The following is a 57,671-nucleotide window of genomic DNA, read 5'->3' as shown; positions in this document are numbered from 1 at the left end:
GCCGCCCCCGGCGCGCACGGTCGCCTCCCGCCTCGCGCGGCTCTACGACACCGCGACCCGCGACTGGGAAACGCTGGCCGTCCACCACACTCCGGAGGCCGTTCCCGCCATGCCCCCGCCCTACGACGTACGGCGCCCGGTGCGCGTCCTGGCCGGCCTGTACGTGTGCGGGGACCACCGCGACACCAACACCGTCCAGGGCGCCCTGCACTCGGCCCGCCGCGCCACCCACGCCGTCCTGCGCGACTTCGGCATCCCGCTCCCGACCGCCGCGGAGCGCGCCATTCCGGTGGCCGCCTGACTGCTCGACGTACGCCGGCGGGGCGTCTGCGGCCCCGCCGGCGTCCGAGGCGCGCCGTGCGGTGTCGAGCCCCCGGCAGCCGACCCGCAGGTCACGACAACGCCGCCACCCTGTCCCGGTACGTCCGCACCGCAGACGCGTCCCGGTACGGCTCCAGCCGCCGCTCGAAGTCCCGTACGTACTCCACCGCCCGCACCGACCGCATCTCCATCGCCTGCTGCGCCGCCTCCGCCCCCAGCGCGCACGCCTGGTCCAGCTCGCCCAGCCCCAGCCGGGCCGTGGCCAGCACCACCCGGCAGAACAGCCGGGACCGCGCGTACGCCGGCGCCCGCAATTGGAGCGACCGCTCCGCGTGCTGCGCCGAGGCCCGGTACTGCTGGAGGTCCCGGTGGCAGTGCCCGAACTCGTCCGCCAGCTGCGCCTCGTCGAAGTACCGCGCCCAGTGCGGCACGTCGTCCCCCGGCCGGGCCGCGCCCAGCGCCCGCTCGGCCCGCACCAGCGAGGCCGTCGACGCCCGCACCTCGCCCAGGACCGCGTGCCCGCGCGCCTCCGCCGAGTGCAGCAGCGCCTGCACCACCGGCGGCGGACCCGAGCCGACACCCTGCTGGGCCACCCGGGCCAGCTGCACCGCCTCCCGGCCGTGGCCCAGGTAGACCGCCTGGCGGCTCATGGTGACCAGCACGTACGAGCCGTACGGCCGGTCCCCGGCGGCCTGGGCGAGCCGCAGCGCCTGTACGAAGTACCGCTGGGCCAGGCCGTGCGCGGCGATGTCGTACGAGGTCCAGCCCGCGAGCCGGGTCAGGTCGGCCGCGGCGGAGAACAGCCGCCGCCCGGTGGTCTCCCCGTAGGTCCCCCGGAGCATCGGCTCGGCCTCGTGCTCCAGGTACCGCACCAGGGCCTGCCGGGCGTGCCCGCCGCCGTAGGCGTGGTCCAGGGCCCGGAACAGCTCGCTCACCGAGCGCAGGGCCGCGATGTCCCCGCCCGTGACCCGCTGCCCGGGCCCCCGGTCGATCTGCCGCTGCCGGGGCACCGAGGTCCGGCCCTGCACCGGGACCCGGGCCGCCACCGGGTCCGCGCCGCGCCCCACCCGCTCGTCGGCCCGCCCGATCAGCCAGTCCCGGCTGGGCACGACCAGGCCGGCCGGGGTGAAGGCGATCTTCCGCAGCTCGGCGTGGGATCCGGAGTCCTTGCGCCACAGGCCGCTGGCGATGTCCACGGCCTCCTCGGGGGTGGCCGCGAACTCCAGGCCCGCGTAGACGGGCGCGCAGGCGTCCAGTCCCAGATCCTGTGCGGAGAGCCGCCGCCCGAGGCGCCGGGTGAAGACCTCGGCGATCAGCGCGGGGGTGGTCCCGCGCGGCTGCTGCCCGCGCAGCCAGCGGGTCACGGAGGTTTTGTCGTACCGCAGATCGAGACCGTGTTCCAGGCCCAGCTGATCGACGCGGCGGGCGAGCCCGGCGTTGGAGAACCCGGCTTCCGCGATCAGCGCCGCAAGCTGCCGGTTGGGGACGCGCTGGGCAGGTCGTTCCGTCATCGGCTCCACGGTCTCCTGACGTGACGGACCGGAGTCCCGGCCCTGTGAACGGCGTGAATGTAGCGGCGAACCTCGTCCGCACCGCCCTCTCTGCCCCACATTCATCCGATCGTGTGCAGAATCGGTAGGGCGCTTTACGGACCGACCCCCTCCGCCCGCGTACGCTGCGGCCATGAACCGCCGGCCCCATCGGGCGCACCTTCCCGAGGAGCGTCCCGAATCCACCGCTCCGCTGCCCCCGCCCGAGCTGACCGAGGCGGAGTGCCGGCGGTGCGGCACCTACATCGCGGGGCTCGACGGCCGGTACGCGTGCGGGGTCTGCGGCTGGGTCAACGACCACTCGGAGGGCCACCGGCGGCTGCCGCGGGCGGACGAGGACCCGGACCGGCCGCCGAAGGGCCGGCGCCGGCCCAGGCAGCTGCCGTGGCCCCCGCCCGAGCCTGCGGAGGGCCCGCCGTACCCTTGCTGAGTGCGATACGTGCACACAGCAGGTTCAACGAGGAGGCGCTGCGGTGGCTGAGCTTGGGTTTGTCCATCTGGGCTTCGGACCGGAATCCGTCGAGTACACCCGGGCCTGGGAAGAGCAGCGCCGGGTGCACGCCGCCCGCTTCGCGGACGAGGTCGAGGACACCTGCCTGCTGCTGGAGCACCTGCCGGTGTACACCGCCGGCCGGCGCACCGACCCCAGCGAGCGCCCGCTCGACGGCACGCCCGTCGTCGACGTGGACCGGGGCGGCAAGATCACCTGGCACGGCCCGGGCCAGCTGGTCGGATACCCGATCATGAAGCTCCCCCGCCCGGTGGACGTGGTCGCCCACGTGCGCCGCCTGGAGGAGGCCCTGATCCGCACCGCCGCCGAGTTCGGACTGGAGACCACCCGGGTCGAGGGCCGCAGCGGGGTCTGGGTGCTCGGCGACCCGGTGGAGGAGCGCCCCATGATCGGCGGGCTCTCCCTCGACCTGGACCCGCGGCTGCACGACGAGGAGTTCGACGCCCGCCTGAACGGCCCCGAGTACGCCCCGTCCAACGCCGGCCAGCGCCGCGAGGACCGCAAGCTCGCCGCCATCGGCATCCGCGTCGCCAAGGGCGTCACGATGCACGGCTTCGCGATCAACGTGAACCCGGACAACACCTGGTTCGACCGGATCGTGCCCTGCGGCATCCGCGACGCCGGTGTGACCTCGCTCTCGTACGAACTGGGCCGCGAGATCACCATCGCCGAGGTGCTGCCGGTCGTCGAGCGGCACCTGAAGGACGTACTGGAGCACGCGGAGCTGAAGCCGCGCGAGATAGAGCCGGCCGCGAGCTAGCCCGGGCCGGCCTCGAGCCGGCCGCCGGGGAATGGGTCCGGCCCCTCGCAGGTTGGCCGACGTAAGAGCGTATGAAATTACGGGCGTACCCTGGTGGGCGCCCGAACAATCGAAGTCACAGGGAGCCGGTCGTGTCCGCAGTCGCACCCGACGGACGCAAGATGCTGCGCCTGGAGGTCCGGAACAGCCAGACCCCCATCGAGCGCAAGCCCGAGTGGATCAAGACCCGGGCGAAGATGGGCCCCGAGTACACCAAGATGCAGGCCCTGGTGAAGGGCGAAGGACTGCACACGGTGTGCCAGGAAGCCGGTTGTCCGAACATTTACGAATGCTGGGAGGACCGCGAGGCCACCTTCCTCATCGGCGGCGACCAGTGCACCCGGCGCTGTGACTTCTGCCAGATCGACACGGGCAAGCCCGAGGCCCTGGACCGGGACGAGCCGCGACGTGTCGGCGAGTCCGTGGTCACCATGGACCTGAACTACGCCACCATCACCGGCGTCGCGCGCGACGACCTGGCGGACGGCGGCGCCTGGCTGTACGCGGAGACCGTGCGCCAGATCCACCAGCAGACGGCCGGCCGCGAGGCCGGGCACACCAAGGTCGAGCTGCTGGCCCCCGACTTCAACGCGGTCCCGGAGCTGCTGGAGGAGGTCTTCGCCTCCCGCCCCGAGGTCTTCGCGCACAACGTCGAGACGGTGCCGCGGATCTTCAAGCGGATCCGCCCGGGCTTCCGCTACGAGCGCTCGCTCGAGGTGATCACCAAGGCGCGCGCCTACGGCCTGGTCACCAAGTCGAACCTGATCCTCGGCATGGGCGAGGAGCGCGAGGAGGTCTCGCAGGCCCTGAAGGACCTGCACGAGGCCGGCTGCGAGCTCATCACCATCACCCAGTACCTGCGGCCCTCGCCGCGGCACCACCCCGTGGAGCGCTGGGTGAAGCCGGCCGAGTTCGTGGAGCTGGCGAAGGAGGCCGAGGAGATCGGCTTCTCCGGTGTGATGTCCGGTCCGCTGGTCCGGTCCTCGTACCGTGCGGGACGCCTGTACACCCAGGCGATGGAGAAGCGCAGCCGAGCCGGAGCGTAGGCGGAGCTCGACCATCCGAGCGAGCGGCGCATGGCGACCGTGTGAACTCGCGCACAGAACGCTACTAAGCAGTAACACCGTAACGGCGCGGCCCCTAGGCTCTTTCGCGGGAAAGAGTTCTGGTGGGCCGCGTCAATGTTTCGAAAACGTTTGACCAGCTGGTCATGCGCTGGTAACACCAATCAGTGACGATGGGTCCACGCACCGCACACACCGACTGCACCGAAGGCACCGCACACCCCCGCAGGTAGACGTGAGCACCGTGAAAGGGATCGACATCATGCAGGCCGCGCCCGTACGCGCCATCGCCATCCCGACCTTCTCCGACGCCTTCCGGGGCTTCGAGTCGCTGCTCATGAGCGGCGCCCGGCGCAACGCCTGGACGGCGGTGCTGGAAGACCGCCGCAGGGCCAAGGACCGGGTCGAAACCGAACACGTACTTGAGGCCGCGGCGACCCGGACTCCGCAGGCCACGTAAACTTCGCTCTATGGCGAGGAAGTCAAACGCAGAGACTGCTGCGAACCCCGGGCGACTGAAGCAGATCGCCCTGACGTACAAGATGACGCGCAAGGCCGACCCGAAGGTCGGTCTGATCGTCGCGGGCGTGGGAATCGTCACCTTCGGTGTCTTTCTTGCGATCGGCTTCCTGATCGACCACCCGGTCTACCTGGGCATCCTGGGCTTCCTGGTGGCGTTCCTCGCGATGGCGATCGTCTTCGGACGACGGGCCGAGCGGGCTGCCTTCGGGCAGATGGAGGGACAGCCGGGAGCGGCCGCGGCCGTACTGGACAACGTGGGCAGGGGCTGGACGACCACCCCCGCCGTCGCGATGACCCGGCAGCAGGACATCGTCCACCGGGCGGTCGGCAAGGCCGGCGTCGTGCTGATCGCGGAGGGCAACCCGAACCGGGTGAAGCCGCTGCTGGCGAACGAGAAGAAGAAGCTGGCCCGGATCATGCCGGACGTGCCGGTGCACGACTTCATCGTGGGTACGGGCGAGGGCGAGGTGCCGCTCAAGAAGGTGCGCACCACCCTGCTCAAGCTGCCGCGCGTACTGGCCGGCCCCCAGATCACCCAGGTCAACGACAAGCTCCGGGCGATGGGCGACCTGATGTCGAACATGCCCCTGCCAAAGGGCCCGATGCCTAAGGGCATGCGCATGCCGCGCGGCGGGAAGATGCGCTGACCTGCTGAGCTGATTTTCGTATACGAAACGAGGGTGCCCCCGAGCCGTCCGGCTCGGGGGCACCCTCGTTCTCGCAACCGTTCTAGATGCGGACCTGGACGGCGCGCGACAGGCGGTCGTGCAGGCCGCGGCCGTCGCGGTCCCAGATCAGCGCCGGGATGACCAGGACCAGCAGCACCGTGCGCAGCAGCACACGGGCGATGCCGAGGCGGCCGCCGTCCTCCGCGATCACCCGGAGTCCGACGATCCGCTTACCGGGCGTGAAGCCCACGGTGCCGACCGTCAGGATGCTCAGGGCCGCGAAGAGCCCGAGGGTCCAGTTGCCCGCCGCGCCCAGGTCGCCGCCCGTGATCAGCCCGTACGCAATCACCTGGCAGCCGACCCAGTCCAGGAGGACGGCCCCGAGGCGGCGGCCGAACCGGGCCACCGAGCCGGGCCCCTGCTGCGGCAGGCCGAGGCGCTGGCCGGGATAGCCGAAGTCGACGCCCATCTCCTCCGCGGCCGCGCGAGGGCCGGAGAGCCACGATCCGATTGCTTGCCTGTTGTCCACCCGACCACGGTACCGGTGCGGCCTCGCGACCCTCGGGCGGGACCCTGGTTAACTTGTGCGAAACAAATGGGTCATGCTTGAGAAATCCCGTCTGCTTATGGTCGGGTCAGCGTGCGGCACCGCACTGACGCACCACGAGCTATAAAGCCCGTCCCTCCCCCGGGGACCGGGAGTAGGAGGAGTTGGATGTTCCAGAACGCCGACGAAGTGAAGCAGTACATCGAGGAGAACGACGTCAAGTTCGTCGACGTCCGCTTCTGCGACCTGCCTGGTGTGATGCAGCACTTCACCATCCCGGCGCGGGCGTTCGACCCGGCGGAGGAGCTCGCCTTCGACGGCTCCTCGATCCGCGGCTTCCAGGCGATCCACGAGTCCGACATGGCGCTGCGTGCCGACATCACCACCGCGCGCCTGGACCCGTTCCGCAAGGACAAGACGCTCAACATCAACTTCTTCATCCACGACCCGATCACGGGTGAGGCCTACAGCCGCGACCCGCGCAACATCGCGAAGAAGGCCGAGGCGTACCTCGCCTCCACCGGCATCGCCGACACCGCGTTCTTCGGCCCCGAGGCCGAGTTCTACGTGTTCGACAGCGTGCGCTTCGCGACCTCCGCGAACGAGGGCTTCTACCACATCGACTCCGAGGCCGGCGCCTGGAACACCGGCTCCGAGGAGAACAACCGCGGCTACAAGGTCCGCTACAAGGGCGGCTACTTCCCGGTCGCCCCGGTCGACCACTTCGCCGACCTGCGCGCCGAGATCTCCCTCGAGCTGGACGCCCAGGGCCTCCAGGTCGAGCGCCAGCACCACGAGGTCGGCACCGGCGGCCAGGCCGAGATCAACTACAAGTTCAACACGCTGCTGGCCGCGGCCGACGACCTGATGCTCTTCAAGTACGTCGTGAAGAACGTCGCCTGGCGCAACGGCAAGACCGCGACCTTCATGCCGAAGCCGATCTTCGGTGACAACGGCTCGGGCATGCACGTGCACCAGTCGCTGTGGGCGAACGGCGACCCGCTGTTCTACGACGAGGCCGGCTACGCGGGCCTGTCGGACACCGCCCGCTACTACATCGGCGGCATCCTCAAGCACGCCCCGTCGCTGCTGGCCTTCACCAACCCGACGGTGAACTCCTACCACCGCCTGGTGCCGGGCTTCGAGGCGCCGGTCAACATGGTGTACTCGCAGCGCAACCGCTCCGCCGCCATGCGCATCCCGATCACGGGCTCGAACCCGAAGGCCAAGCGCGTCGAGTTCCGCGCGCCGGACCCGTCCTCGAACCCGTACCTCGCCTTCTCGGCGCTGCTCCTCGCGGGCCTCGACGGCATCAAGAACAAGATCGAGCCGATGGAGCCGATCGACAAGGACCTCTACGAGCTCTCGCCCGACGAGCACGCGAGCGTCCCGCAGGTCCCGACCAGCCTCGAGGACGTCCTCAAGGCCCTCGAGGCCGACCACGAGTACCTCCTGGCCGGCGGTGTCTTCACCCCCGACCTGATCGAGACGTGGATCGACTACAAGCGCACGCACGAGATCGCCCCGATCGCGCAGCGTCCGCACCCGCACGAGTTCGAGCTCTACTTCGACATCTAGGAAACGGGGCTCGATGCCCTGATCCGCGCTGAGGGCCGCCACCCATGAGGGGGGCGGCCCTCAGCCGTGCGACCGGGCCCCTGCTGCCGGGCGCGCCGGCTGAAGATCGGTATCTGAGGGAAATGCCTGATGGGAGGCCCTCGCCGCGCTCTACGGAGTGCGGTGGGGGCCTTTCCGCTTTGACAGGGACGCGGGGGCGGGTAAGGGTGGAAATGACCTAAGAGCCGGATAAGCGAGACATGTTCGGAGGTGCATGAGAATGCGCCGTAGGATCGTTGCGGCAGCCATGGCGGGCGCCGCTGGAATCGCGATAGGCCTGATGCCCGTCGCCAGCGCCTCGGCCTCGGCCGTCACCAGTGGTGGCGGGGGTGACGGGGGCTGGGACTGCTATCGGTACCCCTCCAACCGCTCGGACGCCCGCTGGGACTTCTGTTGCGACCGCGACTGGCGCGACCGGCCCTCCTGGTGCTGGAACGACGGCGGGGTCGGCGGCAACGGCGGCAACGGGCGCCACGACTGGGGCCACTGGAACTGGAACGACTCGAACTGGCGTGACGCCGACTGGAACGACTCCGGCCGCGGTGGCAACGGCGACTGGGGTGACTGGGGCGACGGCGGTCGCGGCGGCAACGGCGACTGGAACTGGAACGACGGCGGTCGCGGCGGCGACGGCGGGAACGGTGACTGGGGCGGCGGCGGTCGCGGCGGCGACGGCGGCAATGGTGACTGGGGCGGCGGCGACGGCGGGAACGGTGACTGGGGCGGCGGCGGTCGCGGCGGCGACGGCGGCAACGGTGACTGGGGCGGCGGCGGCGATGGTCGCGGGGGCGGCGACTGGGGCGGCTGAGGCCGGTCATGAGACCGAGGGCCACGGGCCCGACCCGATGCCCTTGTCCCGCTGACATCAGCGGAACAAGGGCATCGCGCCTGTGAGGTGGCGCAGGGAGCGGACCGCGAGTTCTATCGGGGAGCCGGGGCCCGAGAGCGCGGCGTCCGTGGTCGACCAGAGTTCCAGGGAGATCCGGATCGCGTCCGTCGCCGCCGCGGCCAGCAGGCGCACGTCCAGGGGGTCGGCGTCCGGACCGGCCAGGCGGGCGATCACCGGGACCAGGCGCTCCTCGGAGTCCTGGTTCACGCGGTACCAGACCGCCCGCAGGGCCTCGTCGGTCGCCGCCGCCCGCAGCAGGCCGCGGGTCACCTCCAGGCCCTCCTCGACCGCCTGGGGTTCGCTCAGCGTCCGCGTGACGGCGCGTTCCAGGGCTTCGGCGAGCGGAGTGCCGGGGTCCTCCTCGGCGAGCAGGGCGCGCCAGGCGTCGCCGCCGATCGCGAGCAGCGGGGCCACGGCCTCCTGCTTGTTGCGGAAGTAGCGGTAGAACGTACGCAGTGCCACGCCCGCGCGGTGGGCGATGTCCTCGGCGGTGGTGCCGTCGGGGCCGTGCTCGGCGAAGAGTGCGCAGGCCGCGCGGGCGATGTCGAGCTGGGTGGCGGCCTTGCGGCGCTCGGTCAGCGACTGGGCTCCGGGGCCGGCCTGGGGAGAGTACGGACGAGGGGATCTCACGCAGTGAAGCGTACCTCTCGCATACGCGGCTGATTGCATGCTTTGCCGCTATGGCAAAGCGTGTCAGCGCTTGGGTACGCTCACCCCATGAACCGTTACGAAGGACGTCGCGTCCTCATCACCGGCGGCGGCTCCGGCATCGGCCAGGCCACCGTCCACCGGATCCTCGCCGAAGGCGGCCGGGTCCACACGGTCGACGTCAGCGAGGCCGGTCTCAAGGTCACGGCCGACCGGGCCGCGGCCGAGGGCCACCAGGACCGCCTCACCACCGCCCTGCTGGACATATCCGACGAGCACGCGGTCAAGGAGGGCGTGGCCGCCGCGGTCGAGACCCTCGGCGGGGTCGACGTACTCGTCAACGCCGCCGGCATCCTGCGCTCCGCGCACACCCACCAGACCACGCTCGACCTGTGGAACCAGGTCATCGGGGTCAACCTGACCGGCACCTTCCTGATGATCCGCGAGTCGTTGCCGGCGCTGCTGGCGGGCGACCGGCCGGTGGTGGTGAACTTCAGCTCCACCTCGGCGTCCTTCGCCCACCCCTACATGTCCGCCTACGCGGCCAGCAAGGGCGGCATCCAGTCGATGACCCACGCACTGGCGGCCGAGTACAGCAAGCAGGGCCTGCGCTGCGTGGCCGTCGCGCCCGGCTCCATCGAGAGCGGCATGACCACGGGCAACGGCCCCGGCCTGCCCGAGGACACCGACTGGTCCCTCTTCGCCAAGCTCGCCCCTGCCATCGGCCAGGGCTTCGCCGGCCCGCAGACCGTGGCCGGCGTCGTCGCGATGCTGGGCTCCGAGGACGGTGCGTTCATCACCGGCACGGAGATCCGTATCGACGGCGGTACGCACAGCTAGCCGTCAGCCTCTGAAGCGGGCCCAGAGCCGGGGGAAGCGCTCCGCGAGCACGGCTTCGTTCTCGAAGTCCAGCGGGGTGCCCTCCGGCTCTGCCGGTTGCAGCGGGATGCCCAGGTCCGGGGCCACCGCCCCGGTCAGCTGCTCGTACGCCTCGTCGGCCGCGTACCCCAGCTCCTCGCCGTCGCCGTCGATCTCCTCGTCGAAGTCGCCCAGGAGCTCCGCGAGGTGGTCGGGGTCGTGGACCCCGCCCTCGAAGACCTCCCGGCCCTGGCCGATCAGCCAGCAGCGGAAGTAGTCGAAGGCGTCGTCGCTCGCCCCGTCGAGCAGCACCCAGGCCGCGCCCCACAGGTCCCAGGTGTACGCCCGGTTGTACCGCGACTCGAAGTGCCGGGCGAAGTCCAGGACGGAGTCCGGGTCGAGCTGGGCCAGCCGCTCCACGAGCAGCTCGGCGTGTTCCTCGGGGTCGCCGTCGGCGGCCTCGCGGGTACGGTCGACGATCTCCCAGAACTCCGTCTCGTCCATCACCGCTCCAGCATCACGGGTCCGCCCCCGCGCCGCCACCGCGCGTACGGCGAAAGGCCGGTGTCCTACCCCTGAGGGGCGGACACCGGCCTTCACGGTCGGTCGGTCACTCGGCTCAGAGGCCGTAGCGCTCCCGGGCCTCCTTGACGGAGGACGCCGGTACCTCGCCGCGGCGGGCGAGCTGGGCCAGCGCGGCCACGACGATCGACTGGGCGTCGACACCGAAGTGGCGGCGGGCGCCCTCACGGGTGTCGGACAGGCCGAAGCCGTCCGTGCCCAGCGAGGTGTAGTCCTGCTCCACCCACTGGCTGATCTGGTCCGGGACCTGGCGCATCCAGTCGGAGACCGCGAGGACCGGGCTGGTGACGCCCTCCAGCGCGCGGGTGACGTACGGGGTGCGCAGCTCGCCGCGCAGCAGCGCCTCGTCGCACTCCAGCGCGTCGCGCCGCAGCTCGCCCCAGGAGGTGGCGGACCAGACGTCGGCGGCCACGTTCCAGTCGGCGGCGAGGAGCTTCTGCGCCTCCAGGACCCAGTGGATCGCCGTACCCGAGGCCATCAGCTGGACCTTGGGGGCGTCGGCGGCCGGGGCCGCCTCGGCCAGGTCGGCCGCCGTGTTGAAGCGGTACAGGCCCTTGAGGATGCCCTCTTCCACGCCCTCGGGCATGGCCGGCTGCACCTTCGGCTCGTTGTAGACCGTCAGGTAGTAGAAGACGTCTTCCGGCTTCTCGCCGTACATCCGGCGCAGACCGTCCTTGACGATCACCGCGATCTCGTACGCGAAGGCCGGGTCGTAGTTCAGCGACGCCGGGTTCGTGGACGCGATCAGGTGCGAGTGGCCGTCCGCGTGCTGCAGGCCCTCACCGGTCAGCGTGGTGCGGCCGGCGGTGGCGCCGACGATGAAGCCCTTGCCGAGCTGGTCGGCGAGCTGCCACATCTGGTCGGCGGTGCGCTGCCAGCCGAACATCGAGTAGAAGATGTAGAAGGGGATCATCGGCTCGCCGTGCGTCGCGTACGACGTGCAGGCGGCGATGAAGTCGGCCATGGCGCCGGCCTCGGTGATCCCCTCGTTGAGGATCTGGCCGTCCTTGGCTTCCTTGTAGTACATGAGCTGGTCGCGGTCGACCGGCTCGTACGTCTGGCCCAGCGGCGAGTAGATGCCGGCCGACGGGAAGAGGGACTCCATACCGAAGGTGCGGGCCTCGTCGGGGACGATCGGCACCCAGCGCTTGCCGGTCTCCTTGTCCCGCATGAGGTCCTTGACGAGCCGGACGAAGGCCATCGTCGTGGCCATCTCCTGCTTGCCGGAGCCCTTGAGCAGCGCGGCGAAGGAACGGTCGGCCGGGGCGGGCAGGGCCACGTGCTTGACCTTGCGGGCCGGGGCCGGGCCGCCGAGGGCCGCGCGGCGCTCGTTCAGGTACTGGACCTCGGGGCTGTTCGCCCCCGGGTGGCCGTACGGGACCTGGCCGTCGGCGAAGGCGCTGTCCGGGATCGGGAGGCCGAGGAGGTCGCGCATGTCCTTGAACTCGTCGATCGTCAGCTTCTTCATCTGGTGGTTCGCGTTCTTCGACTCGAACCCGGCGCCCAGCGTGTAGCCCTTGACGGTCTGCGCGAGGATGACCGTCGGAGCGCCCTTGTGCTCCAGGGCGGCCTTGTACGCGGCGTAGACCTTGCGGGGCTCGTGGCCGCCGCGGGAGCTGTGGAAGCACTCGGCGATCTTCGCGTCGGAGAGCACGCCGGCCAGCTGCACGAGCTCGGCGTTGGCGCCGAAGAAGTGCTGGCGGATGTAGGCCACGTCGCGGGTCGCGTACGTCTGGAACTGCGCGTCGGGTACCTCGCGCAGGCGGCGTACCAGGGCGCCCGTGGTGTCGAGCTGGAACAGCTCGTCCCAGGCGGAGCCCCACAGCGACTTGATGACGTTCCAGCCGGCGCCGCGGAACTGGGCCTCCAGCTCCTGGACCACGCGGAAGTTGGCGCGGACCGGACCGTCGAGGCGCTGCAGGTTGCAGTTGATGACGAAGGTCAGGTTGTCGAGCTGCTCGCGGGAGGCGAGGGCCAGGGCGGCGGTCGACTCGGGCTCGTCCATCTCGCCGTCGCCCAGGAAGGCCCAGACGTGCGAGTTGGCGGTGTCCTTGATGCTCCGGTTCTGCAGGTAGCGGTTGAAGCGCGCCTGGTAGATCGCGGAGAGCGGGCCGAGGCCCATGGACACCGTCGGGAACTCCCACAGCCACGGCAGGCGCCGCGGGTGCGGGTAGGACGGCAGGCCGTTGCCGCCGGACTCCTGGCGGAAGTTGTCGAGCTGCTGCTCGGAGATCCGCCCGTCGAGGAAGGCGCGGGCGTAGATGCCGGGGGAGGCGTGGCCCTGGATGTAGAGCTGGTCGCCCGATCCGTCGGCCTCCTTCCCGCGGAAGAAGTGCTGGAAGCCGGTCTCGTACAGCCACGCGGCGGAGGCGAAGGTGGCGATGTGGCCGCCGACGCCGTACTTGGAGCCGCGGGTCACCATGGCGGCCGCGTTCCAGCGGTTCCAGGCGGTGATCTTGGCTTCCATCGCCTCGTCACCCGGGAACTCGGGCTCCGCGGCGGTGGGGATGGTGTTGACGTAGTCCGTCTCCAGCAGCTTCGGCAGGGCGAGGCCGGCGGCTTCGGCGTGCTGGAGGGTGCGGCGGAGCAGGTATTCGGCGCGGCGCGTACCGGCGGCCTGGGCGACGGCGTCGAGGGAGGCCGCCCATTCGGCGGTCTCCTCGGTGTCGCGGTCCGGGAGCTGGTCGAGCTCGCTCGGAAGCTTTCCTACGGGGTCGGACATCGGTGTGCGCCGCCTTCCGGACAAAGGAGAGGTGGTGAAAAAATCCCTGACGGGCAGGACAGGGTCGTTGGACCTGGTTGAGGCCCGCGACGACTGTAAATCGCTGATCGATGATCGATCAAATAAAAGTGACGAAGAAATGTCCATACGACGAAAGTCGGCACCCGGTGCCAGCGAACAAGGCACCCGGTGCCGGGCAAATCGGGGCAATAAGGCGGGTCAGGCCCTCGGAGCGCACCCGAGAACGTGCCGCTTCACGAGCAGACCGATCTCCGGGTCCTGGCTGCGGAACGCCTCGACGAGGGCTTCGTGCTCCTCCGCGTAGGACTTCTGGACCGTTCCCAGCCAGCGGATGGACAGGGCCGTGAACACCTCGATGCCCAGGCTCTCCCAGGTGTGCAGCAGCACGCTGTTCCCGGCCGCCCGGACCATCTCCCGGTGGAAGCCCACCGTGTGCCGCACCTGGGCCGTGCCGTCCTCGCTGCGGTCGGCCTCCCACAGGGCGGCCACGTGCGGCTCCAGCGCCGAGCAGTCCGCCGCCAGCCGCGGCGCCGCGAGCTCGGCCGCGATCTGCTCCAGACCGGCCCGGACCGGGTAGATCTCCTCCAGGTCCGCCGCGGACAGGTTCCGTACGCGCACGCCCTTGTTCGGCGCCGACTCGATCAGCCGCAGCGTCTCCAGCTCGCGCAGCGCCTCGCGCACCGGAGTCTGGCTGACCTCCAGCTCCACGGCGATCCGGCGCTCGACGATCCGCTCGCCGGGCTTCCAGCGCCCGCTGACGATCCCCTCCACGATGTGCTCGCGGATCTGCTCGCGCAGCGAGTGCACGACGGGTGGGGTGATCATCCGGGCTTCATCTCCTGTGGGGCATGCAGAGCTCTGATGCCTAGACAATACGGCGCAGTGGCCCGGCGCGAAGGGTTCGCGCTCAGGGACGCAGAGTGAGGCTGGTTACAAGGGCCGGTCACGCCGCCAGGAGGCTCTGGATGAGGGCGCTCAGGGCCGCGGCGTGCGCGGGGTGCCGCCCGATGAGGGCGGCGATCTCGGAGATGACCCGGTCCCGCTCGGCGGGCTCGGCGGGGGGCCAGCCGGTGGGGGGAGCGGGCGGGACGTCGCCGGACAGGGCGTCGGCGATGGCGAGGTGGGCCGCGCCGGTGAACTGCTCTTGGTGGACGAAGAACTCCAGGAGGGCGACGGCCCGCAGGAGGTCCGGCTGCGTCTCGGGTGCGGCCAGGAGCTGCTGGAGCCGGTCGTTCAGGAGGGGGCGGTCCTCGACGTTCTGGTAGGCGGCGGGGATGCCGTCCGCGCGGGCAAGGACGATCAGCGCGTGGCGCAGGGCCGTATCGGCTGTACCGAGGTCGGTGCCGAGCACATCGAGGGCCTGGTCGTGCAGGAGCTCCGCCGCGTGGTCGGTGAGATAGGCCTGCGATTCCTCCCAGGTCGAGAGGCCGGTCCAAGCGTGGAGGAGTTCACCAGTGAGGTAGGGGCGGAAGGCGTGGTCCGGGTCGGTTGCCGCTGCCTGGCCCGCGATCCGCAGATGCTCTTCTGCGGTCTGGGTGAACAGGGCGAGCTCCTCCAGCGCTGCCGCGGTCTCGGCTGAGCCGAGGTCTTCGGCGTGCTCGTCCCAGTAGGCGCGGGAGTCGGCCCAGGTCGGGCAGTTGATCCAGTTGACGGCAAGATCGATCGAGGCTTCCGGTATCGCCAGCCAGAGCGGTGGTTCGGCTCCGGTCGCGTCGCGCCATAGGGCGCTGACCTGGGCGGCGCTCTCGGCGTTGCCCTGGCTGTGGGTGCGCAGGAGATGCCGCGCGTGAAAAGCCGTCGGGTCCGAATCGTCCGCGAGGAGGATGAGGGTGCGCAAGCCGGCGCCGTCGTCCGCATGGGTGATCTCGAATGCCGCGCGCCGTAGGGCCAGGTAGCGTGCCGCCTCCGCATGCGCGTCCAGGGCACGCTCGGCGTCGGCGTAGGCCGCGAGGGAGTCCTGGGCCGTGGCCATGTGCGCGAGGTTGCTGAGGGTGCTGGCGAGGTTGGGGAGGTAGATGGCCGGGTTGGTGCCGGCGAGGTCTGTGTAGAGGGTGGTGGCTTCGGTGATGGTGGCCAGTGCGCCCTGTCGGTCTCCGGTACTGCCTTGGCAGTTGGCGAGGTTGTTGAGGGCCATGGCGAGGTCGGGGAGGTGGGCGGCCGGGTTGCTGTCGGCGAGGTCGCGGTACAGGTCGGTGGCTTCGGTGATGGTGGCCAGTGCGGCCTGGAGGTCTCCGGTCGCGCCTTGGGCGGTGGCGAGGTTGTTGAGGGCGCCGGCGAGTTCGGGGAGGTGGGCGGCCGGGTTGCTGTCGGCGAGATCCCGGTAGAAGTCAGTGGCTTCGGTGACGGCGGCCAGTGCGCCTTGTCGGTCTCCGGTACTGCCTTGGAAGTTGGAGAGGTTGTTGAGGGCCATGGCGAGGCTGGGCAGGTAAACGACCCGGTTGGTGTGGGCGAGGTCTCTGTAGAGGGTGGTGGCTTCGGTGATGGTGGCCAGCGCGCCCTGCCGGTCTCCGACATGGCCCAGGGTGGTGGCGAGGTTGTTGAGGGACATGGCGAGGTCGGGGAGGTGGGCGGCCGGGTTGCTGTCGGCGAGGCCCCGGTACAGGCCAGTGGCCTCGGTCATGGTGGCCAGTGCGCCCTGGCTGTCTCCGGTCGCGCTCTGAAACTTGGCGAGGTTGTTGAGGGCCATGGCGAGTTTGGGGTGGTAGGCGGCCGGGATGGTGTGGGCGAGGTCCCGGCGGAGGGCGGTGGCTTCGGTGATGGTGGCCAGTGCGCCCTGTAGGTCTCCGGTCGCGCCTTGGGCGGTGGCGAGGTTGTTGAGGGCCATGGCGAGGTCGGGGAGGTAGGCGGCCGGATTGCTGTCGGCGAGGTCCCGGTACAGGTCGGCGGCCTTGGTGATGGTGGCCAGTGCGCCCTGGCTGTCTCCGCTGTCGCCTTGGAAGTTGGCGAGGTTGTTGAGGGCCATGGCGAGGTCGGGGAGGTAGGCGGCCGGATTGCTGTCGGCGAGGTCCCGGTACAGGTCGGTGGCTTCGGTGATGGTCGGCAGCGCGCCTTGTCGGTCTCCGGTACTGCCTTGGAAGTTGGCGAGGTTGTTGAGGGCGCCGGCGAGGTTGGGGAGGTGGGCGGCCGGGTTGCTGTCGGCGAGGTCCCGGTACAGCTCGACGGCTTCGGTGATGATCGGCAGTGCGCCTTGTCGGTCTCCGCTGTCGCCCCGGGTGGTGGCGAGGTTGTTGAGGGCGCTGGCGAGGTTGGGGAGGTAGGCGGCCGGGTTGCTGTCGGCGAGGCCGCGGTACAGGTCGGCGGCCTTGGTGATGGTGGCCAGTGCGCCCTGGCTGTCTCCGGTGTCGCCTTGGAAGTTGGCGAGGTTGTTGAGGGCCATGGCGAGGTCGGGGAGGTAGGCGGCAGGATTGCTGTCGGCGAGGTCCCGGTACAGGTCGGCGGCTTCGGTGATGGTGGCCAGTGCGCCCCGCAGGTTCCCGGTCGCGCCTTGGGCGGTGGCGAGGTTGTTGAGGGCGCCGGCGAGTTCCGGGAGGTAGGCGGCCGGGTTGCTCTCGGCAAGGTCCCTGCGGAGGGACGTGGCTTCGGTGATGGTGGCCAGTGCGCCCTGTCGGTCTCCGGCCTCGACTTGGAAGTTGGAGAGGTTGTTGAGGGACCTGGCGAGTTCGGGGCGGTAGGCGGCCGGGTCGCTGTCGGCGAGGTCCCGGTACAGGTCGGCGGCTTCCTGGGCCGGTGCGACGGCATCGAGGCGCCGCCCGGCCTGCGACAGTGAAATCGACACGTTGCCCAGCGCGCTTGCGAGATCAGGGCGGAACTCGTCCTCCCGGACGCCGACGAGCTCACGGACCATGGCGATGCCGCGGCCCTCCGCCGCGGCCGCATGGGCCGCCAGCGACCGGCGCAGGTAGGGGTTCGCGGCCTCCATCGCCGTGGCGTCGGCGCTCTGCTCCAGCAGGAGGTCCACCAGCGCCCGCGCCACGCGGTACGCCGGGTCGGCCCCCTCCGGGGTGTACCGCAGGTGGCCGATGAACTCGCGGTGGTAGAGGCGGTACACCGCCTGCACGCCGTCGCTGTCCTCCACGACGTAGCGGCCGTACGTGTTCAGCAGCCAGTCCACGTCCTCGGGGCCGTACGCGGTCCCGCCGGAGGCGAGGGCCGAGGCCGCCGCCTCCCAGACGCCCCGCGCGGGCATGCCGTTCCCGGCGCTCCAGGCCAGCGCGGCCAGCAGGTCCTGGGCGGCATGCGGAAGGGTCTCACCGTCCCGCTCCCGCTTCGGGCCCTCCGCAAGGTCCTCGGTGAACGCGGCGCTGATGGAGGACGGAATGGCCTCCACCCAGTCCTCCGCATCCGACGCGGCGGCGAACCGCCTCAGCACCGAGTCCGTCGCCATCCTCGCGAAGAGGAAGCCGCCGGTATGGGCGGACGCGCGGTCCGCGATGAGACCGGCCGCGGTCGCCGCGTCCCCGGGCGGCAGCTTGCGGGCCTCCAGCCGGCGCAGGCAGTACGTCCGGATGTCGTTCTCGGTGTCGGTCTCGTCGTCCAGGTCGAAGGCGCGGGCCCGGACGTCCAGCAGGCGGCTCACTGCCTCGTCCAGCGGCTCCTGGAGTTCGTTCTGCGGGCGGAACGGGCGGTCCCGGGAGCCCAGCAGGACGCAGACCAGGCGGCTCAGCGGGGCCAGGAGCTGTTCGACGATCGGGTGGGCCTGTTCGGGGGCCGCCTCGTCCAAGCCGTCCAGGACCAGGGCCGGGAGGCGGTCCGGGCACGCCGCGGGCCACTTCTTCTCCACCTCGGCGATCAGGGCCGCGGGGGTCTGCGGAACGGGAAGGGCCAGTTCGCGGGCGACGGCCTCGGCGAGCTCCTGCACCGTGTAGCCCCGCAGGTGCAGGGAGGCGTCCACCGACCGCTCGCCCGGGTCCGGATCCTCGGGGGCGAGGGCCCGGTGCTCCAGGATGTCCTTCCGGTGGGCGGGGTCGGACAGGGTCGCCACGCGGCCGAGGACGGCCGACTTGCCGCATCCGGCGCTGCCCGTCACCAGGAACAGGCCCGGCTGCCGCGCGTCCAGCCACTCGGTGATCTGCCCCAGCACGTTGCGCCGGCCGCTGAAGAACCAGCCCCCGTCGTCCACGGGCGCCCCCCGGCTCGCCTGCACCAGGTGCTCGACCAGCTCCGGCTCCGAGCCGGTCTTCCGCAGCGGGTTGTCGAACATCAGCCGGGGCTCGCCGAACATGGCCGGGACCGGCTTGTGGCCGACCTCCTCGGGCCACTGCGCGAGCACGGTGTTGATGACCGTGGCCCCGCTGACCTGCCCGTTCCGGCTGCTCCACTCGTGGCGGTACTCCTCGCTCGCCGGTCCCTCGCGCAGCACCCGGGTGAGGGTCTCCAGCAGGATGCCGGCGGCCTCGGCCTTCTCCTGAGGGCGGCTGCTCGCGAGCACCCCGAGCCACGTGGACCGGCCCGGGGGCAGGTTCTTCGCGGTCAGCACGCCGAACGCCGTGTCCAGGGACTCCATGACCCCCGCGCCCGCATGGCAGGTGTCGATGAGCAGCAGCATCTGGTCCGCCCCGCTGCGCATGGCCGCCTCCGTCAGGAGGATGGCCGAATATGTCTCATCTCCGTACTGGGCGTCCTCGGTGTCGTGCAGCACCAGGCGCAGCCCCCGGGGATCGAGCACACCGTGGCCGGACCAGAGGACGACGGCGGGGCCGCGGACCTGCGCCGCGCTCCGGCCCGTCGCCCAGTCCTTCACCGCCGCCTTGATCTCCGGCTGCCCGGGGTCCGGAAGCACGGTCGGCGCGTAGCCCCGGGCCTCCAGGAGTGCGCACAGCTCCCGCATCTGGGAGATCGCGCCGGTCAGGGTGCGGAACTTCGCCGGGTGCAGGTGGTTCTCGACCACGATCCCGAGGGCCGTTCCCCGGATCTCGCCGGAGCGCTCACTCACCGGCTCCTCCCACCAGGGTCAGCGCCGTCACGGTCGTCTCCGCGTGCGCGGTGACCCGTACCGCCAGCCGGTACGCCCCGGGGCCCGGCGCCGGGAAGGCCGCGGTGTACCGGCCCCCGCCCAGGGGGCGCAGCGTCCGCGAGAGCGCCTGCGCGCCGTCGGCCGGGCGGAGCTCCGCCGTGAGGTGCAGGGCGTCGTGGTCCGGGATCTCCGGCGGGACCGTCACGGCCACCCCGTACGGTTCCCCCGCCTCCAGCAGCGGGGGAGCGAGCACGCTCAGCGGGACGTCGCCGTCCTCCCCGTCCCGGTGGAACGGGCGCTCCTGCCCCAGGAGGCCGGCCAGCGCGTCCCGTACGCCCCGGTTGTTCTGGAGGGAGCCGTGCTGCTCGCAGGGGGTGTGGGCCTCGTCGACGGCGTAGCCGGAGTTGTCGGCGTTCGCGGGGCGCGCGGCGAGGCGGGGGACCGTGCCGTCGCCGCGCTCGTCCGTGCCGTTGATGAGCCACAGCGGGGTCAGTCCGCCGTCGGCGATCTCCGCCGTCGTCAGGGTCGGCTGGCGGATGCCGGTGATGGCGTGCAGGGGGGTGGGGCCGGGGCGGTCGGCGGACCGGCGCAGGTCGGCGTGGAAGCGGGCCGCGTCCGCCAGCAGCTCGGGGTCGACGCCGGGCAGGCCCGGCAGGTCACGGGCGTACGCGAGGCCTCCCGGGCCCGCCACGCACGCGTAGTCGGGAGCCAGCTGGTGCAGTGACGGCAGGCTGCGGGCGAACGCGCTGAGGTCGACGCCCAGGGGTCCCCACCCCTTGTGCAGGCCGTTGACCAGATGGCCGAGGGCGTCCAGGGAGCCGCGGTGCGGGGTGCCCAGGGTGATCACGCGGCGGGTGACCTCGTGGCCCCCGAGGAGTTCCACGTAGTGGCGGGCCACCAGCCCGCCCATGGAGTGGCAGATGAAGACCACCCGGGCGTCGCGGCGCTCGGGGGCGGAGGCCTGCCAGCGTTCCAGCTCGCGGGCGACGACCTTCCTCAGCCGTTCCGCGTTCCAGCGGCACGACAGGCGCCAGTCGTACGGGAAGGCGACGAGGTTGCCGCCGGGGGACAGGCTGAAGGACCGCTCCAGCCAGCCCAGCAGGTCGGTGTAGCCGTCGACCGGCTGCCAGATCCCGGGGATGGCGTGCACGTCGGGCATGACCCCGACGGGGACCACGCCGTCGCCGGGATGGTCGTCGCCGATGTCCTTCGGGAGGCGGAGGCGGTTCACCGAGCCGCCGAAGGTGCGCAGGCCCCGCCACAGGGCGCCGCCCGACAGGTCCCAGACCGGCTTGCCGTCGGCGTCCGCCAGCCGGCTCCCCATGATGCCCGGCAGTACCACTACGAGATCGTTCACCCGTGCACGTGACATGCGATGCCCCCGCTGGTCGTCCCTGGACCGGCAGGGTAAGACGACGGCGCCCCCGCCCGGAGTGGTTTCCGGACAAGGGCGCCGTACGTGTGACTGCCGTCCTGCGGCGGGAGCCTTACAGGCCGAGCTCGACCTCGAACTCGCCGGCCTCCAGGATGGCCTTGACGGCCGAGAGGTACCGGGCCGCGTCCGCGCCGTCCACCAGGCGGTGGTCGTAGGACAGGGTCAGGTACGTCATGTCCCGGATGCCGATGTTGGTGCCCTCGGCGGTCTCGATGACCACCGGGCGCTTCACCGTGGCACCGATGCCCAGGATGGCGACCTGGTTCGGCGGCACGATGACCGTGTCGAACAGGGCACCGCGCGAGCCGGTGTTGCTGATGGTGAAGGTCGCGCCCGACAGCTCGTCCGGCGTGATCTTGTTGCCGCGGACCTTGGCGGCCAGGTCGGCGGTCGCCTTGGAGATGCCCGCCAGGTTGAGGTCACCGGCACCCTTGATGACCGGGGTCATCAGGCCCTTCTCGGAGTCCACGGCGATGCCGATGTTCTCCGAGTCGAAGTAGGTGATGGTGCCCTCGTCGTCGTTGATCCGGGCGTTGACGACCGCGTGGGCCTTCAGCGCCTGGGCAGCGGCCTTGACGAAGAACGGCATCGGGGACAGCTTGACGCCCTCGCGGGCGAGGAAGCCGGCCTTGGCCTTCTCGCGCAGCTTCATGATCTTGGTGATGTCCACCTCGACCACGGAGCTGAGCTGCGCCTGCGAGTGCAGGGCCTTCATCATGTTGTCGCCGATGACCTTGCGCATGCGGGTCATCTTGACGGTCTGGCCGCGCAGCTCGGACACCGCGGCGGCCGGGGCCTTCGCGGCCGGAGCGGCGGCGGCCGGGGCGGCGGCCGCGGCCTTGGCGGCCTCGGCGGCGGCCAGGACGTCCTGCTTGCGGATACGGCCACCGACGCCGGTGCCCGTGACCGTGTTCAGGTTGACGCCGGACTCCGTGGCGAGCTTGCGCACCAGCGGGGTCACGTACGCGCCCTCGTCACCGGCGGAAACCGGGGCGGCGGGAGCGGCGGGCGCGACCGGAGCCGGAGCGGCAACCGGAGCCGGAGCGGCGACCGGGGCCGGGGCGGCGACCGGGGCCGGGGCGGCGACCGGGGCCGGGGCGGCCACGGGGGCCGGAGCGGCGACCGGGGCCGGAGCCGGGGCGGCGGCCGGAGCCGGAGCGGCGGCGGCCGGGGCGGCGGCGGGGGCCGCACCGGCGACACCGATGACGGCCAGACGGGCGCCGACCTCGGCGGTCTCGTCCTCGCCGACCAGGATCTCCAGCAGCGTGCCGGCGACCGGCGCGGGGATCTCGGTGTCGACCTTGTCCGTGGAGACCTCGAGCAGCGGCTCGTCGGCCTCGACGGACTCGCCGACCTGCTTCAGCCAGCGGGTGACGGTGCCCTCGGTGACGGACTCGCCCAGGGCGGGGAGCACGACATCGGTGCCGGACGCGGCCGGGGCAGCGGCGGCGGGGGCCTCGGCGGCCGGAGCCGCGGGGGCCTCGGCGACGGGAGCCGGAGCGGCCGGAGCCTCGGCGACGGGAGCCGCAGCGGCAGGGGCCTCGGCGGCCGGAGCCGCGGCGGCGGCCGGAGCGCCGGAACCGTCGTCGATGACGGCCAGCTCGGCGCCGACCTCGACGGTCTCGTCCTCGGCGACCTTGATGGAGGCCAGGATGCCGGCGACGGGCGAGGGGATCTCGGTGTCGACCTTGTCGGTCGAGACCTCGAGCAGCGGCTCGTCGGCCTCGACGCGCTCGCCCTCGGCCTTCAGCCAGCGGGTGACAGTGCCCTCGGACACGCTCTCTCCGAGCGCCGGAAGGGTTACGGAAACCGACATGGTTTCAGTTGCTCCTAACGAATGTGCGGAAGTGGTCGTCGCGCCCGTGACGATTAGTCGTGGGAGTGAAGCGGCTTGCCGGCGAGGGCCAGGTGGGCCTCGCCCATCGCTTCGTTCTGGGTCGGGTGCGCGTGGATGAGCTGCGCGACCTCGGCCGGCAGAGCCTCCCAGTTGTAGATCAGCTGGGCCTCGCCGACCTGCTCGCCCATCCGGTCACCGACCATGTGGACGCCGACCACGGCACCGTCCTTGACCTGGACGAGCTTGATCTCGCCCGCGGTCTTGAGGATCTTGCTCTTGCCGTTGCCCGCGAGGTTGTACTTCAGGGCCACGACCTTGTCCGCGCCGTAGATCTCCTTGGCCTTGGCCTCGGTGATGCCGACGGACGCGACCTCGGGGTGGCAGTAGGTGACGCGCGGGACACCGTCGTAGTCGATCGGGACGGTCTTGAGACCGGCCAGACGCTCCGCGACCAGGATGCCCTCGGCGAAGCCGACGTGCGCGAGCTGGAGGGTCGGGACGAGGTCGCCGACGGCCGAGATGGTCGGCACGTTGGTCTGCATGTACTCGTCGACCAGGACGTAGCCGCGGTCCATCGCGACGCCCTGCTCCTCGTAGCCCAGGCCCTGCGAGACCGGACCGCGGCCGACCGCGACCAGGAGCACCTCGGCCTCGAAGGTCTTGCCGTCGGCCAGCGTCACGCGGACGCCGTTCTCCGTGTACTCGGCCTTGTCGAAGAAGGTGCCGAGGTTGAACTTGATGCCCCGCTTGCGGAACGCGCGCTCCAGCAGCTTCGAGCTGTTCTCGTCCTCGACCGGGACGAGGTGCTTGAGGCCCTCGATCACGGTGACGTCGGAGCCGAAGGACTTCCACGCCGAGGCGAACTCGACGCCGATGACGCCGCCGCCCAGGACGATCGCGGACTCGGGCACGCGGTCCAGGACCAGCGCGTGGTCCGAGGAGATGATGCGGTTGCCGTCGATGTTCAGGCCCGGCAGCGACTTCGGCACGGAGCCGGTCGCCAGCAGGATGTGGCGGCCCTGGATGCGCTGGCCGTTCACGTCGACGGAAGTCGGCGAGGAGAGGCGGCCCTCACCCTCGATGTAGGTCACCTTGCGGGAGGCGACCAGGCCCTGCAGGCCCTTGTACAGGCCCGAGATGACCTCGTCCTTGTACTTGTGGACACCCGCGATGTCGATGCCCTCGAAAGAGGTCTTGACACCGAACTGGGCGGCTTCACGAGCCTGGTCCGCGATCTCGCCCGCGTGCAGCAGAGCCTTCGTGGGGATGCAGCCGTTGTGCAGGCAGGTGCCGCCGAGCTTGTTCTTCTCGATCAGGGCAACGTCCAGACCCAGCTGGGATGCGCGCAGAGCCGCGGCGTAACCGCCACTGCCACCGCCGAGGATCACTAGGTCGAAAACGGTGCTGGCGTCGTTCGCCACGTCACGTCCTCCATGCATGTGCGCCGGGCACCGGTCCTCTGTGACCGGGCGGCGGCTGGTAATCGGCCGCTAGTTCTTCGGCCCTGTGGTGGGGGCCCTGTCCTGCCGAGAACCCATCTTCGCATTTGTCGGCGGAACGCGGGACGCCGGGCCCACGATGTGGCAGGTCGTTCTGCCCCGAGCGAGGGTTACCAGTGCGTAGAAACCTACGGATTTCGTTGTCGGTGAACATGCCTCAAGCCTTGATCAAGTGAATGACCAAGGCTTGAGGCATGTCACATCCGGTGCTACGGGGCTACATCAGCCCAGGTCGCCGGTGGCGGTGCGCTCGGCCAGCCGCACCAGGGTGCGCACGGCGGAGCCGGTGCCGCCCTTGGGCGTGTAGCCGAACGGCGCGCCCTCGTGGAAGGCCGGGCCGGCGATGTCGAGGTGGGCCCAGGTGATGCCCTCGCCGACGAACTCCTTGAGGAAGAGGCCGGCCACCAGGCCGCCGCCCATGCGCTCGCCCATGTTCGCGATGTCTGCGGTGGGGGAGTCGATGGACTTGCGCAGCTCGGCGGGGAGCGGCATCGGCCACGAGGACTCGCCGACCTCCTCGGCGATCTCGTGGACCGAGGTACGGAAGGCGTCGTCGTTCGACATGATGGCGAAGGTGCGGTTGCCCAGGGCCACCATCATCGCGCCGGTCAGGGTGGCGACGTCGACGATCGCGTCCGGGTTCTCCTCGGAGGCCCGGGTCAGCGCGTCACCGAGGACCAGGCGGCCCTCGGCGTCCGTGTTGAGGACCTCGACGGTCTTGCCGCTGTACATGCGCAGCACGTCGCCGGGCTTGGTGGCGGAGCCGGAGGGCATGTTCTCGGCGAGCGCGAGCCAGCCGGTGACGTTGACCTGCAGGCCCAGCTTCGCGGCCGCGACCACGGAGGCGAAGACGGCGGCGGCGCCGGCCATGTCGCACTTCATCGTCTCGTTGTGGCCGGCCGGCTTCAGGGAGATGCCGCCCGAGTCGTAGGTGATGCCCTTGCCGACGAAGGCCAGGGTCTTCTCCGCCTTGGGGTGGGTGTAGGAGAGCTTCACCAGGCGGGGCGGGTTCTGCGAGCCCTTGCCGACGCCCATGATGCCGCCGAAGCCGCCCTTGACGAGCGCCTTCTCGTCCAGGACCTGGACCTTGACGCCGTGCTCCTTCGCGGTCGCGGAGGCGACGGCGGCGAAGGCCTCGGGGGTGAGGTCGTTCGGCGGGGTGTTGACCAGGTCGCGAGCGATGTTGACCTCGGTCGCGACGACCGTGGCGCGCTCGGCCGCGGCCTTGTGCTCCTTGTCGCGCGGCTTGGCGCCGAGCAGGGCGATCTCGGCGAGCGGCAGCTTGGGGCCGCCGTTCTTGTCGGTGTTCTTGGAGGTCTTGGTCTCGCCGCCCTGGTAGGCGGTGAAGGTGTACGCGCCCAGCAGCGCGCCCTCGGCGACGGCGGTGACGGCGGAGGCGTCGTCCAGGGGGAGGGCGAAGGCGGCCTTCTTGGAGCCGTGCAGGGCACGGGCGGCGGCGCCGGCGGCGCGGCGCAGCACCTCCTCGTCGAACGACTCGTCCTTCTCGGGGACCGAGCCGAGCCCGACCGCCAGCACGACCGGGACCTTCAGGCCCGCCGGGGCCGGCAGCTTGGTGATCTCGCCTTCGGCGCCCGAGGCGCCGACCGCGTCGAGCACGGCGGCGAGCTTTCCGTCGTACGCCTTGTCCACGGCCTCGGCGCCCGCGGCGACAACCGGGCCCTTGGGGCCCTTGGCGACACCGACGACGAGGGCGTCGGCGCGCAGCGTCGCCGCGCCGGCAGTGCTGAGAGTCAGAGCAGTCACGGTGGTGAAGTCTCGCTTCCGTTTGTGTGTGTGGGCCGAGTGGGTGGACGGCCATCCGTGGCGATCGTATTCCGGCCCGACGGCTGCCGGAAAAGAGCCTACGCGTACGCACTCTGCCGTACGTCACTCGAAGGTTTGTCAAGTTGTTCGATCAAGATGCCGGGAGATTCACCCATCTGTGGACTCTGCTCCAGGTTTGCCTTGTAGACCTGACGAGGTCCGAAAGACTCGGTCCACTCTCGCAAGGGGACGCGGGGTTCCTTTGCATCATTTCCACAGAGCCTCCCCGGTCCGGCCGACCGCCATGGGCCGAGCCGAGGGATGCCTGCGGGGGGAAAGGCCGAAATGGTCAACAAGAACCGGATGAACAGGCTCGCCGCCGCCATGGCCGCGGCAGCCCTGGTATCCGTGGCAGCACCCGCCGCGACCGCCCAGGCGGCCACGGCGCCGCGCATCGACCTGAAGGTGCTGGTCGTCGACGACGGCGGCAGCTCGGTCGAGGCGATCACCGCGGAACTCCGCGACACCGGAGTTCCGTACACCCGTGTCCAACTGGGCAGCAGCGGCCGCCCGGTCATCAACGCGGGCTTCCTCAGCGACACGGTGGACGGCCGTCCCCGCGCCAAGTACCAGGGCGTGGTCCTGCCGAACGAGAACCCCTTCGGCGAGGGCTCGGCCGAGATGGCCGCGCTCACCGCGTACGAGACGGCGTACGGGGTCCGCCAGGTCGACGCCTACACCTGGGCCCACCCGGGCGTCGGCCTCGAGTACACCGACAACGGCGGCTACAGCGGCCAGCTCGACGGCACCCGGGCCGCGGTCACCGCGGCCGGCAAGACGGGGCCGTTCGGCTACCTCGGCGGACAAGTCGCCTTCGAGGACAACTCCGCGCTCGTTCCAGAGAGTTTCGGGTTCATGGGCAAGCCGCGGGCCGGCTACACCAGCTACCTCGACGCCCCGGTCGGCTCCGGACGGGCCTCGCTCGTCGGCGAGTACACCCACGACGGGCGCAGCGAGCTCGTCGTCACCTTCGGCTACAACCAGTACCAGCAGCAGTTCCGGCTGCTGGCGCGCGGCATCGTCGACTGGCTCACCCAGGGGGTCCACCTCGGCCAGAGCCGCAGCTACTTCGCGGTCCACGTCGACGACGTCTTCGCGCCGGACGCCCGCTGGAACAAGGAGCTCAACTGCACGCCCGGCGACTACGCCTGCCCCGGCGGCGAGGGCAAGGAGAGCACCATCCGGATGACCGCCGCCGACGCCGTCTACGCGGCGCAGTGGCAGACGTCCAAGGACTTCAAGCTCGACATGCTCTTCAACGCGGGCGCCGGCGAGGAGTGGAAGGCGGAGAACGGCGGCACCGACGCCCTCACCGCCCAGCTCGTCGCCGACCGGGCCAAGTACCGCTGGATGAACCACACCTACACGCACCCCTTCCTCGGCTGCGTCCAGGACACCACCACCATCCCCTGGTCCTGCGTCAAGAACGCCCAGGGCGCCGTCCAGTACATGAGCCGTGCGGAGATCTCCGCGCAGATCCGCGACAACAACAACTGGGCCGCCCTCAAGGGCATCACCACCGACCGGACCGAGCTCGTCACCGGCGAGCACTCGGGCCTCAAGACCAACCCGCAGCAGCCCCAGGACAACCCCAACCTGGCGGGCGCGCTCGCCGACAACGGCGTGAAGTGGGCGGGCAGCGACAACTCCCGCGAACCCGCGCAGCGGGCGGTCGGCGCCGCCCTGACCGTGCCCCGCCACCCGATGAACGTGTACTACAACACGGGCACCAACGCGGAGATGGCCGACGAGTACAACTGGATCTACACCAGCCGCGCACACGGCGGCAGCGGCATCTGCGAGGACAACCCGGCGACCTCCACCTGCCTGCCGGCCCCGGTGGACGCCGCCACCGGCTACCTGGACACCATCGTCCCCCAGGAGGCGCGGACCGCACTGCGCCACGTCCTGGCCAACGACCCGCGCCCGCACTACGTGCACCAGTCCAACCTCGCCGAGGACCGCACCCTCTACCCGGTGCTCAACCAGGTCCTCGACACCTACCGGTCCCTCTACGCGCCCAGCGCCCCGATCGTCAACCAGACGATGAGGGAAGCCGGCGTCGAGCTCGGCCGCCGCGCCGCCTGGGACAAGGCCCTCGCCGAGGGCAGGGTCACGGCCTACCGGATCGGCACCACCGTCACCGTCAAGGCGCCCTCCGGAGTCGTCGCTCCGGTCACCGCCCCCAACGGCACCAAGAAGCAACTCCTGCTCGGCACCGCCGACTTCGGCACCGCCTACGCCGGCACCCGCTCCACCTGGGCCGGACCCGAACTGCTCCAGAGCGCCGTCACGCTCAAGCTGCCCGCCTGACCGTACGGGCCTTCCGCAAGCCGAGTAACGAGCAACACGAGCGCCGGCGCTCCGCGAACCACGGGCGCCGGCCCCTTTCACGTCCTGGGGGGACACACCGCATGAGCCATGGGCGCCATGTCACCATGCTCACCGAAGGCACCTACCCGCACGTCCACGGGGGCGTCAGCACCTGGTGCGACCAGCTGGTCCGCGGTATGCCGGAGGTCGACTTCAACGTCATAGCCCTGACCGGCTCCGGACGCGAGCCGGTCACCTGGGAACTGCCGCGCAACGTGTACCGGCACACCTCCGTACCGCTCTGGGGGGCTGCCCCCGCACGAGGCCGCCGGACCGCCCTGCGGGGCAAGGACCGCCGCCGCTTCACCGAGGTCTACGAAACCTTTCTGCTCTCCCTGCTCGAACCTCCCCCGGCCACCGCCGCCGGCACCCCCGGACAGGGGCCGGCCGGTGACGCGTTCTCCACGGCCCTGCGCGAACTGGCCCTCCTCGCCCGCGCCGGCCGCCTCGCCCCGGCCCTGCGCTCCGAGTCCGTGCTCCGCCTGCTGATGACGGTGTGGACCCGCCCCGGCCTGAGCACCGCCGCCGCCGCACCCACCATCCACGACGCGCTCACCGCCACCGACCTGCTGGAACACGCGCTGCGCCCGCTCTCCGTGCGGATCCCGCCCGACAGCGTCGCGCACGCCGTCAGCAGCGGCCTCGCCACCCTCCCGGCCCTCGCCGCCAAGTACCTCGACGAGGTGCCCTTCCTCCTCACCGAGCACGGCATCTACCTGCGCGAGCGCTACCTCGGCTACCGCTCGGCCGCCCAGCGCTGGCCCGTCAAGGCCCTCATGCTCGGCTTCTACCGCGAGCTCAACACCGAGGGGTACCGGCAGGCGGACCTGATCACCCCCTGCAACCAGTACAACCGCCGCTGGGAGGAGCGCGGAGGCGCCGCCTCCGATCGGATCCGCACCGTGTACAACGGCGTCGACCCGCACGCCTTCCCCGAAGCCGGCCCCGAACCCGAGGTGCCCACCCTCAGCTGGTGCGGCCGCATCGACCCCATCAAAGACCTCGAAACCCTCGTCCGGGCCTACGCCTTCATGCGCGAGGAGCTGCCCGCGCTGCGGCTGCGCCTGTTCGGACCGGTCCCGGCCGGCTGCGAGGAGTACAAGCTCCGGCTGGAGAAGCTCGCCGCCGACCTGGGCGTCACCGACGGCATCTCGTACGAGGGCCGCATCGAGCAGGTCGCCCGGGCCTACGCGGCCGGCAGCATCGTGATGCTCTCCTCCATCAGCGAGGGCTTCCCCTTCAGCATCATCGAGGCCATGTCCTGCGGCCGCACCACCGTCTCCACCGACGTGGGCGGGGTCCGCGAGGCCGTCGGGGACACCGGCCTGGTCGTCCCGCCGCGCGAGCCCGAGACCATGGCCCGCGCCGCCCTCGCCCTGCTCCGCGACGACGAACGGCGCGCCGAGCTCGGCCGGGCGGCCCGCAAACGGGTGGTGGAGAAGTTCACCCTGCACCAGTCCGTGGACGGCTTCCGGCACATCTACCGGGGCCTCGCCCATGAGAAGCGTGCAGGCCGGCCCATCCTGCCCGTCCGCGCCGGCGACGAGTGGGGCCGGCGGATCGCCGACCCCTGGTACCGCGAACTCGCGGCCGACGGGAGCATGTGGTGAGCGGATCCCTCTGGCTGAAGGCCCCGGGCGGGGACACCCTGCCCGCGATCCCCCGGCCGCGCCGCGGCAGCCCCGCCGCCGACCCCATGGACGAACTCGCCGAGCGCCTGGACCCGTTCATCGCCGCAGCCGTCCACCCCGACGAGATCGCCGCCGTCCTCGAATCCGACGGCATGACCGACGAGTACATCCGGCTCACCTACGGCCGCCACGACTCCTTCGCACTCGCCGAGGAGCTCTACGCCCGGGTGCCCCGCTCCTTCCCGGAGCCCGAGGACACCCCCGACCCCTGGAAGGTGCCCCTCACCGCCTGCCTCCTGCGCGGGGTGATCTTCGCCCTGCCCGGACTCGCGTACCTGCTCGGCGCGCCCCTGCTCGACGGCCCGCCCGACCGCCTCGGCCTGCCCGCCGGCACCCTGACCCTGCTCGCCGGAGCGCTGATCGGCTGGGTCTGGGACCAGACCCTCTCCCACCGGGCCTACTCCTGGCTCGGGCTCGGCGACCGGGCCGCCGCCGGGCGGACCCTGCTCGCCGGGGCCCCCGCCGGATCCCTGCTGGGCACCGCCGCCGCGCTGGCCGTGCCCGGCGGACCGCCCTTCTCGTACGCCTTCGCCGCCGGCCAGGCCGTCTACGTCGGAGCCGCCACCGTCCTGCTCGTCCTCGGCCGCGAGCGGGTGCTGCTCGCCGCCCTCGGCCCGATGGCCGCCGGGGCCCTGCTCGTGCTCTTCGTGGACCTTCCCGTACCGGTACGGATGACCCTGCTCGGCGTGTCCCTGCTGACCGCATGCACCCTGGCCGTACGGGAGCTCCCGCTGGCCGAGGGGACCCGGGCGGCCGCCGCCCGGGTCCGGGGCTGGTGGATCCGCAGGCCCGGAACCGGCCCGGTGCGCTGGCGGATGCTGCGCGGCGCCGAGGAGGAGCACGTGGTGCGCGGCCCCCGGCTCGGGGACTCCGTCCCGTACGGGGTCTTCGGCCTCGGCACCGGCCTGCTCGTGCTGTACGCCGCCCTCGGCGAGGTGCTCGCCGGGGGGCCGGCCGAGGCCGTCGCCGCCCCGTCGGCGGTGGCCCTCACCCTCAGCATGGGTCCCGCCGAATGGCTGCTGCACCGGTTCCGCAGCGGCAGCCTCGCCGGGCTCCGGGCGGCCCGCTCCCCCCGGTCCTTCCGGCGGCGGATGCTCGCCACGCTGGCCCAGTGCCTCGCCGTCTACCTGGTGGTGCTGCTCGCCCTGGGGCTGGCCGGCACCCTGCTCTGGCCGGGCGCCCCGGCCCTCACCGGGGCCCGCGGCGCGACCCTGCTGCTGCTCGGCGCCGTGATGTGGACCGGGCTGCTGCTCCAGTCCTTCGGCGCGGTCCGGCCGGCGGCCGTCGTCTGCGCCTCGGCCGCCGTCGCCCAGAGCCTGGCCCTGCTGACCGGACTGGGGCAGCCCCGGCTGGTCCAGCTGGCGGTGGCGGGCGCGGCCGCCGCGACGCTGGCCGCGCTGGTCTGCCTGCTGCTGGGCCGCGCGACGGCGCACCGCTGATGTCCCGGCCGCCGATGCCTCCGCCGATACCCGCGACCCCGTACGAGAGGGACCCCATGCTGCTGGTGCCGCTCTACGAGCACCCCGCCGACCGGCCCGAGGAGTGGGAACTGCTGATCCGCTCCGCCGGGCGGCTGCACTCCGTGGTGCTCAACCCCGACAGCGGGCCGGGCCGGGCCCCCGACGAACGGTTCGCCGCCGTCGCCGGGCGACTGCGGGCCGCCGGGGTACCCGTCCTCGGCTACGTCGACACCGACTACGGGCGGCGCCCGCACGCGGAGGTCGTCCAGGACCTGCTGCGCCACCGCGACTGGTACGAGGCCGACGGCGCCTTCCTCGACCAGGCCTCCGCCGATCCCGCACTGCTGCCCCACTACGGGCGGCTCGCCGTCGCCGCCCGGGCGGCGGGCGCCCGTACCCTCGTCCTGAACCACGGCGTCCACCCGCACCCCGGGTACGCCGGGCTCGCCGACCTGCTCGTCACCTTCGAGGGCCCGTGGGACGCCTACCGGGACGCGGCCACCGCGCCGCCCTGGACCGCCGACCATCCCGCCCAGCGGTTCTGCCACCTCGTGTACGCCGTCCCGCCGGACGCCCCCGCAGCCGAACTCGCCCAGGAGCGGCGGGCGGGGGTGCACTGCGCGGTCCCCGGGACCGGCGCACATCCGTGGGGAACCCTCCCGTACGCCCTGGAGGCAGCCGGATGAAGCGTTTCGCCACCCTGCTGGTCGCGGCTCTGCTGCTGCTCACCGCCTGCACCGCGGAGCCGCCGGACGACGGCGAGGACGAGCCGTACCCGTGGCCCGAGCAGGCGCCGGGGGAGCGGTGGCGGCCCCCGCCGGGCGTGGGCTGGCAGTGGCAGCTCACCGGGAAGCTCGACATGTCGGTGAAGGCGCCCGTGTACGACGTGGACGGGTTCACCACCGCCAAGGAGCAGGTCGCCGCCCTGAAGAAGGCCGGCCGCAAGACCATCTGCTACCTGTCCACGGGCGCCTGGGAGGACTTCCGGCCCGACGCGGAGGCCTTCCCGGCATCGATGATCGGGAAGGGCAACGGCTGGGAGGGCGAGCGCTGGCTGGACATCCGGCGGCTGACCGAGCTGGAACCGCTGATCGCCAAACGGTTCGACATGTGCCGGGACAAGGGCTTCGACGCCGTGGAGCCCGACAACATGGACGCCTACCGCAACACGTCGGGCTTCCCGCTCACCGCCGAGGACCAGCTGCGCTACAACCGGCTGATCGCGAAGCTCGCCCACGACCGGGGCCTGGCGGTCGGCCTGAAGAACGACCTCGACCAGATCCCGCAGCTCGTCGGCGACTTCGACTTCGCGGTCAACGAGCAGTGCGCGGAGTACCGCGAGTGCGAGCGGCTGACGCCGTTCATCGAAGCCGGCAAGGCCGTGTTCCACGTGGAGTACGAACTGCCGGCGTCCCGGTTCTGCGACCGCTCGCGCGAACTGAAGCTGAGCTCTCTGCAGAAGCGGTACGACCTGGACGCGTGGCGCCGCGCCTGCCACTAGGCCGTCGCTTCGGCCGGGCGAAATCCAGCCTCGCCGGCGAGGCTGAACGGCTAGGCCACCGGCAGGATCGCGTGCACCCGGTACCCGCCCCCGTAGCGGGGCCCCGCGAAGCAGGTCCCGCCCAGGGCTCCGGTGCGCTCGCGCATGCCGAGCAGGCCGTGGCCGCCGCCGGGCTCCGCCGGGTCGGGCGAGGAGTCCGCGGAGTCGCCGCCGTCGTCGAGCACCGTCACCTCCACCGAGGGACCCACCCGCACCACGCTGACCTCCGCCCGGGCGCCCGGGCCCGCGTGTTTGCGTACGTTGGTCAGCGCTTCCTGGACCACCCGGTACGCCGCCAGGTCCACCGCGGCCGGCAGCGGGCCCGGCGCGGGCCCCAGCTGGACGATGACCTCCACCGGCAGCCCGGCGTGCCGGAAGGTGTCCACCAGCTCGTCCAGGACGGACAGCCCGGGCGCGGGCTCGGTCGGCGCCTCCGGGTCTCCGGACTGCCGCAGCAGCCCGACCGTGGCCCGCAGCTCGTTCAGCGCCGACCGGCTGGCGTCCCGTACGTGGGCCAGCGCCTCCTTGGCCTGGTCCGGCCGCTTGTCCATGACGTGGGCGGCCACCCCCGCCTGGACGTTGACCAGGGCGATGTGGTGGGCCACCACGTCGTGCAGGTCCCGCGCGATCCGCAGCCGCTCCTCGGCGACCCGCCGCCGCGCCTCCTCGTCACGGGTCCGCTCGGCGCGCTCGGCCCGCTCCCGGATGGCGTCGACGAAGGCCCGCCGGCTGCGCACGGCGTCGCCGGCGGCGGCGGCCATCCCGGTCCAGGCGAAGATCCCGATGTTCTCCTGCGCGTACCAGGGCAGCGGCCCGGCGAGCATCGCCACGCCGGTCAGGCCGGCCATGGTGAGCAGCCCGATCCGCCAGGTCGTGGGCCGGTCGGTGGCCGCGGCCACCGTGTACAGGGCGATCACCGTGCACATGGCGACGGGCGCCCGCGGCTCCCCGGTTGTCAGCTCCAGCAGCGAGAGCCCGCAGGTCACGGCGAGCACGGCGCGCGGGTGCCGGCGCCGGAACACCAGGACGGCCGCGCCGAACAGCATCAGCAGCAGCGAGAACGGATCGGGGTTGCGCGTCCCGAAGGTGGGTCCGTGCGGCCCGTGCGGATCGGCGAAGGAGCCGAGGACCATGCTGACGAGCGCCCCGAACGCGAGCACGGCATCGGTGGCGAGCGGGTGGGTCCGCATCCACTGCCGGGTGGGCGCGAACCGCCCGAGGTCTGTCGTCACCCCGATACGGTACGGCCTGCCCCGCGCGGCCCGTCCGGCCGGTTCATCGCGGCCGGGTGTCCAGCGGCGGCGGTCGTCCGCCCAGCGGCGTCCGGGAGCGCTCGGGGCCCCACTTCGCCCGGACCACGCACAGGACCATCACCGCGGCGATGGCCGCCGGGTGCTCCTTGCCCGCCAGGTTGTTCTTGACCAGCACCTCGCCGGCAGACGTAGAGGGCGAGGCCGACCACCGCCGCCGAGGGCCCGGTGTCGTTGACGATCCGGTCGGACGCCGGCAGGTCCTGCGCGGGCACGAACAGCGACAGCGGGTCCGCAGCAGGGCCAGCCAGAGCGGGTCGACGGCCTTGACCGACCCGAGGTTCTGCACCGGCTGGAAGCCCCAGGAGGTGTTCTGCACGATCTGGAAGAGCGAGGTCAGCAGACCGCGCCGATGGTCATCGGGATGGCCCGCCACGTGTCGCGGGCGAGCGCGTCCCGGACGGTCCGGAACAGGGGACCCCATTCGCGCTGGGCGAACCGCCCGGGTGCTGAGGTGTTTCGGGTGCTCCACGCTGTCAACGGCGGGTCTCCAGGTGTCTGCGGTGCAGCCACTTCGGCAGGCCGGGGGCTTCCAGGAAGCCTTCGGCCCGGCCCGCCGCGATACCGATCCGCAGCAGGTCCGAACTCTTCTCGAAGAGCATGAACCGCGGTTCCCAGATCGGCCGGTATTTGGCATTGGCCCGGTAGAGGGACTCGATCTGCCACCAGCGCGAGAAGAAGCTCAGCAGGGAGCGCCACATCCGCAGCACCGGACCGGCGCCGAGCCGGGACCCGCGCTCGAAGACGGACCGGAACATCGCGAAGTTCAGCGAGACCTGGGTGATCCCGATCTCCTTGGAGCGTTCCAGGAGTTCGATGACCATGAACTCCATCAGGCCGTTCTCGGAGTCCCGGTCACGGCGCATCAGGTCCAGGGACAGGCCCTTGGCCCCCCACGGTACGAAGGACAGCACGGCCCGCAGATCGCCGTTGCCGTCGGTGCACTCCAGCATCACGCACTGGCCGTCGCCGGGGTCGCCCAGCCGGCCCAGCGCCATCGAGAAGCCGCGCTCGGTCGCGCCGTCGCGCCAGTCGTCGGCCCGCTCGACCAGCTCGTCCATCTCCTGTGCGGGGATGTCGGCGTGGCGGCGGATCCGTACGGTGTACCCGGCCCGCTTGACGCGGTTGTACGCCTGCCGGACGGTCCGCATGGCGCGGCCCTCCAGGGTGAACTCGGCGGTCTCCACGATCGCCTCGTCGCCGAGCTCCAGCGCGTCCAGCCCGTGCCGCGCGTAGATCTGCCCGGCCTCCTCGCTCGCGCCCATCACCGCCGGCACCCAGCCGTGCTCGCGCGCCTCGGCCAGCCACGGCTCGATGGCGCCGGGCCAGGCCTCGGGGTCGCCGATCGGGTCGCCGGAGGCCAGGGAGACCCCGCCGACGACGCGGTAGGTGACGGCGGCCTTGCCGGTGGGGGACCAGGTGACGGACTTCTCGCGGCGCAGCGCGAAGTAGCCGAGCGAATCGCGGTCCCCCTGCCGGGCGAGCAGCGCGCGCAGCCGCTCCTCGTCGTCCTCGGAGAGGGGGTCGACGGCGCGCCGCGAGCGGAAGGCCGCGAACAGTACGGCGAGCAGCAGGAGCATCGACATCACGTTGACGAAGACGTCCACCCAGCCGGGGGTGTCGATGGTGCTGTACGCCCTGGCGTCCGGGTCCAGGGTGATCAGCCGCATCGCCCCGTACCGCCAGCGGGTCAGGAACGTGGCCCCGGCGCTGTCCGCGGCGGTGTTGGTGGCGCCGACGAGCATGGCCGCGACCAGCGAGGTGACCAGCAGGCCGACGGCGGCGACGACGGTGGCGAGCGCGGGGTTGGAGCGGTCGCCCCTGGCGTAGAACTCCCGGCGGCCCAGCAGCAGGGCGGCGACGAAGGCGGCGGTCAGGCCCAGCGAGACCCAGTTCTGCGGGTGTTCGCGGAACTCCGGATAGCACACCTCGGGACCCCACGAGCAGGGCACGAAGGCCGCGCGGGCGAAGTCGAGCAGCAGCACCCCGCCCAGGACGAGGTTCAGGATCCAGGCGGCCCGCTTGCGGCGGCCCATGGTGACCGCCAGCAGCAGGCAGAAGAGCCCGGAGGCGAAACCGGCCGTGAGCAGGTACGGGGTGTAGAAGTCCGCGGCGTTGTGCCGGCGCAGGTCCTGCCCGAGCGAAACCCACACCGCGCTGAGGAAGTTGACGAAGGTGACGGCCCGCAGGTACCAGACCGCGAACGCGGCGCCGCGCCGCGAACGGGTGCTCCCCCGGCCGGTCTCCCGGCCGCCCCCCGTCCCCTTGCCGGCGGGGTCGCCGCCGGTCTCTTTCCTGCCGGATGCCGGTCGGGGCACCGTGACGGTGCCGCGGCCGGTCTCTGCCCTGCTCAAACGGACCTCTCCCATAAAAATCGATCTTATGGGGCGTTGCCGTCCATAGTGGCCGGCTCCGGGATCGCGGGCTGGTCAGGACCCCGGACCCCGGCGGCTCACTCCGCCGGCTCCTGCGCCGCCTGTTCCGGGAGTTCCGCCGCGAGTGCGGCGGCCGCCTGGACCAGGGGGAGGGCCAGCAGCGCCCCGGTACCTTCTCCCACAGTGACGCCGTGATCGAGCACGGGGTTGAGTGCCATCCGGTCCAGGGCCTTCGACTGGCCGGGCTCACCGCTCGCCTGGCCGGCCAGCCACCAGTCGGGGGCGCGGAACGCGGCCCGCTGGGCCACCAGGCCGCAGGCCGCCGAGACGACGCCGTCGAGGATGACCGGCGTACGGCGCACCGCGCACTGGAGCAGGAAGCCGGTGATGGCGGCCAGGTCGGCCCCGCCCACCGCGGCCAGCAGCGCGATCTGGTCGCCGAGGACCGGCCGGGCCCGGCGCAGCGCGTCGCGGATGGCCGCGCACTTGCGCATCCAGGCCAGGTCGTCGATGGGCAGGCCGCCGCGGCCGGTGACCACCGAGGCGTCGGTTCCGCACAGGGCGGCGACGAGGGTCGCGGCCGCCGTGGTCCCGCCGACGCTGAGGTCGCCGAGGACGACCAGGTCCGTACCGGAGTCGGCCTCCTCGTCGGCGATCTTGATGCCGAGCTCCAGGGCGGCGCGGGCCTCCTCGGGGGTGAGCGCGTCCTCCTTGTCGATCCGGCCGCTGCCGCGCCGCACGCGGTGGCGGACCACGTCCGCGGGGAGCAGCTCGGGGTCGCAGTCGAGCCCGGCGTCGACGATCCGCACGGTGGCGCCGAGCCGGCCGGCGAGGATGGCGACGGGGCTGGACCCGTCCAGCACGCTCCGCACCAGCTCGTGGGCGCTGGACGCGGACCGGGCGGAGACCCCCTCGGAGGCGATCCCGTGGTCGGCGGCGAACAGCACCACGCGGGGGCGCTCGATCGGCGCGACCGGCACCCGGCCCTGCGCGGCGGCGAGCCACTCGGCGAGTTCGTCGAGCCGGCCCAGCGCGCCGGGCGGCACGGCGAGGCGTTCACGGCGTTCCTCGGCGTCACGCCGGACGCCCCCGTCGGGGCGCTCGATCAGATCGGAGAAGTCGTCGAGATTCAGCGTGCTCATCTGCCAGAGAGTACAGCCGGTAAGGCCCTCCCCTCAGGGCCTGTCCTGGGGCCCGTCCGTGGGCCCGTCCCGGTGTCGGCCGGGCCTCAGGGCACCGAGGTGCACGCCTGCCATCACGAGGGGTGCGCCGAGCAGCAGACCCACCGTCAGCTCCTCGTCGTCGAGCCAGGCGGAGAGCATGATCGTGACCACCGGGATGACGACGAAGACGTAGGCCGCGCGGGACGCGCCCCAATGGCGCACCACCACCAGATAGAAGACGAACGTCAGCACCGAGCCCGCCACGACCATGTAGGCCAGCGCCCACCAGGTCGCCGTCCGCTCCGGCAGCCGCCAGGTGTCCCCGACGGCGAAGGAGCCGACGAGCAGCAACGCCGTCGCGGCGCCCATGCCCACCGCGTTCATCGTCACCGGGTGCACCGGCGGCAGGCGGTGCACGAGCACGGTCGCCTCGGCGAAGGACAGCACGGCGCCCAGCATGGCCAGCAGGGACAGCACCGGCACGTCGCCCTGCAGCGGAGCCCGCGAGGCCAGTGCCACCCCGGCGGCCGCGACGAGCGTGCCCAGCAGCGCGGACCTCCGGAAGGATTCCTGACGCTGCGCCACCACCAGCAACAAGGCCACCAGCGGAACCAGGGCCAGCAGCGTCTGGCCCAGACCCGCGTGGATGCGGACCAGCGCGTAGTAGGCCAGGGCGAAGGTCACCCCGAAGTTGAGGATCCCGTACAGCACGGCGCCGGCCAGCGCCCGACCGCGCGGCAGGGCGAGGCGCATGACGGCCATGACCGCCAGCAGCAGCAGCGCGGCCGCCCCGAACCGCACCGACGCGCCCCACAGCGGATCGAGTTCGCGGTTGCTGAACCGCACGCCCACCGCGTTGCCGCCGCCCAGCAGGCAGCACCCGGCGAATGCGGCGAGGCCGGTTCTCTCTCCGCCGAGGCGCGACGGCTCCACGGGATCACCCCAGCTATTCCTTGAGTACGAGCGCCTGCCCCGCGACGACGAGGAGCACGTGCTCGCACTGGCCGGCGACCGTCGCGTTCAGGCGGCCCAGTTCGTCGCGGAAGCGGCGGCCCGAGGCCGTCGCCGGGACGATCCCGGACCCGACCTCGTTGCTGACCAGCACCACCCGGCGGCGGGTCGCGCGTACGGCGGCCACCAGCTCGGCGATCCGGTCGCGCAGCTCGTGCTGCCCGGTCTTGGCCCATACCTCGTCGTCCCAGGCCCCGGCCCGGTCCATCGCGTCCGTCAGCCACAGCGCCAGACAGTCGATCAGCAGCGGCGGACCCGCGTCGGCGAGCAGCGGGACCAGGTCGCAGCTCTCCACGGTCCGCCAGCTCGCGGGCCGCCGCTCCCGGTGCAGCCCGACCCGCTGGGCCCATTCCGCGTCGCCGTCCCGGCTGCCGCCGGTGGCCACGTAGACCACCTCGGGGAAAGCCTCCAGGCGCCGCTCCGCCTCGACGGACTTGCCGGAGCGGGCCCCGCCCAGCACCAGCGTCCGGCGCGGCAGGTCCGGGACCGCGTGGTACTCCCCGACGATCACCGTGCTCCCGTCCGGCACCGCCCGGGCCCCCGCGGCCGCGCACCGGCGCGCCAGCTCCCGGCCGGGCGCGACGTCGTGGTCGAGGTGGACGGCGACCACGTCCGTGGCCGGGCCCACCGCGCCGCTGGCCCGCAGCCGGGCGAGGGCCTCGGGCCGCCCCAGCACATCGGCCAGGACCATGTCGTACGGGCGGTGGCCGGTCCGCCCCTTCGTCCCCGCCGGGGCCCCGCCGGGCGGCAGGTACAGCAGCCGGCCGCCGTCCGGGCCCGTCACCTCGTACCCGGTGCCCGGCGCGTCCATCGGCACCGCCCGCACCCGGTGCCCGGAGATCACCGACAGCTCCCGCCCGTCCGGTACCCGCCCGGCGGCCGGCAGCCCCGGCGGCAGCTCCACGGGGGGCCCGTCGTGCGGGTGGGTCAGCAGGACCTGCCGTACACCGGCCAGCGAATGCCCGGCGCGGGCGCCCGCCAGCACCGCCCCGGGGGTCAGGTCGAGCAGCAGCGCGCCGTCGACGAGGACGGCCGTGGCGGCGCGCGCCCGGGTACCGACGGAGAGCGCGCAGGCCGCACAGGGGCAGCCGGGGCGGGGCAGGCCCTCGGGTGTGCCGGTGCCGAGCAGAGTGAGTTCCACAGGGAGATCCTCCCGCGTCGCCGGGAGTGGTGCGCGCCCGGTTACTCTGCGGGCAGACTCAAGGCGAGCAGCGGACGAGCAACGGAGGCGGACATGGCGTGGACGTGGCGGTTCGAGACGGCCGAGGGCACGGAGACGAGCCCGGCGGTGGAACCGGAGGAGTTCACCACGCAGGGGGACGCGGAGTCCTGGATCGGTGAGGTCTGGAAGGAGCTGCTGGAGGGCGGTGTCGAGCAGGTGAAGCTGTCCGACGACGGCGGTACCGAGCTCTACACGATGAGCCTGCGCGCGGCGCTCGACGCGTAGCCCCTGCCGCGGGGCTGGGTTGCCACGGAGGGCAATTCCAGCCTCGCCGGCGTTCGAGGCGCGGGGGTGTGGGGGCGGAGCCGCCGCAAACGCCCCGCGCAGCGGGGCACGGCGTCAGCCCCGCACACCGCACAGGTGCAGCAGCGCGGCCACGCCCCGGTAGGGGTCGGTGCGCCCGGCGCGGTCCTCGGCGGCCAGCAGCCGCTCCAGCTCCTCCTCGGGCGGCAGGCTCTCGCCCGCCTCGGTGCCGTCGGTGAAGACGCGCACGCCGTACCAGGACTGCAGGGGCGCCCCGATCCCGCTCAGCGTGGCCGTCAGCCCGGCCAGCCGGTCGGCCCGTACGTCCATGCCCAGCCGGTTGCGGTAGTCGACGCTGTCGAAGGCGGTCAGCGCGCCCGTCCAGTCACCGCCCAGCCCGGGCCGCATGGCGAGCGCGTCGCCGTTGCGCACCAGCAGGGACAGCAGTCCGCCGGGTGCCAGCATCCGGGCCAGCCCGGCGAGCATGGCGTCCGGCTCGGGCACGTACATCAGCACCCCGTGGCACAGCACCACGTCGAAGCTGCCCGGCAGGAAGTGGGCGCCGGTCTCGCGGCCGTCGCCCTCCATGAGCCGGACCCGGTCGCGGATCCCGGCGGGTTCCGCCTCCAGCGCCTCGCGGGCGACGGCGAGCATCCCCGGGTCCTTCTCCAGGCCGGTCACCTTGTGCCCGGCGCGGGCGAGGCGCAGCGCCTGGGTGCCCTGGCCCATGCCGACGTCGAGAACGCGCAGCCGCTGCCCGACCGGGAAGCGCTGCGCGATCTGCTCGTCGACCTGCCGGCCCACGAGTTCCTGCCGGACCGCGTTGCGCAGTCCGCCCAGGCCCTCGAGCCACAGCCGGGCTCCTCCAGGACCACCCCAGGCGAAACCGTCCCCCGACGCTCCGGGCGTGCCTCGGCTCAGGGCCGTTCCCCGCGCTTGACCTGCGGCTTGGGCAGGCGCAGCCGGCGCATCTGGAGGGTGCGCATGAGGCCGTACGCGACGGCGCCGCGGCGGGGCTCGTTCGCGAAGCGCTCGTTGAGGGCCTTGCGGAGGCGGAACACCAGGCCGATGGAGTCGACCACGATCAGGGCGATCACGCCCATCCACAGGGTCAGCGCGATGTTCTGGATGGACGGCACGCGCACCATGCTCAGCACCAGGATGATCACTGCCAGGGGCAGGAACATCTCGGCGACCGAGAAGCGGGAGTCCACGTAGTCGCGGACGAACCTGCGGACGGGGCCCTTGTCGCGCGCGGGCAGGTACCGCTCGTCGCCGCTGGCCAGCGCCTCGCGCTGCTTGGCCATCTCTACACGGCGGCGTTCACGGGCTCGCTTGGCGTCCTCCTTGCGGTTGCCGGTCGAGGCCACGACGGCCTTGCGCTGCGACTGGGCCACAGCACGCTTCGGCGTCGGGCGGCCCTTCGGGGCCTGCGGGTCACGAGGCTGCGAGAGGTCGGCGCTCACCTTGTCGGCGGCGGCGTCCTTCTCTTCCTTGGAGGAGCGGTTACCAAACACAAAACCCAAGCCTACGTGGTTGCGGGCATGGGCCCCACCCCGGTGGGGAACGATCCGGCAACGGCGGGCGTCTTCCCCCGTACAGGGAGCGCGCGGTGGCCCGCTGTCCGCACCGGTCCGTACCGGTCGGGGGCCCACCTACTCCTTACGCCTGACAGGGCGGGGACGTAGTCGTCCTGGAGGAGGAGCGCATCCGTACTCGAACAGTGCGGTAATGGAGACAGGGCCCGTACTGTGGGTCCTGTTGGTGACCTGGAGCACAGTCCGTCTAGAAGGGGGCGCGCGAAGCCCATGAGCGGTGTCATGAAGCGTATGGGGATGATCTTCCGCGCGAAGGCGAACAAGGCCCTGGACCGGGCCGAGGACCCGCGCGAGACCCTCGACTACTCCTACCAGAAGCAGCTCGAGCTGCTTCAGAAGGTGCGCCGCGGCGTCGCCGACGTGGCGACCTCCCGCAAGCGCCTGGAACTGCAGCTGAACCAGCTCCAGAGCCAGTCCGGAAAGCTGGAGGACCAGGGCCGCAAGGCCCTCGCCCTGGGCCGCGAGGACCTGGCCCGCGAGGCCCTGTCCCGCCGTGCCTCCCTCCAGCAGCAGGTCAGCGACCTGGAGGCGCAGCACCAGACCCTGCAGGGCGAGGAGGAGAAGCTGACCCTCGCCTCCCAGCGGCTGCAGGCCAAGGTGGACGCCTTCCGCACCAAGAAGGAGACCATCAAGGCCACCTACACGGCCGCGCAGGCCCAGACCCGGATCGCGGAGTCCTTCTCCGGCATCTCCGAGGAGATGAGCGACGTCGGCCTGGCCATCCAGCGGGCCGAGGACAAGACCGCCCAGCTCCAGGCCCGTGCCGGAGCGATCGACGAGCTGCTGGCCTCCGGCGCGCTCGACGACCAGAGCGGGCTCGGTTCCAAGGACGACATCCAGGCCGAGCTGGACCGCCTGTCGGGCGGTACGGACGTGGAGCTGGAGCTCCAGCGGATGAAGGCCGAACTGGCGGGCGGCCCGTCCGCCCAGCAGCAGGCCCTCGAGGGCGGCGCCCCGGGCACCGCCCAGCAGCCCCAGACCCAGCACCGGTTCGACAAGCAGTAGGACGGGGTCCGTCATGATTGTCCGCATCATGGGGGAAGGCCAGGTGATGGTGGCCGACAGCCACTTCACCGAGCTCAACAAGCTGGACGACGAGCTGCTCGCGGAGATGGAGGGCGGTGACGAGGAGGGCTTCCGGCGCACGCTGGGCGCGCTGCTCGATGCCGTACGGCGGCTCGGCGAGCCGCTTCCCGACGAGGCGCTGGAGCCGTCGGAGCTGATCCTGCCCGGGGACGACGCGACCCTCGACGAGGTCAGGGAGATGCTCAGCGACAACGGCCTGATCCCGGGCTGAGCGCACGCCAGGCCACACCGACACGGTGGCGGGCCCGCTCCGGACTCCCCGGGGCGGGCCCGCCGCCGTTCAGTGCCCCGGCGGCTTCTTCAGGGAGACGGCGGGCCGCTCCGGGTCCGGGGTTCCCCCGATGAAGTTCTCGAACCTGCGCCGCGGTCCCGACCAGCGCCGGTCGTGGTGGAAGGCGCGCAGCCCGGCCTTGGCGCGGGCGCGCGGCCGGTTCGCGTAGAACTTCTTCGCGTACGGGGATCCGGGGCGGGCCAGCCGGACCGCGCCGATGAGCGCAACGAAGGGGATGACCACGCCGAAGACGGCCGTGCGCGCCTTGCCCTTCCACAGGGCGATCAGGGCCAGGAAGAAGTTGGTGGCCGTGTTCATGGCGACCAGCCCGCGGCTCTGCCGTTCCTCGGCGGTCAGGTCGTTCACCCCGAAGGGCACGAACCCGCCCAGGACCAGGGCCACCAGAGCGGCCGTCAGGACCACGACCTCCACGCTCTTGCGGCCCTCCTCGCTCCAGTACACGTCGTCGAGGTGCAGGATCAGCGCGAACTCGTCCAGGACCAGGCCCGCGCCCAAGCCGAAGATGACGGCCGAGAGTCCGGCGCCGAAGCCGTGCCGGGCGCTGCCGACCGCTCCGAAGCCGCCGATGATCACGAGGATGACGCCGGGCACCACGTGGTGGACGTGGATGCCGCCCGGGGTGACGTTCTTGAAGGGCCCCCTGCCGGCCCGGATCATCCGGGTGATCACACGGGTGACCAGGAACGACGTCACGAAGGAGAGCAGGGCGAGGAGCATGGGCAGCTTCCCCGGTTCGATGATGTTCCGATACCACCAGTGACCCATCCCACTGACTCCCTGTTTGGTAGGTAATGGGCAATTTACCGGTCACGGTGGGCGGGTAGCGTTCGCGCCGATGACAGATTCGTTCGAAGATCCGCCCCCCGCCCCGCCGGCGGACCGCGCCTCGTTCGCCGACGGCGTCCGCTTCGCGTTCGGCACGCTGACCGTGCTGCCCGCCCGCATCACCCGCTGGGACCGCCCCGCCGCCCGCACCGGCATGGCCTGCGCCCCGCTCGCCGGGCTGGTCGTCGGCCTGTGCGCCGCCGTGCCCGGGGCGCTCCTGCTGGTGCTCGGCGGGGGCCCGCTGCTCGCCGCGGCCGTCACCGTCGCCGTCCCGGCGGCGCTCACCCGGGGCCTGCACCTGGACGGACTCGCCGACACGGCGGACGGCCTGGGCAGCGCCAAACCCGCCGACCAGGCCCTGCGGATCATGAAGCAGTCCGACATCGGCCCCTTCGGCGTCGTGACCCTGGTGCTCGCCCTGCTGGTGCAGGTGGCCGCCGTGGCCGACGCCTACGCCGACAGCTGGATCCGCGGCGCCCTGGCCGCGGTGACCGCCGCCGTCACCGCTCGCCTGGCCATGACCCTCGCCTCCCGCGAGGGGGTCCCGGCCGCCCGCCCGGAGGGCCTCGGCGCGGCCGTCGCCGGGGTGGTGCCGCGCGCCGCGGCCACCGCCGTCACCGCCGCGGTCGTCGCGCTCGCCGCGGCCGCCGCCCTCCCCCTGGGCCTCCCGGCCGCCGGCCGCGCCGCCGTGGCGGTCCTGGCCGCGCTCCTCGTCGCGGAACTGCTCCTGCGCCGCTGCGTCCGCCGGTTCGACGGCGTCACCGGCGACGTCTTCGGAGCCCTGGCCGAGGTCTCCGCGACCACCGCCCTGATCGTCCTCGCCCTGGGCTGACGGCCGGGGGCTGACGGCCGGGGGGTGCCCGGCCGCCCCGACGCCGGGCCGGTCAGCCACTGGTGCGCGATTGCTCCGCGTCGTGGAGGAACTCGGGAACCCGGGCGTTGAAGGCCTGCACGGGGATGCCGTGTGCGGCGCCGGGTATGACCTCGGTCCGTACGTCCGGGATCAGGCGACGCGCACGGGCCTCGGCGCGGCGGGAGTCCATGACGCGGTCGGCGCCGCCGAGCAGCACGAGCGTGGGCACGGCGACCGAGCGCAACTCCTCATCGCTCATGCGCTGTGGCTGCGGCAGCCGGATCCTGAAGCCGCGCATCGCCTCCAGCGACAGCCGCACCCCCGCCTCGGCCTCCTCCGGGGGTGCGCCCGTCTCACCGATGAGGCCGGTGAACCAGCGGTGCTGGAGGCTCTCGGAGCCGCTCAGCAAGGCGGCGACGGAGCCGAGCAGGAAGCCCGCCTTGAGCGGGGCCAGGGCACGGGGCGGTTCGTACACCGTGACGGACACCATGCGCTCCGGCCTGCGTGCGGCGTGCCGGAGCGCGACGTAGCCGCCGTACGAGTGCCCGATCAGGTGGACGCGCTGCAGGCCCAGCCCGGTGAGCGTCTCCTCCAGCCAGGCCGCCGTGTCGTCGGCGCCGCCGATCCGACGGCTCTGCGTGCTGTATCCGGGCTCGCCCACGCGGTCGACGGCCAGCACGCGGCGGCCCTGCCGGGCCAACGCGACGACATGCGGGGCCCATTCGACGGGCGTCGCGCTCTGCCCGTGCAGGAGCACCACCGGTGTCCGGTCACCCGCACCGTAGGTGTGGACCCGGGTCCTTCCGAAACGGGTCGCGACGTCCTGCTCCTCGCGCGGATCGGGCCAGTACGCCATGGCGCGGTCATAGGCGGCCAGGACACGCGCTCGCGCGGTGTCATCGGTGAAGCAGCTGATCCGTGCGGCCATCGTCGACTTCCCCCGTCTGGCGGCCCGTGCGGCCCCCGCGGACGCGATCTTCGCAAGGGCAGGCCCGGCACGGTCCACCGGGGCTCACGCGCCTACTGTGGGGCGTATGACCGAGCCTGCCGACGCCATCCCCGTACGCCCGATCAGGGTGCTGCTCGCCGACGACCAGGCGCTGCTGCGCAGTGCGTTCAAGGTGCTCGTCGACTCCGAGCCGGACATGGAGGTCGTCGGGGAGGCCTCCGACGGGGCGCAGGCCTACGCGATGGCCCGCCGGACCCTTGCCGACGTCGTGCTCATGGACATCCGGATGCCCGGGACCGACGGGCTCGCCGCCACCCGCATGATCAGCGGCGACCCGGAACTGGCCGCCGTGCGCGTGGTCATGCTGACGACCTTCGAGGTCGACGAGTACGTGGCCGCCGCCCTGCGGGCCGGCGCCTCCGGCTTCCTCGGCAAGGGCGCCGAGCCCGAGGACCTCCTCAACGCCATCCGTGTCGCCCACGCCGGCGAGGCGCTGCTCTCGCCGGCCGCCACCAAGGGGCTCATCGCCACCTTCCTCGCCCAGGGCGGCGGCGCCGACCCGGCCGCCGCCGCGGCCGTCGCCGGATCGCACGCGGAGCGGCTCGCCGCGCTGACCGTCCGGGAGCGCGAGGTCCTCGTCCACGTCGCCGCGGGACTGTCCAACGACGGGATCGCCGGACGGCTCGAGGTCAGCCCGCTCACCGTCAAGACCCACGTGAACCGGGCCATGGCCAAGCTCGGTGCCCGCGACAGGGCCCAATTGGTGGTCATTGCCTACGAATCGGGACTGGTCCGGCCCCGGGCCGAGTAGCGGCGGGAGCGGATGGAGTAGTGCGGCGTACTCCGGACGCGGTATGCCGCACATAAGGACGGGACCTGCGAGCGACGCAACGGCGCCGCGGCGTGCGAAAGGCTGGAGTGCCCTTCGCCGACGTCACAGCAGAGAGATCCCTATCCATGTCCTGGCTGTCCCGCTTCAGCCTTGCCCAAAGGGCGTTGATCGGCCTCGTGTCGATCGTCGCGCTCCTCTTCGGCGCCATAGCCATCCCGCAGCTCAAGCAGCAGCTGCTGCCCTCCATCGAACTGCCGATGGTGTCCGTGCTCGCGCCGTACCAGGGCGCCTCGCCCGACGTGGTGGAGAAGCAGGTCGTCGAGCCGATCGAAGCCATGCTCAAGGGCGTTGACGGCATCACCGGCATCACCTCCACCGCCAGCGAGGGCAACGCCCTCGTCATGGCCACCTTCGACTACGGCGACAGCGGCACCAAGCAGCTCGTCGCGGACGTCCAGCAGGCCGTCAACCGGGCCCGCGTCCGGCTGCCCGCCGAGGTGGATCCGCAGGTGGTGGCCGGTTCCACCGACGACATCCCGACCGTCATCCTCGCCGTCACCTCCGACAAGGACCAGCAGGCCCTCGCCGACCAGCTGGAACGTTCCGTCGTCCCCGTCCTGTCGGACATCGAGGGCGTCGGCCAGGTCACCGTGGACGGCGTCCAGGACCTCCAGGTCGCCGTCACCCCCGACAACGCCAAGCTCGCGGCCGCCGGCCTCGACGGCGCCGCCCTCGCCCAAGGCCTCCAGGCGGGCGGCGCGACCGTACCCGCCGGCTCCTTCGACGAGGAGGGCAAGAACCGGACCGTCCGCGTGGGCGCCGGCTACACCTCCCTCGCCCAGGTCGAGGACCTGCGCCTGAGCCCCGGCCCCGGCAAGCCGGCCGTCCGCCTCGGCGACGTCGCCACCGTGAAGCAGGAGGCGGCCAAGGCCGTCTCGATCACCCGCACCAAAAGCAAGCCCAGCCTCGCCCTCGTCCTGACCATGGACAAGGACGGCAGCGCCGTCGCCATCTCCGACGCGGTCAAGGACAAGCTGCCCGAGCTGCGTTCCACGCTCGGCTCCGGCGCCGACCTGACCGTCGTGAGCGACCAGGGCCCGGCCGTCGCCAAGTCCATCTCCAGCCTCACCACCGAGGGCCTGCTCGGCCTGCTCTTCGCGGTGATCGTGATCCTGGTCTTCCTGGCCTCGCTGCGCTCGACCCTGGTCACCGCGGTCTCCATCCCGCTGTCCGTGGTCCTCGCGCTCGTCGTGCTCTGGACCCGCGACCTGTCGCTCAACATGCTGACGCTGGGCGCGCTCACCATCGCCATCGGCCGCGTCGTCGACGACTCGATCGTGGTGCTGGAGAACATCAAGCGCCACCTCGGCTACGGCGAGGAGCGCGAGGCCGCCATCATCACCGCGGTCAAGGAGGTCGCCGGCGCGGTCACCTCCTCCACGCTGACCACCGTCGCCGTCTTCCTGCCGATCGGCCTGGTCGGCGGCATGATCGGCGAGCTCTTCGGCTCCTTCTCGCTCACCGTCACCGCCGCCCTGCTGGCCTCGCTGCTCGTGTCGCTGACGGTCGTGCCGGTGCTCTCGTACTGGTTCCTCAGCGCGCCGAAGGGCGCTGCCGAGGACCCCGCGAAGGCCCGTCGCGACGCCGAGGAGAAGGAGGCGCGCAGCAAGCTCCAGCGGATCTACGTACGGGTCCTGGGCTTCGCCACCCGGCGCCGCCTGACCAGCGTGGCCATCGCGGTCGTCATCCTCATCGGCACCTTCGGGATGACCCCGCTGCTGAAGACCAACTTCTTCGACCAGGGGGAGCAGGACGTCCTGACGGTCAAGCAGGAGCTGGCCCCCGGCACCTCGCTGGCCGCCTCCGACGAGGCGAGCCGCAAGATCGAGCAGGCGCTGGCCTCGGTCGAGGGCGTCAAGAGCTACCAGGTCACCGTCGGCTCCTCCGGCTTCCTCGCCGCCTTCGGTGGCGGTACGGGCTCCAACCAGGCCTCGTACCAGGTCACCGTGAAGGACTCCGGCACGGCGGAGGCCGTCAAGAAGCAGATCGAGGGCAGGCTGGCCGCCCTCGACGGCATCGGCGAGACCCGGATCGCGGCGGGCGACGGCTTCGGCAGCCAGAACCTGAGCGTCGTCGTCAAGGCCGGAGACGGCGAGGTCCTCGCCAAGGCCGCCGAGCAGGTCCGCGCGGAAGTGGCAAAGCTGGGGAACGTCACCGACGTACAGAGCGACCTGTCGCAGTCCGTGCCGCGGATCTCGGTCACCGCCACCCCCAAGGCCGCGGACGCGGGCCTGAACCAGGCCGCGCTCGGCGCGATCGTCGCCCAGGCCGTACGGGGCAACCCGGCGGGCAAGGCCGTCCTGGACAACACCGAGCGCGACATCGTCATCAAGTCCGCCCAGCCCGCCACCACCCTGGCCGAACTGCAGGCCCTGCCGGTCGGCCCGCTCAAGCTCGGCGACATCGCCGAGGTCAAGGTGGTCCCCGGCCCCGTCGCGATGACCCGGATCGACGGCGCCCGCGCCGCCACCGTCACGGCGAAGCCGCTGGGCGACAACACGGGCGCGGTCAGCGCCGAGCTCCAGACCAAGCTCAAGGACCTGGACCTGCCGGAGGGCGCCACGGCCTCCATCGGCGGCGTCTCGGAGGACCAGGACGAGGCCTTCGCCTCGCTGGGCCTGGCCATGTTCGCGGCCATCGCGATCGTGTTCATGCTGCTGGTCGCGACCTTCCGGTCGCTGATCCAGCCGCTGATCCTGCTGGTCTCCATCCCGTTCGCGGCGACCGGCGCGCTCGGCCTGCTGATCGTCACCGGCACCCCGATGGGCGTCCCGGCGATGATCGGCATGCTGATGCTCATCGGCATCGTGGTGACCAACGCGATCGTCCTGATCGACCTGGTCAACCAGTACCGCGCCCAGGGCCTGGGCGTCGTGGAAGCCGTCGTCGAAGGCGGCCGCCACCGGCTCCGCCCCATCCTGATGACGGCCCTGGCGACGATCTTCGCGCTGCTTCCGATGGCGCTCGGCGTCACCGGCGAGGGCGGCTTCATCTCGCAGCCGCTCGCGGTCGTGGTGATCGGCGGCCTGGTCAGCTCGACCCTGCTGACCCTGCTCCTGGTGCCGACCCTCTACACGATGGTCGAGCTCCGCAAGGAACGCCGCCGGGCGAAGAAGACGGCCCGCCTGACGGTGGTCCCGAACCCGGCGCAGCCCTCGGACGAGGAGTCCCCGGCAACGGTCTGACCATGACCGTGCCGTAGCGGAAGGGGCGTCCCGCAATCGCGGGGCGCCCCTTCTCAGACAAGCGACAAGTAGGCGGCCACGGCCGCCTCGACGGCGTGCAGCATCACCCAGGTCTGCGTGGCGGGAGTCCAGACCCAGGCGTCCTCGGACGGGGCGACCAGGCCGCGTACGGCTTCGTACGTGAGCGCGGGCCACGCCGTACCGATCCGCTCGACCAGCCCGCCCGGATCCTGCTCTCCGTGGTTCTCGGCCAGGGCCCGCAGCGGCTGGGCGAACGCCCGCAGCAGCGCTGCGGTGACCTCGTCCTGCGCGTCGAGCCGCTGCGCCAGCACCGCCAGAGCGGCGGCCTCGCCCGGCAGCGCGCCGCGGACCAGGGTGGCCTGCCCACACCGCACGGCCTGCCGTACCTCCGCGATGTGCTGCTGGAGCGCCGCTTCGTCCGCCCCGCCGACGAAGATCTCGGCGACTTTCCCGGCCAGCAGCTGCCCTTCGAGGAATGCCCGGTCCTCCCCGCTGTTCTCGGTGCGGAGGTGCTCGAGGTACGCGGCATGGTCCTCGGTGTTCCCGCCGCCGCCGACCAGGGCCGTCCTGTGCGCCGTGGCGACCACGAGCCGGGCGGTGCCGAGGTGCTTGGCGCCGTACCCCGAGGTCTCGGCCCCGCTCAGGCGGCGGGCACCGGTGAAGCGCGACACGATCTCGCACTGGGCCCGCAGCCACACGGGGTTCAGACCGGGGAGGGGGACGGCCATGTACGGAGCGTCCCGGAAGCGTGCCGCGAGAGCGGCGAGGGTCTCCTCCGCGAAACGCGGGGCCACGACGATCAGGGCGCCCACGCTCTTCGTGGCGGGCCACACGCCGACGACTTCCGGCTTTGCGGCGGGCCACCGGGCGACGTCTTCCGGGGAGAGCGGGTGTTCGAAGAGCAGCACGTCGGCGTTGCGCAGTACCGTCCATCCCGTCGCTTCGTCGGCGGGGAGGTGCGGCGACCGATGGCCGCCCAGGACGCAGGCCCCGGATACGCGGTGGGTGGAGGGGGTGGTGGAGCCGGCGGACGGTTCCACCATGACGAAGGCGCCGAGCCCCGCGCCGTGTACGGCCCTGACCACGTTCCAGGCGAGGGAGGGGTGCGCCTGCGCCGGGGCGACGGCACGGCGCAGGTCCGCCTCGCTGACGGTCACTCCGGAGGGTGACCACTCGAAAAGGAGGTTCCGGGCCGCTTCGAGGACCGCTGAGACGGTTCTCCCCAGCACGGTGGGGTGGGAGCCCCGCGCCAGCGGCGGCTGGAGTGCACGGACCAGTGCTTCGAGGAGCACGACCGCGGTCGCGGTGCCGTCCCCGGCCCGCCCGTACTGGTCGGCCACGAGATCGCGGACGAGGCCGACACCCAGCGCCGCGTGGCCGGACCCGGCCGGCAGCGCCGCGACGATCTCCCGGGTGTCCGTGCTGGTGTACGGGGTCCCGTCCGGACCCGGGAGCAGGACGCGGCGCGGGACGGGCCCCAGGGTCCGGCGCAGCGGCGCGGCCGCGGCCGAGATGCCGGCGAGGATCTCGACGGCCGGGCTGGCGAGGGCCGGCAGCGGCTGGGGGAGGGGCTGCGGCGCCGAGCCGGTGGCGGCCCGGCGGGCCACCTTCAGCGTGCCCTGGCCGCCCAGGATCCAGCGCAGGGGGCTCTGGCGGGCGTCGCGGGCCAGCATCTCCTCGCGGACGTGGCCGTACAGGTCCTCCACGGAGACCCAGCCGTCGCCGTCCCGGTCCGCCCGGCCCGACCGCAGGCCCTCCAGCGCCGCCGCGGTGAAGACGGACAGCTTCCCCTCCCCCGTCTCGGTGACGGGGCCGTCGCCCTCCCAGGCCTGCTGGAGGGCGTCCGTGGCCGTGATCACCGCGACGCCGGTGTCCTCGAACTCCTCCAGCAGGTGCACGGACGTGTCCGCGGACTTCGCGCCGCCCGGCCTGAACGCCCCGCTGTAGCAGCAGTCGAGCAGCACCAGGATCTTGCGCGAGTTGCACCCGGTCAGCCGGCCGTTGACGAAGGCCGCCGGGACGGAGGTGGACTCCAGGAGGTCCCGGTCGGTGTCCGCGGCGGCGAAGTACAGCTGGAGCTTCGAGTCCTTGATGCCGTGGCAGGACAGGTACAGCAGCAGCTGGTCGTCCGGCTTGCGGCGGACGAAGAAGCGCTCGATCTCGCGCCGTACGACATGCGCCGGCTGGTCGATGACGGGCCGGACCGCGTAGCCGCCGATGCCGGGGTCGCTGAGCACTTCGGACAGCTTCATCGCGTCCAGGCCCGGGGAGCTCAGCTGGTTGAGCCGGGTGTCCTCGTACGACGAGGTGGCGACGACCAGCGCCTCACGCACCGCCACCGGGTGGCTCCTCCGCCCTCGTGGTCCGGCTGATGAAGTGGTCGAGGAGCCGCTGCCGCTCCGCGTCGGTCAGCCGCGCGGCCTCGAACTCGTCCTCCCCGATGCGCACGCGCACCTGCCGGGAGCCCGCCCACTGCACCCAGGACTCGAACGCCGCGACCACGGCCGCGAACAGCGGCGGTCCCACGGCCACCAGGATCTCGGCGGTCGTCAGGCCACCGGACTTGGACCCCGGCGGCGCGGGCAGCTCCCGTACGCGGACCTCGTCCACGCCCAGTTCGTCCAGCGCGGCCACCAGCTCGGCGCGGGCTTCCTCCTGAGCCTGCGCGTCGGCGTCCGGACCCGCGTCGGCCAGTACCTCGATGTAGCGCGTCATGGCGATCAACTCCCCCTTCGTAGGGGGGAGGTTAAACGAAAGGGGCACCCCTCGGGGTGCCCCTTTCGCTGATCGGTGCGGCGGCTACGGCAGCGCGAGCATGCGCTCCAGGGCCAGCTTCGCGAAGCTCTCGGTCTCCTTGTCGACCTGGATCTGGTTGACGAGGTTGCCCTCGGCCAGGGACTCCAGGGTCCACACCAGGTGGGGGAGGTCGATGCGGTTCATCGTCGAGCAGAAGCAGACCGTCTTGTCGAGGAAGACGACCTCCTTGTCCTCTGCGGCGAATCGGTTCGCCAGGCGGCGGACCAGGTTCAGCTCGGTGCCGATCGCCCACTTGGAACCGGCCGGGGCCGCCTCCAGCGCCTTGATGATGTACTCCGTCGAGCCGACGTAGTCCGCGGCCGCCACGACCTCGTGCTTGCACTCGGGGTGGACCAGGACGTTCACACCGGGGATGCGGGCGCGCACGTCGTTGACCGAGTCGACCGAGAACCGGCCGTGCACCGAGCAGTGCCCGCGCCACAGGATCATCTTGGCGCCCCGCAGCTGCTCGGCGGTCAGGCCGCCGTTCGGCTTGTGCGGGTTGTACAGGACGCAGTCGTCCAGGGACATGCCCATGTCGCGGACGGCGGTGTTGCGGCCCAGGTGCTGGTCCGGGAGGAAGAGGACCTTCTCGCCCTGCTCGAACGCCCACTCCAGGGCCTTCTTCGCGTTGGACGAGGTGCAGATCGTGCCGCCGTGCTTGCCGGTGAAGGCCTTGATGTCGGCGGAGGAGTTCATGTACGAGACGGGGACCGTCGCACCGGCTATGCCGGCCTCGGTCAGCACGTCCCAGCACTCCGCGACCTGCTCGGCGGTGGCCATGTCGGCCATCGAGCAGCCCGCGGCCAGGTCCGGCAGGACCACCTTCTGGTCGTCCGAGGTCAGGATGTCCGCGGACTCGGCCATGAAGTGCACGCCGCAGAAGACGATGTACTCGGCCTCCGGCTTGGCGGCCGCGTCCTTGGCCAGCTTGAAGGAGTCACCGGTGACGTCGGCGAACTCGATGACCTCGTCACGCTGGTAGTGGTGGCCGAGGATGAAGACCTTGTCCCCGAGCTTCTCCTTGGCCGCGCGGGCGCGCGCCACGAGGTCCGGGTCCGACGGCGAGGGCAGGTCGCCGGGGCATTCCACCCCGCGCTCGCTCTTGGGGTCGGCTTCGCGGCCGAGCAGCAGCAGGGCGAGGGGCGTCGGCTGGACGTCCAAAGGCTGGGCGGTGGTCACGACACGCACCCTTTCTGTTCTGCGACGAGGTACTGACGAGGTACTGACAAGGGACTTCTTCTGGCGCCGGTTCGACTTCTCGTCTACTTGACGCTATCTATCATAACCGCTTCACGTCAGTTTGACGATGCCGATAGTGTCAATGTGACGCATCACCCCGTCGATGCCGTCGATCCGCAGGGGGCGCCCGACCCGTGGTGTGCGAGCATGAATATCTGAAACAAGCGTCGGGTCCCGGAATGAATCCGCGGTCCCGCTCGTTGCCACCGACGGCAAGAGTCCGACGTTTCCCTGCCTCCGGCGGGGAGCCGCCCACTTCGGGAGTGAATGCAGATGTCCGTACAGGACGACAAGACCACTGTGAGCGACGGCATCCTCCTGTCCGACGCCGCCGCCGAGAAGGTCAGGACCCTGCTGGAGCAGGAAGGCCGCGATGACCTGGCGCTCCGCGTCGCCGTCCAGCCCGGCGGCTGCTCCGGCCTGCGCTACCAGCTCTTCTTCGACGAGCGCTCCCTCGACGGCGACGTCGTGAAGGACTTCGACGGCGTGAAGGTCGTCACCGACCGGATGAGCTCCCCGTACCTGCACGGTGCGTCCATCGACTTCGTCGACACCATCGAGAAGCAGGGCTTCACGATCGACAACCCGAACGCCACGGGCTCCTGCGCCTGCGGCGACTCGTTCAGCTAAGCCTGGACCGTACGCACGCCCGAGGGCCCGCCCCCGTCGCACACGCGACCGGAGGCGGGCCCTCGTCGTGCGCCTACTGCCGGGGGAGCGGCTTGCCCGTGGTCGCGTCGACCACCTTCCGGTCGCCCAGCGGCTTCTCGAGCGTCACCGTGACGGACATCTCCTGCGCGAGCATGATGCAGGCCTGACCCGGCTGGTTCGGCGTGTCCGTGATCTTCACCAGGACCGCGTCGGCGGACTCCCGGGCCGACGCGGAGTAGCTGCTGCAGACGCTGCCCCAGAAGTTCACGGTCAGCTTCCGGTCGGCCTGCGCGTACGAGAATCCGGGCACGGTACGACCGTCCTTCGGGCCGGGGACCGGCGTGCCGGCGTCCTGCGCGGCGGCGGCCGGCTCGGCCACCGTGCGGCCGGGGGCGTCGCCCTTGCCCGCCACCTCGAACAGCCAGGCCGGAACCAGACCCCGGGCCCCGTCCACCGTCCCGGACACCAGGCCCAGCACGGCGCCCTTGACCGTCTCCGTGCGCGGCGGCTTCATCGGGCGCGGCTCCGGGTTGCACGGCGGCGTGTCCGTGGCTCCCACCGGATGGTCCGGATCCAGCGGGACCGAGGTCGCGCAGCCGCTGGGCCCGGTACCGGTGCCGCCCGAACCGCCCGAGCGCGCGTTCAGCCGGGCCAGCGCCTCCACGGCCCCGACCACCTTCTGATCGGCCGCCCGTACGGGGGCCGTCAGCTCGCCGCTGCCCGCCACCACCGAGCCGTCGTCCCCCACGCTCACGGTGGTGGACCAGCCCTGCGTGGGCAGCCCGCCGACCACCGGGTCCGCGGTCACCACCCGTACGGAGCCGTGCGTCAGCCGGGCGTCCAGCTTCGCCTCGTCCTGGCCGACGGCGGCCAGCACCGGGCGGGCCGCCGCCTTGGCGGCCTCCTCGGACACCGGCTTGCCGGAGCTCGCGTTCCCCGCGTCCCGCGGCAGGGTGGCGGGGCCGCAGGTGTCCTTGCCGCGGACGCAGTCGTCGCCGGCCCCGTTGCCCGTCCCGTTTCCGGTCCCCGCCTGGAAGCGGCTGAAGTTCCATGTCCCCGGGGCCGTACGGGCCACCGTGAGCCGGGGCCCGGACCCGTCGGCGGCCTCCCCGGCCAGCCAGACGTCCCCGTTCAGCCGCGGTGTGCCCGGCACGCCCAGGGCCGCGGCGAGGCGGGCCGCCTGCGCCGAGGTGACCTCACCGGTCGCGCTGAAGGAGGGCGCGGAGGCCGGCGCCTCCGGCAGCGTGACGTCGGCCCGGTAGACCACGCCCTCGCCGGACGGGTCGGGCTCCCCGGGCGCGATGCCCGGGCCCGACGGGTCGCCCGCGTCACGGGGCGCGGAGGCCGCGCTCCCCTCCGTACGGGGGCCCGCACCGTCGCCGTGGGCGGTGGACGCCCAGTACGCGGTACCGCCGCCCGTCAGCAGGACGGCAGCCGCGATCGAGCCGACGGCCCAGGACGGCCGCCGTCGTGTACCGCGTGGTGTGCCGGGTTGTTCGCTGGTCACCGCATCGCTCCTCTACCTGTCCCGTCCTGCCTGATGCGGGTGGGACGGAACGCAGGCGCAACCGGTTCCCGTCCTACTGGTCCCCGTACGCCGCGGTGGAGGCGATCAGCCGCGCCGAGGCCGGCGGGACGCTGATCCCGTGGATCTGCGAGGGTGCCACGCGGACCGGCCGGGGACCCGCGGGAACCGCCCAGTGCGGGGCCATCCGGGCGCAGTCTCCCAGCAACCGGGCGAAACCCGGCTGCCGCGAGCCTTCCGCGCCGCGCCTGTCGGCGGTGTACTCGGAGTAGCCGAAGTCGTCGGTATACGTCATGCAGGCACCGTAGGCACCGCGCCGTACGGGAAGAAAGACCTACTACGGGGTAGTTTCGGCCGTTCGGCTCCGGGCCGTTGACCGGGTAGTTTTGACTGTCCCCCTCGCCTTCCTCCGCAGGAGCGTCCACGCCGTGCGCATCGCAGTCACCGGCTCCATCGCCACCGACCACCTCATGACCTTCCCCGGCCGTTTCGCCGACCAGCTGGTCGCGGACCAGCTGCACACGGTCTCCCTCTCCTTCCTCGTCGACAACCTCGACGTCCGGCGGGGCGGTGTCGGCCCGAACATCTGCTTCGGCATGGGTCAGCTCGGCACCCGCCCGATCCTCGTCGGCGCCGCCGGCTACGACTTCGACGAGTACCGCGCCTGGCTCGACCGGCACGGCGTCGACACCGAGTCCGTCCGGATCTCCGAGGTGCTGCACACCGCGCGCTTCGTGTGCACCACGGACGCCGACCACAACCAGATCGGCTCCTTCTACACGGGCGCGATGAGCGAGGCCCGCCTGATCGAGCTGAAGGCCGTCGCCGACCGGGTGGGCGGCCTGGACCTGGTCCTGATCGGCGCGGACGACCCCGAGGCGATGCTGCGCCACACGGAGGAGTGCCGGACGCGGGGGATCCCCTTCGCCGCCGACTTCTCGCAGCAGATCGCCCGGATGGACGGCGAGAACATCCGCACCCTGATGGAGGGCGCGACGTACCTCTTCTCGAACGAGTACGAGAAGGGCCTCATCGAGTCCAAGTCGGGCTGGTCGGACGCGGAGATCCTGGCGAAGGTCGGCACGCGGGTGACCACGCTGGGCTCGAACGGCGTCCGGATCGAGCGGGTCGGCGAGGCCCCCCTCGTGATCGGCTGCCCGGAGGAGAACGCGAAGGTCGACCCGACGGGTGTCGGCGACGCGTTCCGCGCCGGCTTCCTGACCGGGCTGACCTGGGGCGTCGGCCTGGAGCGCGCCGCGCAGGTCGGCTGCATGCTCGCCACCCTCGTGATCGAGACCCTGGGCACGCAGGAGTACACCCTGGCCCGGGCCCACTTCATGGAGCGCTTCACGAAGGCGTACGGCGACGAGGCCGCGGCCGAAGTCCAGGCCCACCTGTCGTAGCCCCCGCCAGGGGTGGGGGGGGGGCGCCCCCCCCCCCCCCCCGGGGGCCCCCCCCCCCCGGGCCCGGGGCGGGCCCCCCCCCCCCCCCGCCGCGGCGC

47 protein-coding genes and 1 pseudogene (1 of these 48 running past the window's edge) are annotated in these 57,671 nt (G+C 72.1%); 22 read left to right on the top strand and 26 right to left on the bottom strand.

Annotation, left to right across the window (positions count from 1 at the left end):
- A protein-coding gene (locus ACIPUC_RS30460; RefSeq protein ID WP_446587472.1) for an NAD(P)/FAD-dependent oxidoreductase crosses the window boundary here: on the top strand, positions 1–301 show its 3' portion. The gene continues 971 nt to the left of window position 1, outside the view; the window shows 301 of its 1,272 coding nt (coding positions 972–1,272); the start codon falls outside the window, past its left edge; its stop codon occupies positions 299–301.
- Between the two features lie 91 nt (positions 302–392).
- On the opposite strand, the gene ACIPUC_RS30455 is transcribed toward ACIPUC_RS30460, so the two are convergent.
- Positions 393–1,832: a regulator gene (locus ACIPUC_RS30455; protein WP_446587474.1), complete on the bottom strand. Its 1,440-nt coding sequence runs from the start codon at positions 1,830–1,832 to the stop codon at positions 393–395.
- 172 nt (positions 1,833–2,004) lie between these two features.
- On the opposite strand from ACIPUC_RS30455, the gene ACIPUC_RS30450 reads away from it, so the two are divergent.
- The 5 genes from ACIPUC_RS30450 (at position 2,005) to ACIPUC_RS30430 (ending at position 5,414) form a co-directional block, all read left to right on the top strand.
- Positions 2,005–2,301 carry a hypothetical protein gene (locus tag ACIPUC_RS30450; RefSeq protein WP_446587476.1) on the top strand — a complete coding sequence of 99 codons (297 nt, stop codon included), beginning with the start codon at positions 2,005–2,007 and terminating at the stop codon, positions 2,299–2,301.
- Positions 2,302–2,344: 43 nt separating this feature from the next.
- The gene (gene lipB / locus ACIPUC_RS30445; protein WP_446587478.1) at positions 2,345–3,142 is read left to right on the top strand and encodes a lipoyl(octanoyl) transferase LipB; all 798 of its coding nucleotides are present in this window, start codon (positions 2,345–2,347) and stop codon (positions 3,140–3,142) included.
- 131 nt (positions 3,143–3,273) lie between these two features.
- Positions 3,274–4,227, top strand: coding sequence for a lipoyl synthase (lipA, locus tag ACIPUC_RS30440; protein WP_446587480.1), 954 nt, complete (start codon positions 3,274–3,276; stop codon positions 4,225–4,227).
- Between the two features lie 280 nt (positions 4,228–4,507).
- Positions 4,508–4,705 carry an SCO2195 family GlnR-regulated protein gene (locus ACIPUC_RS30435; protein WP_446587678.1) on the top strand — a complete coding sequence of 66 codons (198 nt, stop codon included), beginning with the start codon at positions 4,508–4,510 and terminating at the stop codon, positions 4,703–4,705.
- A gap of 10 nt (positions 4,706–4,715) precedes the next feature.
- Entirely contained in the window at positions 4,716–5,414 is a 699-nt protein-coding gene (locus tag ACIPUC_RS30430; protein ID WP_362597079.1) for a DUF4191 domain-containing protein, read from the top strand.
- Positions 5,415–5,496: 82 nt separating this feature from the next.
- Here the strand turns inward: ACIPUC_RS30430 and ACIPUC_RS30425 are convergent, their stop codons facing one another.
- Entirely contained in the window at positions 5,497–5,964 is a 468-nt protein-coding gene (locus ACIPUC_RS30425; RefSeq protein WP_446587482.1) for an RDD family protein, read from the bottom strand.
- A 186-nt stretch (positions 5,965–6,150) separates the two neighbouring features.
- Here ACIPUC_RS30425 and glnA point away from each other — a divergent pair, with 186 nt between their 5' ends.
- Complete coding sequence (gene glnA / locus ACIPUC_RS30420) at positions 6,151–7,560, top strand: type I glutamate--ammonia ligase (RefSeq protein ID WP_446587484.1); 1,410 nt, start codon at positions 6,151–6,153, stop codon at positions 7,558–7,560.
- Between the two features lie 286 nt (positions 7,561–7,846).
- The gene (locus ACIPUC_RS30415; RefSeq protein ID WP_446587486.1) at positions 7,847–8,407 is read left to right on the top strand and encodes a hypothetical protein; all 561 of its coding nucleotides are present in this window, start codon (positions 7,847–7,849) and stop codon (positions 8,405–8,407) included.
- 57 nt (positions 8,408–8,464) lie between these two features.
- Here ACIPUC_RS30415 and ACIPUC_RS30410 read toward each other — a convergent pair whose 3' ends face one another.
- Entirely contained in the window at positions 8,465–9,118 is a 654-nt protein-coding gene (locus ACIPUC_RS30410) for a TetR/AcrR family transcriptional regulator (protein WP_446587488.1), read from the bottom strand.
- Between the two features lie 87 nt (positions 9,119–9,205).
- On the opposite strand from ACIPUC_RS30410, the gene ACIPUC_RS30405 reads away from it, so the two are divergent.
- Entirely contained in the window at positions 9,206–9,976 is a 771-nt protein-coding gene (locus ACIPUC_RS30405) for an SDR family NAD(P)-dependent oxidoreductase (protein ID WP_446587490.1), read from the top strand.
- Positions 9,977–9,979: 3 nt separating this feature from the next.
- Here ACIPUC_RS30405 and ACIPUC_RS30400 read toward each other — a convergent pair whose 3' ends face one another.
- The 8 genes from ACIPUC_RS30400 to ACIPUC_RS30365 all read right to left on the bottom strand — a co-directional run bounded on the left by ACIPUC_RS30400 (position 9,980) and on the right by ACIPUC_RS30365 (position 25,807).
- A complete protein-coding gene (locus tag ACIPUC_RS30400) occupies positions 9,980–10,498 on the bottom strand; it encodes a DUF4240 domain-containing protein (RefSeq protein ID WP_446587491.1) in 519 nt (172 codons plus the stop codon).
- 115 nt (positions 10,499–10,613) lie between these two features.
- On the bottom strand, positions 10,614–13,298 hold the full coding sequence (gene aceE / locus ACIPUC_RS30395) for a pyruvate dehydrogenase (acetyl-transferring), homodimeric type (protein WP_446587493.1): 2,685 nt from the start codon (positions 13,296–13,298) through the stop codon (positions 10,614–10,616).
- 219 nt (positions 13,299–13,517) lie between these two features.
- Positions 13,518–14,141: a GntR family transcriptional regulator gene (locus tag ACIPUC_RS30390; protein ID WP_215140754.1), complete on the bottom strand. Its 624-nt coding sequence runs from the start codon at positions 14,139–14,141 to the stop codon at positions 13,518–13,520.
- A 121-nt stretch (positions 14,142–14,262) separates the two neighbouring features.
- A complete protein-coding gene (locus ACIPUC_RS30385; RefSeq protein ID WP_446587495.1) occupies positions 14,263–19,251 on the bottom strand; it encodes a caspase family protein in 4,989 nt (1,662 codons plus the stop codon).
- Positions 19,244–20,629: a lipase/acyltransferase domain-containing protein gene (locus ACIPUC_RS30380; RefSeq protein ID WP_446587497.1), complete on the bottom strand. Its 1,386-nt coding sequence runs from the start codon at positions 20,627–20,629 to the stop codon at positions 19,244–19,246. The genes ACIPUC_RS30385 and ACIPUC_RS30380 overlap by 8 nt, the downstream gene beginning before the upstream one ends.
- A gap of 130 nt (positions 20,630–20,759) precedes the next feature.
- Positions 20,760–22,523, bottom strand: a complete 1,764-nt coding sequence (gene sucB / locus ACIPUC_RS30375; RefSeq protein WP_446587499.1) for a 2-oxoglutarate dehydrogenase, E2 component, dihydrolipoamide succinyltransferase — start codon at positions 22,521–22,523, stop codon at positions 20,760–20,762.
- 53 nt (positions 22,524–22,576) lie between these two features.
- Positions 22,577–23,965, bottom strand: coding sequence for a dihydrolipoyl dehydrogenase (gene lpdA / locus ACIPUC_RS30370; RefSeq protein ID WP_446587501.1), 1,389 nt, complete (start codon positions 23,963–23,965; stop codon positions 22,577–22,579).
- A gap of 300 nt (positions 23,966–24,265) precedes the next feature.
- Positions 24,266–25,807 (bottom strand): leucyl aminopeptidase, encoded by a 1,542-nt coding sequence (locus ACIPUC_RS30365; protein WP_446587503.1) that lies wholly within the window; start codon positions 25,805–25,807, stop codon positions 24,266–24,268.
- A gap of 345 nt (positions 25,808–26,152) precedes the next feature.
- On the opposite strand from ACIPUC_RS30365, the gene ACIPUC_RS30360 reads away from it, so the two are divergent.
- The 5 genes from ACIPUC_RS30360 (at position 26,153) to ACIPUC_RS30340 (ending at position 32,892) form a co-directional block, all read left to right on the top strand.
- Positions 26,153–28,180 (top strand): hypothetical protein, encoded by a 2,028-nt coding sequence (locus tag ACIPUC_RS30360; protein WP_446587505.1) that lies wholly within the window; start codon positions 26,153–26,155, stop codon positions 28,178–28,180.
- Positions 28,181–28,281: 101 nt separating this feature from the next.
- Entirely contained in the window at positions 28,282–29,850 is a 1,569-nt protein-coding gene (gene pelF, locus ACIPUC_RS30355; protein ID WP_446587507.1) for a GT4 family glycosyltransferase PelF, read from the top strand.
- A complete protein-coding gene (locus tag ACIPUC_RS30350) occupies positions 29,847–31,370 on the top strand; it encodes a hypothetical protein (protein WP_446587508.1) in 1,524 nt (507 codons plus the stop codon). Before pelF ends, ACIPUC_RS30350 begins: the two co-directional genes overlap by 4 nt.
- A 56-nt stretch (positions 31,371–31,426) precedes the next feature.
- Entirely contained in the window at positions 31,427–32,077 is a 651-nt protein-coding gene (locus tag ACIPUC_RS30345; RefSeq protein WP_446587510.1) for a spherulation-specific family 4 protein, read from the top strand.
- Entirely contained in the window at positions 32,074–32,892 is an 819-nt protein-coding gene (locus ACIPUC_RS30340; protein ID WP_446587512.1) for an endo alpha-1,4 polygalactosaminidase, read from the top strand. The genes ACIPUC_RS30345 and ACIPUC_RS30340 overlap by 4 nt, the downstream gene beginning before the upstream one ends.
- A gap of 50 nt (positions 32,893–32,942) precedes the next feature.
- On the opposite strand, the gene ACIPUC_RS30335 is transcribed toward ACIPUC_RS30340, so the two are convergent.
- From ACIPUC_RS30335 to ACIPUC_RS30310, 6 genes and pseudogenes are all read right to left on the bottom strand, one after another.
- Positions 32,943–34,121 (bottom strand): sensor histidine kinase, encoded by a 1,179-nt coding sequence (locus tag ACIPUC_RS30335; RefSeq protein ID WP_446587680.1) that lies wholly within the window; start codon positions 34,119–34,121, stop codon positions 32,943–32,945.
- 85 nt (positions 34,122–34,206) lie between these two features.
- Positions 34,207–34,721 (bottom strand): annotated as a pseudogene (locus ACIPUC_RS30330) (hypothetical protein).
- Positions 34,718–36,610: a phosphatidylglycerol lysyltransferase domain-containing protein gene (locus ACIPUC_RS30325; RefSeq protein ID WP_446587514.1), complete on the bottom strand. Its 1,893-nt coding sequence runs from the start codon at positions 36,608–36,610 to the stop codon at positions 34,718–34,720. The pseudogene ACIPUC_RS30330 and the gene ACIPUC_RS30325 overlap by 4 nt, the downstream one beginning before the upstream one ends.
- A gap of 83 nt (positions 36,611–36,693) precedes the next feature.
- Positions 36,694–37,758 carry a nicotinate-nucleotide--dimethylbenzimidazole phosphoribosyltransferase gene (gene cobT / locus ACIPUC_RS30320; protein ID WP_446587516.1) on the bottom strand — a complete coding sequence of 355 codons (1,065 nt, stop codon included), beginning with the start codon at positions 37,756–37,758 and terminating at the stop codon, positions 36,694–36,696.
- A 33-nt stretch (positions 37,759–37,791) separates the two neighbouring features.
- Positions 37,792–38,712: a DMT family transporter gene (locus ACIPUC_RS30315; protein WP_446587518.1), complete on the bottom strand. Its 921-nt coding sequence runs from the start codon at positions 38,710–38,712 to the stop codon at positions 37,792–37,794.
- A 13-nt stretch (positions 38,713–38,725) separates the two neighbouring features.
- Positions 38,726–39,931 (bottom strand): bifunctional adenosylcobinamide kinase/adenosylcobinamide-phosphate guanylyltransferase, encoded by a 1,206-nt coding sequence (locus tag ACIPUC_RS30310; protein ID WP_446587519.1) that lies wholly within the window; start codon positions 39,929–39,931, stop codon positions 38,726–38,728.
- Between the two features lie 93 nt (positions 39,932–40,024).
- Between ACIPUC_RS30310 and ACIPUC_RS30305 the strand changes: the two genes are divergently transcribed.
- Complete coding sequence (locus ACIPUC_RS30305) at positions 40,025–40,237, top strand: hypothetical protein (RefSeq protein WP_446587521.1); 213 nt, start codon at positions 40,025–40,027, stop codon at positions 40,235–40,237.
- A gap of 114 nt (positions 40,238–40,351) precedes the next feature.
- On the opposite strand, the gene ACIPUC_RS30300 is transcribed toward ACIPUC_RS30305, so the two are convergent.
- Together ACIPUC_RS30300 and ACIPUC_RS30295 are read right to left on the bottom strand one after the other, a co-directional pair.
- Entirely contained in the window at positions 40,352–41,110 is a 759-nt protein-coding gene (locus tag ACIPUC_RS30300) for a class I SAM-dependent methyltransferase (RefSeq protein WP_446587682.1), read from the bottom strand.
- Between the two features lie 62 nt (positions 41,111–41,172).
- The gene (locus tag ACIPUC_RS30295) at positions 41,173–41,781 is read right to left on the bottom strand and encodes a DUF3043 domain-containing protein (RefSeq protein ID WP_446587523.1); all 609 of its coding nucleotides are present in this window, start codon (positions 41,779–41,781) and stop codon (positions 41,173–41,175) included.
- 282 nt (positions 41,782–42,063) lie between these two features.
- Between ACIPUC_RS30295 and ACIPUC_RS30290 the strand changes: the two genes are divergently transcribed.
- Positions 42,064–42,858, top strand: coding sequence for a PspA/IM30 family protein (locus ACIPUC_RS30290; protein WP_446587525.1), 795 nt, complete (start codon positions 42,064–42,066; stop codon positions 42,856–42,858).
- A gap of 13 nt (positions 42,859–42,871) precedes the next feature.
- The gene (gene pspAA / locus ACIPUC_RS30285) at positions 42,872–43,150 is read left to right on the top strand and encodes a PspA-associated protein PspAA (protein WP_446587527.1); all 279 of its coding nucleotides are present in this window, start codon (positions 42,872–42,874) and stop codon (positions 43,148–43,150) included.
- A gap of 69 nt (positions 43,151–43,219) precedes the next feature.
- On the opposite strand, the gene ACIPUC_RS30280 is transcribed toward pspAA, so the two are convergent.
- Positions 43,220–43,996: a hypothetical protein gene (locus ACIPUC_RS30280; protein ID WP_446587529.1), complete on the bottom strand. Its 777-nt coding sequence runs from the start codon at positions 43,994–43,996 to the stop codon at positions 43,220–43,222.
- A gap of 70 nt (positions 43,997–44,066) precedes the next feature.
- Between ACIPUC_RS30280 and ACIPUC_RS30275 the strand changes: the two genes are divergently transcribed.
- Positions 44,067–44,888 (top strand): adenosylcobinamide-GDP ribazoletransferase, encoded by an 822-nt coding sequence (locus ACIPUC_RS30275; protein WP_446587531.1) that lies wholly within the window; start codon positions 44,067–44,069, stop codon positions 44,886–44,888.
- Positions 44,889–44,940: 52 nt separating this feature from the next.
- Here ACIPUC_RS30275 and ACIPUC_RS30270 read toward each other — a convergent pair whose 3' ends face one another.
- Positions 44,941–45,837 carry an alpha/beta fold hydrolase gene (locus ACIPUC_RS30270; protein WP_446587533.1) on the bottom strand — a complete coding sequence of 299 codons (897 nt, stop codon included), beginning with the start codon at positions 45,835–45,837 and terminating at the stop codon, positions 44,941–44,943.
- A gap of 106 nt (positions 45,838–45,943) precedes the next feature.
- Here ACIPUC_RS30270 and ACIPUC_RS30265 point away from each other — a divergent pair, with 106 nt between their 5' ends.
- Together ACIPUC_RS30265 and ACIPUC_RS30260 are read left to right on the top strand one after the other, a co-directional pair.
- The gene (locus tag ACIPUC_RS30265; protein ID WP_446587535.1) at positions 45,944–46,669 is read left to right on the top strand and encodes a response regulator; all 726 of its coding nucleotides are present in this window, start codon (positions 45,944–45,946) and stop codon (positions 46,667–46,669) included.
- A 146-nt stretch (positions 46,670–46,815) separates the two neighbouring features.
- Positions 46,816–49,935, top strand: a complete 3,120-nt coding sequence (locus ACIPUC_RS30260) for an efflux RND transporter permease subunit (RefSeq protein ID WP_446587537.1) — start codon at positions 46,816–46,818, stop codon at positions 49,933–49,935.
- 53 nt (positions 49,936–49,988) lie between these two features.
- On the opposite strand, the gene ACIPUC_RS30255 is transcribed toward ACIPUC_RS30260, so the two are convergent.
- From ACIPUC_RS30255 to nadA, 3 genes are all read right to left on the bottom strand, one after another.
- On the bottom strand, positions 49,989–52,295 hold the full coding sequence (locus tag ACIPUC_RS30255; RefSeq protein ID WP_446587539.1) for a caspase, EACC1-associated type: 2,307 nt from the start codon (positions 52,293–52,295) through the stop codon (positions 49,989–49,991).
- On the bottom strand, positions 52,282–52,671 hold the full coding sequence (locus ACIPUC_RS30250; RefSeq protein ID WP_446587540.1) for a hypothetical protein: 390 nt from the start codon (positions 52,669–52,671) through the stop codon (positions 52,282–52,284). Before ACIPUC_RS30250 ends, ACIPUC_RS30255 begins: the two co-directional genes overlap by 14 nt.
- 84 nt (positions 52,672–52,755) lie before the next feature.
- Complete coding sequence (gene nadA / locus ACIPUC_RS30245) at positions 52,756–53,943, bottom strand: quinolinate synthase NadA (protein ID WP_446587542.1); 1,188 nt, start codon at positions 53,941–53,943, stop codon at positions 52,756–52,758.
- Positions 53,944–54,267: 324 nt separating this feature from the next.
- Here nadA and erpA point away from each other — a divergent pair, with 324 nt between their 5' ends.
- Positions 54,268–54,624 carry an iron-sulfur cluster insertion protein ErpA gene (gene erpA, locus ACIPUC_RS30240; RefSeq protein WP_030010511.1) on the top strand — a complete coding sequence of 119 codons (357 nt, stop codon included), beginning with the start codon at positions 54,268–54,270 and terminating at the stop codon, positions 54,622–54,624.
- A 73-nt stretch (positions 54,625–54,697) separates the two neighbouring features.
- Here the strand turns inward: erpA and ACIPUC_RS30235 are convergent, their stop codons facing one another.
- Together ACIPUC_RS30235 and ACIPUC_RS30230 are read right to left on the bottom strand one after the other, a co-directional pair.
- Positions 54,698–56,152: a hypothetical protein gene (locus ACIPUC_RS30235; protein ID WP_446587545.1), complete on the bottom strand. Its 1,455-nt coding sequence runs from the start codon at positions 56,150–56,152 to the stop codon at positions 54,698–54,700.
- Positions 56,153–56,225: 73 nt separating this feature from the next.
- Complete coding sequence (locus ACIPUC_RS30230) at positions 56,226–56,465, bottom strand: hypothetical protein (RefSeq protein WP_446587547.1); 240 nt, start codon at positions 56,463–56,465, stop codon at positions 56,226–56,228.
- Positions 56,466–56,598: 133 nt separating this feature from the next.
- Between ACIPUC_RS30230 and ACIPUC_RS30225 the strand changes: the two genes are divergently transcribed.
- Complete coding sequence (locus ACIPUC_RS30225) at positions 56,599–57,573, top strand: carbohydrate kinase family protein (RefSeq protein ID WP_446587549.1); 975 nt, start codon at positions 56,599–56,601, stop codon at positions 57,571–57,573.
- Positions 57,574–57,671: the final 98 nt, after the last annotated feature.

Source organism: Streptomyces sp. LARHCF249 (assembly GCF_052871255.1).
This window is presented reverse-complemented; position numbering and strand designations above follow the sequence as displayed.

Coding starts and splice junctions, on each gene's coding strand:
- ACIPUC_RS30455 (WP_446587474.1), bottom strand. CDS start 1,832: ATGACGGAACGACCTGCCCAGCGCGTCCCCAACCGGCAGCTTGCGGCG.
- ACIPUC_RS30450 (WP_446587476.1), top strand. CDS start 2,005: ATGAACCGCCGGCCCCATCGGGCGCACCTTCCCGAGGAGCGTCCCGAA.
- ACIPUC_RS30435 (WP_446587678.1), top strand. CDS start 4,508: ATGCAGGCCGCGCCCGTACGCGCCATCGCCATCCCGACCTTCTCCGAC.
- ACIPUC_RS30430 (WP_362597079.1), top strand. CDS start 4,716: ATGGCGAGGAAGTCAAACGCAGAGACTGCTGCGAACCCCGGGCGACTG.
- glnA (WP_446587484.1), top strand. CDS start 6,151: ATGTTCCAGAACGCCGACGAAGTGAAGCAGTACATCGAGGAGAACGAC.
- ACIPUC_RS30415 (WP_446587486.1), top strand. CDS start 7,847: ATGGCGGGCGCCGCTGGAATCGCGATAGGCCTGATGCCCGTCGCCAGC.
- ACIPUC_RS30405 (WP_446587490.1), top strand. CDS start 9,206: ATGAACCGTTACGAAGGACGTCGCGTCCTCATCACCGGCGGCGGCTCC.
- ACIPUC_RS30400 (WP_446587491.1), bottom strand. CDS start 10,498: ATGGACGAGACGGAGTTCTGGGAGATCGTCGACCGTACCCGCGAGGCC.
- aceE (WP_446587493.1), bottom strand. CDS start 13,298: ATGTCCGACCCCGTAGGAAAGCTTCCGAGCGAGCTCGACCAGCTCCCG.
- sucB (WP_446587499.1), bottom strand. CDS start 22,523: ATGTCGGTTTCCGTAACCCTTCCGGCGCTCGGAGAGAGCGTGTCCGAG.
- ACIPUC_RS30360 (WP_446587505.1), top strand. CDS start 26,153: ATGGTCAACAAGAACCGGATGAACAGGCTCGCCGCCGCCATGGCCGCG.
- pelF (WP_446587507.1), top strand. CDS start 28,282: ATGAGCCATGGGCGCCATGTCACCATGCTCACCGAAGGCACCTACCCG.
- ACIPUC_RS30345 (WP_446587510.1), top strand. CDS start 31,427: ATGCTGCTGGTGCCGCTCTACGAGCACCCCGCCGACCGGCCCGAGGAG.
- ACIPUC_RS30340 (WP_446587512.1), top strand. CDS start 32,074: ATGAAGCGTTTCGCCACCCTGCTGGTCGCGGCTCTGCTGCTGCTCACC.
- ACIPUC_RS30335 (WP_446587680.1), bottom strand. CDS start 34,121: ATGCGGACCCACCCGCTCGCCACCGATGCCGTGCTCGCGTTCGGGGCG.
- ACIPUC_RS30325 (WP_446587514.1), bottom strand. CDS start 36,610: ATGGGAGAGGTCCGTTTGAGCAGGGCAGAGACCGGCCGCGGCACCGTC.
- cobT (WP_446587516.1), bottom strand. CDS start 37,758: ATGAGCACGCTGAATCTCGACGACTTCTCCGATCTGATCGAGCGCCCC.
- ACIPUC_RS30305 (WP_446587521.1), top strand. CDS start 40,025: ATGGCGTGGACGTGGCGGTTCGAGACGGCCGAGGGCACGGAGACGAGC.
- ACIPUC_RS30290 (WP_446587525.1), top strand. CDS start 42,064: ATGAGCGGTGTCATGAAGCGTATGGGGATGATCTTCCGCGCGAAGGCG.
- pspAA (WP_446587527.1), top strand. CDS start 42,872: ATGATTGTCCGCATCATGGGGGAAGGCCAGGTGATGGTGGCCGACAGC.
- ACIPUC_RS30280 (WP_446587529.1), bottom strand. CDS start 43,996: ATGGGTCACTGGTGGTATCGGAACATCATCGAACCGGGGAAGCTGCCC.
- ACIPUC_RS30275 (WP_446587531.1), top strand. CDS start 44,067: ATGACAGATTCGTTCGAAGATCCGCCCCCCGCCCCGCCGGCGGACCGC.
- ACIPUC_RS30270 (WP_446587533.1), bottom strand. CDS start 45,837: ATGGCCGCACGGATCAGCTGCTTCACCGATGACACCGCGCGAGCGCGT.
- ACIPUC_RS30265 (WP_446587535.1), top strand. CDS start 45,944: ATGACCGAGCCTGCCGACGCCATCCCCGTACGCCCGATCAGGGTGCTG.
- ACIPUC_RS30260 (WP_446587537.1), top strand. CDS start 46,816: ATGTCCTGGCTGTCCCGCTTCAGCCTTGCCCAAAGGGCGTTGATCGGC.
- ACIPUC_RS30250 (WP_446587540.1), bottom strand. CDS start 52,671: ATGACGCGCTACATCGAGGTACTGGCCGACGCGGGTCCGGACGCCGAC.
- erpA (WP_030010511.1), top strand. CDS start 54,268: ATGTCCGTACAGGACGACAAGACCACTGTGAGCGACGGCATCCTCCTG.
- ACIPUC_RS30230 (WP_446587547.1), bottom strand. CDS start 56,465: ATGACGTATACCGACGACTTCGGCTACTCCGAGTACACCGCCGACAGG.